Origin of the sequence: Ruegeria conchae (assembly GCF_000192475.1) — a bacterium.
GTDB lineage: Bacteria > Pseudomonadota > Alphaproteobacteria > Rhodobacterales > Rhodobacteraceae > Ruegeria > Ruegeria conchae.
This window is the reverse complement of sequence record NZ_AEYW01000022.1, coordinates 286,036-341,434: the sequence shown is the minus strand read 5'-3', so window position 1 is coordinate 341,434 and position 55,399 is coordinate 286,036. Positions and strand designations below refer to the sequence as shown.

Genomic DNA, 55,399 nt, shown 5'->3' with positions numbered 1-55,399 from the left:
ACGCTTTGCAGTCTTGACCGCTTTGGGTAACTCCGACCGCCACTCTTCGCCCATACCGTCATTCCAGGCCGAAATACGGTCAACATGAGCGGCCGAACGTGCGGCATTCAGGTCTATTGTCGGCGTGATCAACAGGCTTTCACCTGACTTGTGCACAACCAGGATGGTTGGACGCCCAAACTCCATATGCAGGTAGTCATAATAGCCCGTCAGATAATAAACGTTGTCGTCATCGGTGATGAGAGCAACGTCGATTCCGGCTTCTTTCATGTGAGTGCGAAAGCTTGTCATCCTCCCAGCAAACATCGTCAGTCTCCATCCTGAAGGTATCAGTTGAGCTTCTCAAATTGAGTTGCGTGATCGAGACCGTAGAACACGCTTGGTCCACGGTCTATAAAAGCAAAGTCAAGCACCTGTCTTGACGCTTCGCCTGCATTTCATCGGAATTGCTTCTCTGATCACTGCTTTTAACGTCAAAGCCCATCATCAAGCTTCACGCATTCGGTGATAAGCCTTCGTAAATAAAATAGCAGCGCTATCTGCCAACCACCTCCAGCGCCATTTGCCTTAGGTGCCGCATATCCGTACCGCAGCAACCGCCAAACACTCTGATAGACGGGTTTTCCCGCAGGACATCCGCAATTTCTTGGCCGAGCCGCGCGGGATCTCCTTCATCCAAGGTATCGGCCTCATCCAATTCTGCGTGCGAACAACTTGATGCATTGGCAACAACACCTTTGAGCCTTGGATGCGCGTTGAGCGCGTCGGCAAAGTGCGTCGGGTGTGCGCAGTTGACCATGTAGAACAGAGCCGCGCCGTCTGTTTCTGCTTCGATCTGGTCTATGGCATCAACAAGCTTTGCGCCGTCAGCCAAACAGCCATCGGTTTCGACGACCAATGACAAAATGATGGGTAAACCAATATCTCTTGCAGCCAGAACACAGCCAGCAGCCTCGCTTAGGCGGTTGAACGTGTACGCGGTCACCAGATCAACACTGGTTTCTTTCAGAACAGCGAGTTGCACACTGTGGTAACTGCGCGCCTGTTCAACTGTCATGGGTGGGATGTCAGCGTAAGGATCGTATCTTGGGCCAACGCAGGCGGAAACCAAAACGTCATCCCGGCCAGAAGCATTGCGCACCTCCTCCATCAGTGCGACACCATCCTTGTTTACCTCACGAAGACGTTCAGCATCGTAGCCCAAAGGTGCAGCACGGTCGGCATTGGCCATCCATGTCGGTGCGTCGAGAATGCACCCAACACCCATATCCCCGGCCAATTGCACGAGCGCTTGCATTTGTCCGGCCAGAACAGCCCGGGTGTCAGGCTTCTCCAGCAAGGGAAACGAAGCAAAACCCGGAAGCTCGATACCGTGGTTAAAGATCAGGTCCGTACCTGTACCTGCATAAACCAAAAATTTCTTGTCACCCTCGCCTGGAAATCTCCACGCCATTTTGCACCCCTCGAACACCGGCATTACTCCGCATCCACAATAGCAATGATCAGATCTTCTGCAAAACCGAGGTGTTTACTTGTCCGTTCGGACGCTTTCTGCATTTGCGGTATCGGCTAGGCATATTTAGGCGCGAACCGCCGGAGATTCTGAACAAGCGTGGCTGTACCGTTCTAACCTATAGCCGGTCCTTGTTACCTCGGAGCGGCAGGTTCAAGCTGACACAAAGGACCGGCCGTTCTATCCTTTCTAGGTGGAGGAGAAGACATGAGTGATAAGATCGAAGGCGGCTGCAAATGTGGGCTGGTGCGATATTCCGGAATTCGCTCTGACCTTCCGATGTTTCGATGTCACTGCCGAGATTGCCAGCAGCTCACCGGCTCGGGACATTCAGAGATGGTGCCACTTGTGGCCAAATCTGTTTCGATTGGTGATGCGCTCAAAACATTTGAAATGGCAGGAGGATCAGGGCTGTCGACCTTTAGCGGGTTTTGCCCGAACTGCGGCTCACCGCTGATCCGTAGAAGTGAACGGGTAAGTGACTGCATCTACGTCCATGCGGCATCAATGGACGATCCCTCCAAGTATCATCCGGCGAAATCGATCTACAGCGAAGCAGCTCAGGCTTGGGACGAAGCAGTGATAACAACTGAAGGGGCAGGCACAAAGTAACCTCGAATGTCTTTGTTTGCTTCCGCCTGAACGCGCGTTGCCAAATCCGCACGTATTGCATCACGCCGTTCTTTCGGCTGGCGCTTGAGGAGCGATGCCGCACGCACTGCGCCCCCAACAAAAACATCAAAAAGCATTTTAGGATCTGAAACGCACAATTCGCTTGCAACATTGATAAGCCGCACATTGTCGAAACCTGCATTTTCGACCATTGGTTTGGCAATTCCGCTGTCTACGAGCATGTGCGCATCCGGGCCCGCAGGCAGAGAGATGGATGGGTCGGCCAGGCGTTCAACAGCATCGAACAGCCAGCCAAACGCGCCATCTGATCCTTTGCCACGCCAAATCGAGAAGGCAACTCTACCGCCGGGTTTCAGCACTCTGTTTACTTCTCTCAGACCGCGTTCGGGGTCTGGAAAATGTGGGACGCCAAACCCGATTGTGACCGCATCAAAGGTGTGATCTGGAAACTCCATTGCCATTGCATCACCCTGAACGAACCGCGCCGTTGGAACAGCTGATTGGGCAAGCTCAATCATCGGTTCAGAGAAATCCAAGCCCGTTACATCCGAGCCGCGGGCCACAAGCTCTGCTGCCACGACACCGTGTCCGGTGCACAGATCAAGAGCTTTACAATTCGGCCCAGCAGCGACTTCGTCTGCAAGCTTTCTGGCAGCCAGGCGCGTCGCCATTTCAAAGCCGTCGGCATACCCTTTAGCAATAGACGGATCCGCCCATCCTTGGCGTTCCATTATCTCAAAGTCTGCTGTATCAGTCACTTCAACCCCCCAAAGCTCCAAAATGTGACAAGAATACACTCAAGCAAGGTTCGGGCCAGATATGTTTTTCAAGCCTTGTCAGGATCGATCCGGATATTCGCCATGCTATTGTGAGCGCCTGATCTTCACCAAAGGACGAAACTTGAAAGCGGTTGTGATCAGTAGCGGATGGCTTCATTCTCAATAGTGGGTTTGCAGTTTCTGGAGTGACCCGATGGACATAGTTCGATTTTCCGAACGCCTCATGGGTATGAAAGACGAGGTATGGTTGCGGCATACAAACCCTTGGTCGGTCTGGACCCGCGTGCTGACACCGCTGCCCCTTTTGGCGCTGGCGATCTGGAGCCGGGCGTGGATTGGTGGTTGGGCATGGGTTACCGTCGGCGTGGTTTTGGTCTGGGTCTGGATCAATCCGCGTGCGTTCTCCCGACCCAAGACCTTCGAGAGCTGGTCAGCCCAAGGTGTATTGGGCGAGCGTGTCTGGCTACGACACCGAGACAAGGTTGCGGCTCATCATATTAGAATGGCCAAAGCACTTGCCTATGTCAGCGGATTGGGTTTGCTGCCGTTTGCATACGGTCTTTGGGCGTACGACTTAGGATTCACATTCCTTGGCATTGTTGTGATCTCGGGCGGCAAGATGTGGTTTGTGGATCGCATGGCGTGGATCTGGAGCGACTTTCTGCGTGATGGTGGGTCGTTGGAAGACCTGGCGGCTGGGACGTAGGCCCAGTCACTTATCTTTCTTCGCCAGCCGCCAAAGTCTTGCTGCCCGGGCAGGCTCCTACCTTACAGCAAAAGATTAACTGGAATCGTAGGTCAATTGGATCGCCTGAATCAAGGAAGCGTTTGGAACCATCGTGCAAGCAAGCTTTGGCGCATGCCGATTTCAGTTTGCTGTGTCATTAACATAATGGTGGACCAGTTTGGTTGGGGAGGCTCACAATCTATCACAGCCAAAAGATTAAAGCGCTAGCTGATCTGCGCAAGAGAACGCCGAAAAAGCCGTAGGCTCATTAGTAACAAAGCAATTCCTAACAACGTCATCCAAACGAATTCCGGCCAGACAGTCTCAATACCAGCGCCTTTGAAAACAATAGCCTGACTTGCTGACATGTAATGGCGTGACGGTAAAACCAAAGTACCTGCCTGCAACCACGCCGGCTGACCTTCAATTGGGGTCTCTCCACCTGACAGCATTAGCATTGGCAGCACAATCAACATGACCAGAAGCGCAAACTGCGCCATAGAGCGTGCAATGGTTGCCAGAAACACCCCAAGCGCCGTTGCAGTAAAAAGAAACAACGCCGTGCCAACCAAAAACAACATCTTGGATCCAGCGATACTAATGCCCAGAGAACCCTGCATCACAAAGGTTAGTGAAAGACCAGCCGCAACCAAAACCACTGCTGCATTCGCCCAAATTTTGGCAATGGCAATGTCAAAAGGAGAAAGCGGCATGGCAAGGAGATGTTCAATAGTCCCGTGCTCTCGTTCTCTGATCATCGCAGCTCCGGTCAAAATAGTTGTGAGCCACATGATCTGACCAATCAAAGCAACGATACCAGCAAAACGTACAGTATCTCTATTTGGGTTGAAGGCGCTTCTTAAAATGACACTGATTGAGGGAGCATCTACTAGATCGATACCAATTGCATAGCGATGTATTTCAGCGCTCAAGATACTGGTGATGTAATTTGCACCAATACCGGCCTGTTCCATAGCGGTTGCGTCAATAAGAACTTGAATCTCCGGACTGCGCCCAGCGCGCAGATCCTTTTCGAATCCGGGGGGCACAGCCACAACGAAAATAAAGCGCCCAGCATCCATGTACGCAGGTCCTTTTCCGGGTTCGATTTGGACAACCGGTTGGAACTCTGGTGGGAAAAACGCTGTGGCAAGTGCTCGAGAAAGTGGCGAGTCGTCTTCATCCGCAAACGCTATAGAGGCGTTGTTTACAGAACTTGCCACTCCCGTTGCTTCCATTATCGGGGCCAGCGTGAAAGACCAAACCAACAATGCCATCATCACCCAATCACGGCGCAGGCTCATCACTTCCTTCAAGCCTAGCCAGAATATGCAGTAGAAACGCTGCATTCACTTCTCCTGCGCCCGAAGACAAAGGGCTGCGATCAGTGTCAGAACTGGTCCGAAGCAGGCGAGGGCCAGAATGTCTGGCGCAAGGGCCTCCCAACCCAAACCTTTAGTGAAGGCACCAACGTTTAGGTGTAGGAAATATGAGGAAGGCCAAAGAGAACCCACCACTTGTGCACCTCCTTCAAGCGTTGAAACAGGTTGCAACAGACCTGAGAACTGGATTGTTGGGACAACTGAGGCGATGGCAGTTGCAAATGTGGCGGCCACCTGACTGGATGTCATTGTAGCGATCAACAGCCCGTAGGATGTCGTTGCCCAAACGTAAAGAAGGGCACCAACAGCCAAAGGGAAAGGATTTCCTTTTAACGGCACCCCGAAAAGAAAAACGGTCATTCCGGCCAAAAGCAGAAAGTTTGCGTAGGCGATCAAAATGTACGGAATTTGTTTGCCGACTAGAAATTCAAGCCGCGTGGTTGGTGTCACGTAGAAATTGACAACTGACCCCAGCTCTCGTTCCCTTGCCACGCTTACAGCAGTCAAAACAGCTGGCAACATAATCAGTAAGATAGCAGGCATTGCCGGAGCCATCGCGGCGATGCTTTCAAAGCTCTGATTGTAGCGAAACCGGGGTTCGATCCTGGCGATATCTATCTGGCTTTTGCCATTGTTAAGGGCATATTCCGAGAGAAATGATTGGTGCAATCCGGAAACATAACCTTCAACCGTCTCACCCTTAAATGGGATAGCACCGTCTACAGTTGCAAGTATCTGGGTCGGTTCACCCGTATTCATCTTTCGGTCAAAGTTAGGTGGTAACTCAACAACCAGAGAGACCTCACCTGCCACTAGACGGTTGCGCCCTTCGCTGGCGCTTTGCAGCGGCGATGTGGCTTTAAAGTAGGACGATCCGGCGAATTCAGCCGAATAGGCACGACTCTCCGGCCCCTGAGAAAGGTCAAGTACAGCGAATTCAAGCTCATCGATATCCAGCGAAATACCAAAGCAAAAAACTACCATTAGAATAGCAGAACCCAGAAACGCGAAAGCCAGACGCACCGGGTCGCGAGCTACTTCAACGGTTTCGCGCCGCGCATATGCCAATATACGAGAAAACGCTCCTCCCCCGGCGTGGGATTTGGTTCTAAAACCCACCTTTGGCGCGACAACAGAGACTGGTTTTTCTGCTGTTTCCAATATCGAAATGAAGGCGTCTTCAAGGTTTTCCGCCCCTTCAACAGCGATTAGTTCAACCGGAGTACCTTCGGCTAGAACTCTACCAGCATGCATAAAAGAGACGCGATCACAGCGTTCCGCCTCACCCATGAAATGAGTGGAAACAAAGATCGTAACCGACTCATTTCGAGAGAGCTCAATCAGCAAGTCCCAGAAGGAATCGCGCGCCTCTGGATCCACACCGGATGTTGGTTCGTCGAGTATTAGCACCCGCGGACGGTGGATAACTGCTACAGCTAGCGACAGTCGCTGTTTGATCCCCAGGGGCAGTGCCGTCGCCAACGTATGACGGTGCTCCTCGAGCCCAAAGCGCTCAGTGAGTTCCGAAACACGTTGTTCTCGGTCGGCAATTGCAAATATCCGCGCATGCAATTGTAGGTTCTGATGGACCGACAACTCGCCATACAAGGAAAAGGCCTGGCTCATGTAGCCTATTTCACGCCTCATTTTTCGGTCATATGCATCGACAGGGTTGCCAAACAGCAGTGCTTCACCTGAGCTGGAAGGTAACAAGCCAGTCAGCACCTTCATTGTCGTGGATTTGCCGCAACCGTTTGATCCTAGAAACCCGAATATCTCTCCGCGATTGATTGTGAAGTCGACGTTGTCTACGGCCGTGAAATCACCAAAGCGTCGTGTCAGTCCACGCGCAACTATCACTGGGCTTGTTTCGATCTGCCCATTCGTTTTGTTTTTCCCCGCCGGTTCGACAGGCAACTCCCGTGCTCTCAGACGCCGATATGCAATTTCGAGGTCGACATCACTCCCTTTCAATTCGGTGGGCTTCCCATGAAAGATGACTTGACCCGCGTCCATCGCGACAATCCGGTCAAAACCCTCGGCTTCTTCCATGTACGCCGTTGAAACCAATACCGACAGTTCAGGGCTTTTTGCTCGGATTGCATCAATCAAAGCCCAGAACTGCCGACGAGACAACGGGTCGACCCCGGTCGTTGGCTCATCCAAAACCAAAAGTTTGGGGTCATGGATTAACGCACAGCAAAGACCTAGTTTTTGCTTCATCCCACCCGAGAGCTTGCCCATCAGACGGTCTTCAAACTGCGCAAGCCCTGTCGCAGCCAATAGCGCTGCGATACGTTCGTCCCGCTCTGAATGCCCTTGAGCAAAGAGACCTGAGAAGAACTCGAGGTTCTCGCGCACAGATAGCTCCGGATACAGGTTTCGACCCAGCCCTTGCGGCATGAAAGCGATGGCTGGGCAAATGCTGTGTCGATGGCCAGAATTGCCAATCGGGCCGCCTAAAACGTCGATATTGCCGGATTGCAGTTTCTTTGCGCCGGTGATCAAACCAAGCAGTGTGGACTTTCCCACCCCATCCGGCCCGATAAAGCCAGCCAGCTGGCCGCCTGGCAGTTCCAACGAAACAGAATCCAATGCGACATGCTTGCGATAGCGGTGCGTAACACCTGAAATTCGAATATCGTAGGTTCCGTCCTCTACTCTCATTCGAACAGCTCTGCTGGGATGCGTTGTTCAAGCGCCTCAGGCCAAGCAACGGATGGGTTAAGCCGGATCACCGCGACACCGCGCAGACCAGTTTTGACGTGCTCAATCCGACTTTCAACCAAGTCTATTGGGATACGGACGCGAACGCGAAAAACCAGTTGCTCTCGCTCATCCAGGGTCTCGACCTGTTTGGGAGTGAATTGTGCCTCCGGAGAAACAAAGCTGACATATGCTGGTATTGCATATTCTGGCAAAGCGTCGAGCACGATGCGAGCCTCAGCTCCAATGGGCAAAAGTCCGGCTTCACGCGCCGGAAGAAAAACTTCCATGTAAACATTCTCAAGGCCAAGAATAGTCAGGATTGGTTCGCCCGCGCCAACCACCTCTCCGGGTTCTGCAAGCCGGTAAAGCACGCGTCCGGGCAAAGGTGCCACTAGAGCGCTGTCTTCAATCTGTGCCTCAATCCTGCGCACTTCCGCCTCAGCGGCAGCAATACGGCTTTCCGCGGTTGCAACTCGGGCTTTGGCGGCGCCTAATACTGCTGTAGCGACCTTATGAGTGGTATCGCGATCTTCAAAAATAGTTTTGGAGATGTTTTGTCCTGCCAGCAACGCCGTGGCACGATCAAGCTCTTGCTCGGCCCTGCGCTGTTCGCTTTCGCGTTGCACAACGAGCGCTTCTGCTTCAGCCCTTGTCTGATTTGCCAAGGCTACTTCGGCTCTAGCCCGATCCAGGGCCGCAGATAGCTCGTCTATGTCCATTTCGGCCAGGATTTGACCGGCTGCAACCATACTGCCCTCTGTTGCCGTTACCTTCGCAACCCGGCCTGCATTAGTTGGTGCTATTTCGACTTGTTCCGCTTCAACCCGCCCGTTTCCTTGCACAAATCCAACCGGCAATTCATCGCCATCCTCGGCAACAACGACATACAGCAACGCACCAGCAATTACTAAACCAGCCAAAATAAGAAAAACCGATAGGTTTTTTGTCATAACGTTTCACCTGAAACTGGGTTTCTGGCGCAGAGTTTAGTGTCTCAAAAGACTCAAAGCCTTGTTTTGGATCAAAACCGATCTGGACACCTCAGTTCCAAGCAATTGTTTGTATGAACACCGTTTTGGGTGTTGCAGGCTCTTTCGCGATAGGTCGGAAGAAGTAGACTCGAAGCGTTTTTGTTATCAGTTTGGTATTGAAACGGGTTGTTCTAGCGCGCAATTGCGGTCGCCGCCAACCTGCTGCGCAATACAGCGAAAGGAAACACTGTGCCCAAAACACTGAGAGCTTGTTTGTCTTTATGGTTGGTCGCAGTCGCTCCTGCGTACGCACAAGAACCTCCTCGTCTCGTTTTGCAGCTAACCGTCGACGCGTTTCGGGGCGATCTGCCGACACGCTACTTTGAGAATCTTGGGGAGGGTGGCCTTAAGTATTTACTGGAAAACGGTGTACACTATCTGGACGCCCATCATTGCCATGCCAATACAGAGACGGTTGTCGGACACGCCCCATTGGCGACCGGGGCAACTCCGGCAGTACACGGGATGATCGGAAACATCTGGTTCGACAGAACCTTGGACCGCGTTGTCTACAACGTTGAAGACAGCACCGCTCCGCTTCTTGGAGATGGCGCTGGCGTCAATGACGATATTGAAATTGACCCAACACAGGCGGTGTCCGTCGTCAGACATGTCCCGTCGAACGTCGGCGAAACTCTCCCACACGCCTTGATTGAACACAATACGCGAGAATCTGCTTTAGAGTAGCCGCGCAATAGTGCCATTCATTTGAGAGGACCACTGTGGGCTTATTCATTGAACTTTGCAAAGCCTGCTTTTGTTGCGTATGGCCGAAAATTGGGTTGGCTGTGGTATGACAGACCTGGTCCTCCAGTTCGTGAATGAGCACCTTCAAGCCTGCTTGCGACATTCACTGTGTCACCTATTACACTGTATTCGAGGCGACGTTGATTTCCAATGTCGCCGGAGACAACAGGCCCGAAGTGGATACCAATCCCGATACGCACCTGAGGAAGCCTCGCGGCTTTTCTTTCACGGTTCCAACCATCTAACGAATCTAGCATGTCAAATGCGCACTGAAGCGCGTTTCTGGTATCTTGCCTACCAGGTTCCGGCGTACCGAAAGTCGCCATAAGCCCGTCGCCGAGATACTTATCAAGTGTCCCGCCGTTCTCAAAAACTGCCATACCCAGACGATCATGATAACTCCGAAGGAAAGAAACGACCTCTCCAGGTGTGTCGTTCTCGCACATCGTCGTAAACCCGATGATGTCGACGAACATGACTGCGACTTCTTGTTCGCGTGCCTCTCCCAAATTATCTTCGGAATTCGCGAGACGATCCACGACGTTTGGCGAGAAATAGCGAGCAAGATTGGTGCGCGATCTTTCCGAGCGAATTCGGCTTTCGACGAGCCAACGAGACCGGCGTACCAATGCTGCAAGGCCTGCGGTTACCAGCAAGCATACGAGTATCTCTTGCACCCAAAACCCAAGAAAAATGAAGTTGGGATCAGAACGAGCCAGCAACAAATCTTCAATCGTTCGCTCATTTAAATCAAGGTTTGTGAAGGCGTTCGGCTGGTTCACGAACCAAACCAGCATTCCTGTGCGCGCAGCAACAATACATAGACCACACCAGAGAACCAGACTTGGACGAAAGCTGAATGCAGCCTGCATCAGGAACAAATAGAAATAGGTGAATTGGCTTCCATTCAACAGGATCGCAGGTGGTAAGTCGTGCTCGGTAAAAGGGTTCTGAATACTGGAGATGAGGGCCAGCAAAGCACAGTCAACCGCCACGAAGGCATAATTCAGTACCCTGGCATGCGCGCTATACTTCGCGAAAAAGAATTGCAAGATGCCAAGAAGCGCGAACACAGCAACTTGGGAAACATCATAGAGAAAGCTAATCCCGCGGCTTTGTGTGTCGACCGCCACCCAGACCAATACGATACATAGCGCGAAGGTTCGAACCTTCGCGGCGAGCATGAGGCCGTTTCGCTCAGCTTCGTCAAAACTGTCCTCACCGCGGCGGGCAAGTCTGTCGGCGAGCCGTTCTTCAAATGAATGATCAACCGTTTCGGATTTCAAAAGGCGCGCCAAACCCGTTTCCTCCAATTGCGAATAGCTTAACGGTCTTTGGTGGGGACTAGAAGCTACAGAGCATCATCACATTGGCCCATGTTTTTGACATCACAAGGTAAGCAGACATCACCATAGAAACGTGCGCATTCAGCAGGATGGTTCATGTGTCTCGGGCAAGCGTGAATGCTATCGCTAGCCAAAAGCCCGAGCGTAAGATCATTGCTCCAATAGTTCGCCACTCGAATGGTGTTCCACCAAGCGCCATTGTAATCAAAACTAAGAACACCAGAGCTGTACAAATGCCGATTGCCCAGGCAATTGGCCGCGCCCAAACCGTGTATCTAAAAAGTGCAACCGCGCCAATGATATAAGCAAACCCCGCTAGAAAATTGAACCAAAGTACTATTGGAACGGCATCTCCGGCAGCGGACTTTGCCGCAGAACTGCCGAACAACACCATCCCACCAGAAAAAATTGTCAGCAGACCAAACAGCGCAGCGATTATTGCGACCGGGCGAATCCATAGGGGAGGCTTATCCATCATTCCATACTCAGGAGTTCGGTTGAATATCGTGACGCAACCAGCCTACTTCATCGGACAGGTTACGGCTTGATCAATGTCAACATGGTCACTCAGCCATTTGGTTGTGTCCGGATGAAAATGATCTCTCATGCCCCTTTCAACCACACTCTGAATTCATTTGTGGGTCGATTTTTCGAGACGGAGAAGAACTAAACCTGCGGGATCGTCAGGTATGGACCAAATTCCAACAGATCACATATGTCGCCTATTCCGGTTTTTGGGCGGTCATGATGTAGGCAGTCGTCGGGAAAGCCGCCTTACCGGATGGCGTGGCATATTTCGAAAGACTCACATCGGATAGGGTCAACACGTCTGCGATTTTTTCTTCGCTGAGATGCATATCAAACAGCGGCAGCCACCCCCGCAGCTCAACTTCCACCATCGTCCGGGTACTGGGGAAGGTTGCCTGCTCGCTTTTAGTTTCAAAGGCAATGTCGTCAAAGCCCGCTTGCGACAAGATGGTCGCGACTTCGTCGGGATCGCCTAAACTAAAAGGCAATCTCACTGAATTTGCGGCCTCTGGCGATACATATTCCTCCAACACGGCGACGATATCCCGATATGCAGGGTTCTGGTCGATAGTATGCCAGATCGCTACCGCCAACCTGCCGCCCGGCTTGGTCACCCGGTACATTTCCCGTGCGGCTTGGTGAAGGTCCTGAAAAAACATCATTCCAAACTGCGAGATCACGAACTCAAACGAGCCGTTTGCGAAGGGAAGATCTTCGGCGCTGCCCAGAACCCATTCGACATCGGGTTCAACTTCTTTTGCCGTTGCAATCATACCGGGTGCGGGATCAAGTCCGACCACACGACCACTATGCCCAGAACACGCGTGTGCTGCTCTCGTCAACACCCCCGTTCCACAGGCAATATCCAAAACATGCGCCCCTTCGACTATTCCCGCACCACCAATTATGTGGTCGCACCATGGCGCAAATAGCGCTGGCACAAAAAAAGCCTCATATCCACGACCTGCCTGAAGTTCGTCTTGTGTTGCGTCGACCACCATTTGCGTTACTCCACAAAATCGTAATGTTTGATCGATCTGGATTCGACCAATTCGGCTTCCGAAGGATCCACATGCGCCGATTGGTAATCATCGCCAACAAACGCCTTGAGAGAGGCAAGGTCTTTCCAGATCATAACGAAACTGAATTCTCTTGGACTATCAGCCCGCGCCGCACCCGGAAGAACCTGCACGATCCCTTCGGTTCCTCGCATCAATGGTATCGCCGTGTTGTGGAAGAAGTCACCGAACTCCTCCTCTTTGCCTTCTTTTGCTGTGACTTGAAATATCCGCATGATCATGAAGCGCCCCACCCTTTGGTAAGGTTGCTGCCTGCATGATTACCTCAGGAATACCTCATATCACATCGCAGGCCCATTGTCGCTTTGGCCATTGCAAACTGTCATTTCTGCACTGCATTACTGGCGGACCTTTTCCTGAACCAGACCTAAGGTTCAAGAGGCTTGGACGGAAGCTACGTGATATGACGGAAACTCGCCCCAGGAGGTCAACGGATCAAACCTAAGGCGGGGCTCAAACGTCCAGACCTGAAAGCTTGAGCCCTTTACGTAGTTTATCGATCAGGTCTTCCGGCATGTCGCGAGCGCGGAAGGGGGCGAGTGGGTCTTTGGCTGCATCAGGAAACTCTTTGCTTAGTTTATCGGCCAGCCTTCTTGCTGCCTCCAGCTCACCATTTAGGGCCAAAGCTGCGGCGGTGGATGCCATGTTCATGGGGCGACGCGCACCACCCATGCCGGCTATTGCGGCCAAAGCCTCGTCGTAATCCCCCCGCACGATTGCATGCAGGTGAAAAGCATTGCCATAACCAGGATGAAGCTGGGGGTTGAGTTCCCGTGCCCGGGTGATCCAGGCTTCACCAGCTTCCCATTCTCCTGAATATGCCAGAAAGATCCCCAAATCGGCGAGAATCCAGGAGTCGTTTGGATTGAGCTCGATTGCGCGTTGCGCGTAATTTCGAAAGATATCTGTGCTCTCCCCGACCATACGACTGTGGATCGCCAACGCGTAATACGCATCCGGGTTTTCCCGGTCGGCGTCGAGAGCATTGTTGGCGGCGCGGAGCGCCTGCTCAGACCAATCAGGCAGCGTATCCATTTGGCGCTTCTTTGACTCCAGATAATTGTAGGCAATCCGCGACCAGGCCAGAGAATAATCAGGTTCCGCCTCAACTGTACGGAGCAGGCAGTCCCGCGCAATTCGATGATCCTCAATGGTGAATGTTTGATAGAACCAAAACGACAAGAACACGCATTCATATGCATCAAGGCTGTCTGGCGCCTTTTTCCTGATCTCCTGTGCAATGGCTGATTTGAACAGCGGTGCATCGCTGGACCCAATGGCCGACGCAACCTTGCGGGCAATGTCGAGCTGGACTTCAAGCAATCGTTTCGCATTCAAATCGACATCGAAGGGTCCAGGTGATGTTAGCTGACGGCAGCTTTTTGCATCGGTCAATGTGGTCGTGACCCGAAGCTGATCAGTCGAGCGCTGCACCGTGCCTCGCAAGATAAAGTCTACGCCAAGCTTTTCGCGCAGATTTTCGCAACCTGTGTCGTCACGGAAGGCCAACATAGCTTCGGGCGCGATGACAAAAAGGTTGGAAAACCTGGCAAGCAACGCATTGATATCCCGGCTCAGCCCATCGCTGAAATATGTGTCACCGGGCTCAGCGCTGAGATTTTTGAAAGGCACCAGCGCGATCCGAGCAACTGTCGGAAGCTTCGAAGCGCTTGGCAATGTATGGCTATACCAAAACGCCGCAATCGCAAGTGTTGCACCCAAGGCAATTGCAGCTGCCCAGCGGACGTAATTCGGCTGCGTTCGAATGGACCGGGCAGCTCTAGCCGGCCAAACAAAAACCTCTAGTGGTGTAGGAATGTTTTTCAGACCTTTCAGCCCCGCACTGGCGAAACCTTCATCCAGCTTTCCAGCGACTTGCTCGGCCACTTGGCGGGAAATGCAAATACCGCCAGGAGGCGCCAACGCTTCGAGCCGAGAGGCGACGTTCACGCCGTCGCCGAGAAGGTTGTCTCCATCGCTGACCACATCGCCCAGATTAACTCCAATCCGGTAGACCATTCGTGAGTTTTCAGACACTTCCGCGTTCTGAGTGGTCAGGCGGCGCTGAATATCCAACGCGGTGCGGACGGCAGCAACGGAACTTTGAAACTCTGCCAATACGCTGTCGCCAGCGCTGCCAAATATTCGCCCGCCCGCCCTTTCGATACAACCGTCGATGATCGTCCTACAGGTGGCGAGCGTCGCGAGCGTGCCTTCCTCATCATCACACATCATCCCAGAATAGCCGACGACGTCCGCCGCAAGTATGGCTACCAGTTTCCGTTCCATACAGCGCCCCTTTAGGAGCCGACCTTAGCATCGTTTGCAATTATCCGACAAATGGCGCTGCCCATCCACCGTGATCAAATCCTTCCGGCCGATCTTCTGCTGGCATACTGGCGGATTGCATCACGCCATCGAGCGTCACGAATGTCAGAACGGCAAGCTGTCGCATGTTTCCGACCTGTCAGCCAGATTCTCTTGATGCAAGATACTCACCAAGCTTGTCAAAGGTCTGGTTCCAGCCGCCCGCGCCAGCTGTGCCCTCTTCGACGCCGACATGAACCATGGTCATTAGTGTTTTCCCGTTCGCTTCAGAGAGTTCAACAATGATCTCGGTGATGTCGGGAAAGTTATCCGGCATTCCCATCGCCTGAGGCGTGATAAGGGTGCCATCCTCATCACACATACTCTCGGTATAGACGAGACGATGCGGTCGGGAGACTTCTTTGTACACGCCTGTGAACCACATTTTCATGGGTCGCTCAGCCGACTTCATTTCCATGCAAACCTTACGCGTGCCACCAACAACCACGTCCATTTCGGCTACTGGAACCGACATGCCACGGGGTCCGTACCATGCACTAAACAGGTCCTGGTCAGTCCACATGTCCCAGATGGTGCCAATCGGGGCTTCAAATTCTCGCTCGATCTTTACCCATTTCTTCTCGTCATTCATCTGGTGTTTCCTTCATTCCATTCAGAATTCTATCCATGGCGTCGAACCGAGCTTCCCAGATGAAACGGTATTGGTCGGTCCAGTTTGAAACGGCCTCCAGCGGTTTTGCGTCTAATGCACAGGGGCGGAACTGGGCGTCCTTTCCACGTGTGACCAAACCAGCAGCCTCCAACACCCGGATATGTTTGGAAATCGCGGGTAAGGTCGCGTCGAAGGGTTCTGCAAGCTCGTTCACGGTCGCTGTGCCTTTGGCCAATCGGGCGAGAATTGCGCGCCTGGTAGGGTGGGCCAGTGCTGAAAAAGCTGCATCAAGTTGTTCATCACCTGTCATGATGACATATTATACCATTTAGTTAATTAATCAACATGTATAATATGGTTCTGCAAGTACGTGTTCGCATTCGCCGCTTTTGTGCGGCTTAGGCGAGCGGAAGTTCGATACACAGTCGGCAGACACCATCGGCTTTGGAATGCTCCCGGACAAATGGTTGACTTCAACCTGTATGGTGAACTAATTCGATACACATGATGAAAGCGTTCGACATTTCCAAAGGTTATTACCCTCAGCTTGCATAGCTGCGGACGCTTCACTGTGAATTTTCCGCTGCCCTGACAGCGGTCTTAGCGTGAAATGATCTCCTGTCGGGCGGCAGTTTTTTGAGGTCATGAGATGAAAAACTCTAGAGTTGAAAAAGCCGCGACATCTGTCGGGATCATCGGTTTCGGCGCATTTGGGCAACTGATTGCAAGGCACCTGAACCAGCAATTCAAGCTGATTGCATATGATCCATCACCAAACCTAAGAAAAGACGCGTCGAAGCTCGGCGTGTCATTTGCTTCTCTTGGTCAAGTTGCAAAGTGCGACGTTATTGTAATCGCTTCACCTGTTTCAAGCTTTGAGAGTGTAGCGAAATCCATTGCTGCAATCTGCCGGCCAGGTGCGATCATAGTTGATGTTGGCTCGGTAAAAGTTCAACCCTCTGAAATTATGGACAGGCTACTCCCAGATTACGTCAGTATCGTCGCAACCCATCCACTATTCGGCCCGCAAAGCGCTCGCAATGGTATCAGGGGCCTGAAGATTGCTGTTTGTCCAATACGCGGACATCACCATACCCATGTTGCGGCTTTTCTACGAAAACACCTGGGCCTTCACGTCATAATGACGACACCAGACCAGCACGACAGGGACGCAGCAACTGTTCAAGGCATTACCCACTTGATTGCCAAAGTGTTGCTGCGCATGGGGCCATTACCGTCTCGCATGACGACCAAAAGCTTTGACCTGATCTCAGAAGCAATCTCGATGGTACAGCATGACGCGCCCGAGGTTTTTGAGGCGATTGAAAACGCGAACCCCTACACAAGAGAGGTCACAAAGGTTCTTTGGTTTGGCGTTCGAACTGAGTTCCATTTTGGAAGATAGCGAGAAGCACGATTGAGCAGCTACCTAAGCCTAGCCCCGTTCTTCGCAACGATGAATGCGGCCGAACCATTCTCCGGACGCCATTTGTGTTCGATGCTGAACCCGAACGCCTGCATTCTCTCGACAAGGACTTCTTGGGTAAGAACGCGGATCTTGGGCAATAAACCGATGGCCCCAAGGGCTGGTATAACGTACTTCTCCACTCCCTCCAGGCAGACTGTCGAGCTGAAGAGCAGGCCACCCTCTTTCAGTGAGTTGCTAACACGATCCAAAGTTGCGTCAAGATCCAGAACCAGGTGCAGTATCGACATTGCCAATACCGCATCATACTTCTGATCCTTTACCGGAATGGGCCAGCAATCGAACGCACTTACTTCGAAGTTCACGTTCCCAACACCCTGTTCTTTGACTTTCTCCCGAGCAATTGAGATCATTTCTGAAGAGTAATCGATGGCGTCGATATGAGCGACATTTGGAGCGTGAATGAGTGCCGTCGTTCCCGTGCCGCAACCGATTTCCAGGAGGCGATCCTGAGGAGATAGATGTCTCGCAGTAAAGTCGAGCTTATATTCGTAGGCGGCTTGGTTTCCGACGGGGCGGCGCGCATATGAACGCGCCATCATGTTCCAAAATCGTGGTGGATGGATGAGCATATCTGTTCCTTGGAATAATAAGTTGCAGTCGTGAAGACTTAACTGGCGTCTTGGATGTCGAAGACTTTTTCGAGGGGCTTGTCGAAGACGCGGGAAATCAGGATCGCCAATTCAAGCGTTGGTGAATATTTTGCATTCTCGATGGCAACGATTGTTTGCCGGGTGACACCAACTCTTTCGGCGAGCTCTTTCTGGGTCATTTCGTCGGCGTCAAACCTTAGACGTCTGATGTTGTTGGTGATCTTGAGCTTTCCCATGGCTCAATACCCGCGCCGATAGCTGATGAATTTGACGATATCTGCCGTAAAAGACCCGAATGCCATGCCGAAATAGATAATGTTAAACCCAATCAAAGCTGATGCGTTGAAGGCCAGGGCCAGGACGGCAGAGACAAAGCCTGCTCCTGCGAATACAATGATGGCGAGACTACCGCGGCGTTCGAACATTTTGTCACGTTCATCGACGACGAAACTGGGTTTGGGTTCGCGTGTGACAATTGCAAAACCGATATTGAACAAAATTGTGCCAATTATGGTAGCGACGATGCCCAACGGGATTAGCCAGATGACCATACGGGCCCAATTGTTGACGGCATCAGGGCCATCGAACATCCCAGAGGCATTCATGTCCAGAAGCCGAAAAACGACGAAGGCACTGACAGCAAGATTCACAAAGATCGAGACGACAGTATTGCGATCCTGGTAGGTCATTTCTGAAGTCTCCATAGTGCAATATGCAATTGGTTCATGTCCAATTTTTTTGACACTATGTATGCTTTACTATACTCAATGTCAAGTAACATTGCCACACCACATTAGCGAGTTGCTGGAATTCGCGTTGGTCACTGACATCTATTGGGTTACCAACCTAGGCGATTACGAGCCCATACCTCGCTGCTGAAGTTTTTCGGAGCACCAACGCCTGGCTGAAGCTTTGGCAACAACACTGGCTTCGTTCTGCTATCATCAGACAACAAAGGTGGATTCGATGACAAAAACTGAAACTGAACAGTACGAGCACCTCCAGTTCCGGATTCCGAAGGCGAAACTGGATGAGTTTAATACGATGGTCTACGAGCGCTATGGCATGAAGCATGGCGGCAAGACCAAGATGTTTCTCGATCTGATTACGGAACATCAGACATCTCAGAGGATTGCGCTGTTGAAAGCCGAGATAGAACGGTTGGAACAGCAAAGGCAGATAAAGCACGCGCTCTAGGAAAATGATCCACCGCGGAGCCGATAGTTCCTGTGGTCATGGGTAGCGAGAAGCAGTTGCAAATCCAGCACAAAGAAACGCGACTTTCCTGTAGTAATAGATACTACAACTTGCAGTTGACGCCCCAAGCAAAGACCGTTGTCCCGCCAAAGTGTTGCCGGAACCCAATCGGAGCTGACCCTCCTACCGGCGGGATTCCAGGAGGGCGCGTAATGTCTGAAGCTGAAGCCACCATCAATGTGGTCGACTACGACAACATTCAGAAAAGCGTTGAGCTCGAATTGGGTGAGACCCCACTGGGCTGGTCGGGGATCGTGACCGAGCTCTTTGAGCACATCAAAGTACGCAGTGACGAGCTTGGGATCGAATATCCAAAGGTACTCCAAATCAAGGAGAAATTTGGCGAACTCCGGATCTACTTCAGCAAAGTATCTGAGGATGAACGCATCCGCGGATGGGTCGCAGCTACTATCAATCGAGCAAACCAAAGTTGCGAGCAATGCGGGAACGCGGCACGCCCTCAGAATTTAGGGAGCTGGATCATGACGTTATGCTGTTGGTGCGCGCATGAGGAAGCGGCCAGGCGGTTCAATGAGCACAAACGCCGCTATTTCCGCCGGACGGACGCACCCGAGCACCTCGTCTGTGCGGTCTGTGGCTACGTTGGACATATCGACCGTTCAGATGACAGGCGGAGGTGCCCCAGTTGCGTGAAAAAAGGCTGGTGAGATCCGAGCAGGTTCCACTCAGATCACGATACACATCATCTTGTGTGGAGCGACTTCAGAGCCGATCTCCCGCGGTGCCGGAGAAGACACGGAAGCTGCAAACCAGTTCACGCCGACTAAGCAACCGGGCGTTCTGGCGCTCATTGTGAAACCAGAATCACCTCCCGATTCTCACCTTGTGTGGGGAAATATTCGTGCCTGATACGGTCGAGAGGCGGCAAATTACACAACCCATGATAGAAAGTTCCCGGAACTACGCGGTAAATTACATCGTTTGTCATACTTCATGTTGACACGACAACCCATGCTGGTTCAGCTTCGCCACATGACCAACACACGCATCCTCTGCCAGCGAATATCGACCTGAGTCGATACCCCACGCGAAACTCGTGGGAGGCAGCATTGGCATGCGGGCGGGGCTTATCTGTGACCGGTCGCAGCCCGAAGCGGACATTAAAAACAATACTTTGCAATTCCGGCTTCGCGGACGAAGCCGCCTTTAGATTTTCCTCTATCAGTGTTCGGCTTCGTTGCGCGGCCGTTTCGTGACGAGTGTGCGTCCTTGACTCTTAACAGGCTAGGAACCACAAGTGTGTATTGGTAAGTTTTATTCGTCGTCGCGATGCTGCCGGCTTCGATAATCCAATGGCCTTCAGACTAATTGTAGCATGTGCCCCAGCATAGGAACGGGTTTCGCTGGGGTCTTCGCTATGAGCTCGTTCCTCGCAAGCATTCGCAATTGTCACCTGACATGCATCAGTCATTGCGTGACCCATGAAAGAAGGCGCCGTATGAACAGCACATGGCTCATAAATTGCGTGCCTAATGACCGATAGATCAGGTCTCAGGCTCCGTTTCAATCAGTCTTTCATCGTGTTTACGCGCCGCATTCTTTGTTTGATCCCAACACTTTTGGTGTTGCTCTCAGGAACGCAGCTTCCTGCTCAAACCGCAGGTAATACCGACGGATTAGTTTGTGACGAAGGTTTTGAAAACAAGAATGGATCGTGTCAAAGAACTGACATACCCGAAAACGCGTATTTGACGGGCAGTTCCTATGGCAGAGACTGGGAATGCAATCATGGATTCAAGCATGTTGGGGAGTTTTGCGATGAAATCTATGTTCCTGAGAATGCCTATCTTGCATCGACCGGAGATCGATGGAAGTGCAATCGCTTGTTCCAACGTGTCGAAGATAGATGTGAAGAAGTGTTTGTGCCTGAAAACGGGTTCGTCGAAACACGATTTGGTGCTCAGGAAGCACATTGCCACTGGGGTTTTCGCAAAGAGGGCCGGGAGTGCGTTACAATAGATGTTCCCGAGAACGGGCGCTTATCTGACAGGCGAAGCGCTGATGGCTGGGTGTGTCTGAGAGGGTTCAAAGCGACGGAAGGTGGCTGTGACTTTGTGATCGTTCCCGATCACGCGTACCTCGCGTCTGACACATATTCTGGATGGAAGTGTGAGCGTGGTTTTCGCGCGAACCAGGACAGGTGTGTCGCGATCTTTGTCCCTTTCAACGCTCACTTAAATCGAAGAGGTGACGGTTGGGAATGTAATCGGCCGTTCACGAGACAGAATGACAAGTGCGCCGAAAATGTGCCGCGACAATAGGTTGGTGGAAATCAATACCGCCTGAAATATCCGGAAGGACCAAGCCGTGAACCATAACTCGATTGACGAAAATCTGGGCAAAAGGCTCAAGGCGGAAAGGGCGCATCGCTGGTCCTACAATGTAAAGATGTTTATCGCGATAGCGGTATTTGTCACGGCGGTAATTGTTGTGGTGTTTTTCTGATGCGCAAAAATGCCCCTCAAGTAACCCTTCCGGACTACAATATGTCAGCTCGTGGTTTGGAACAAAGAGCATTTCAGGACCGCAGTGTTCGTAAGTCGCGGAACGCTGACGTATCAGGAGTGATTGAAGTAGAATTTGGAAAGTACTTGATTAAGGCTGGCGTTCTGAGCGGTAATAGTGTTGCACGAGCATTTCCCATGCCACCAGCTAAAACGCAGGCAATGATTGCCGATGCTGTTGGCGAAACGCCGGCATTAGCCATTGAAGCCTTAAAAGAAGTTCTCGAAGAACGAGACAGGAAGCGTAGCAGTCAACGCCGTTTGGAGGGAAACTCCGGCACCCTCGTTCCCAGTGAAAGAGAATATTCCGAGGCATTGCGCCAGATCAGGCTCACCCCTGCGCAGGTCACAATGCTCAAAGCACTTACAATCGCAGGCAAGGACGGTCTGACCATTGGTCACTTGTCTCAGGCAGCCGGTTACAAATCGCGCGAGGCATCCATAAAGGTCTTCAAAAAAATCGGACTATTGATTGCAGAATATCTGGAACTCGAACTTCCCGAAGCCGGATCGGTACAAAATGATGGCGCTGCGCAGGTCTTGGCGTTTTCTCACATCGAAAGTGACGATGAGCCCGCGACTTGGATTATGCATCAGGAACTGCGTGATGCTGTTCGTTCAGTCCTATGACGTACGTTCCAGCGCCTGCTTTTGAAGCGAACACCGAACCGGGACAAATGCACGAAAGGTTGCACACGTAGCTTATGTTGGGAAAAAGACCATATCCGCTTGAATTGATCTATGTACCTATAAAACGTGCAAAAACACTTGATCAGCAAAAAGTCCTGACGCTGGCCGATGATATCCTGAAGAACGGCCAGAAGACGCCTATTCAGATACGCGCGGATAACAAGAGGTTCGTGCTGATTGAAGGCCTTCACCGATTAGAGGCCATTCGCGCCTTGGGCGGTGATACGGTCGAAGCCTATCTGGTACGCGCTAGGTTGCACTAAATGCCTATTGGAATTGGCGTTAGACAAAGCCTCGGAAAATGTCAGCAGACGTTGACTTTTTTCATCCCAAAGATGCAATCGAGCACAATGAAAGCTCTCATACAGAGTAATACGCTGGCAGTTTTCTAACTCAGAATGGTCACGCAAAACCTCGTTTAGCCGATAAAAAGGTATTCGGCTGGCGAGGTGGTGAACATGATGCACGCCTATATTAGCAGAGAACCAACGCAGGATGTCAGGCAGGGCATAGTGAGAACTTCCATAGAATGCGGCGTTCTGAAGATTCCAGCTCTCTTCCCGATCCCAGGTCGTGTGTTCAAACTGGTGTTGAATGTAAAAATGCCAAATACCAAGTGACGATGCGACAATCATGGTTGGAAGGAAAACATACGCCAACACATCAAAGCCTCCGGCCCAAAAAACCAGTGCCAATAACCCTGCAATCGCCACGTTTGTTCCCATTGCACTGGCCCAGTACAGCCAGCCTGACCGCATGAAACCAAGAGGTAAACGATTTTGAATGAAGAATGTATAGATCTGCGCAACACCGAACAGGAAGATGGAATTCCGGGTCAGACGATAAGCGGCACGCCCGAACCACTTCCGCTTCAAGTATTCTTCAGTGGTCAATGTAGGGATGTCACCCATACCGCGCGATCAAGGTTACCGGTTGAGGCGTGGTGAATCGCATGGCTTTGCCGCCAAACGTCATAGGGTGTCAGGGCAAGAACACCAAGAACCCGGCCTGTCCAATTGCAAACAGTGCGGTTTCTAAAGAATGATCCATGACCGCAATCATGCATAATGATGAAGATACGGAACAGAAATGCGGCATTCAGGATGGTCAGTAATATTGCGATCCAGACGCTAAAAGATGAAGCCGTCCACGCTAGGGCCAATAGTGCGAATAAGGGGACAACAGTGATCGCAATTTCTTAAATACTGCGCTTCGCATCAGGCACACGGTATTGCGCGAGCGCCCGCGTCCAGACTTTTGTTTGCAACTTACTTGTTCTCCAACAGCTTATAGTAGCCCAGTGTGCAAACGGGCACCCAGAAAGGGTGCCCGAAAAAGGTCAGGCGAGTGCCAGATTGGCAGCGTTGTCGCGTCCGTCACGGCCTGCTTCAATGTCGAAGGTAACCTTCTGGCCATCCTTCAATTCACTGATGCCGGAACGTTCAAGTGCCGAGATATGCACGAATACGTCGCGCTTGCCATCTTCAGGCTCGATAAAGCCAAATCCTTTGGTCGAGTTGAACCATTTTACTGTGCCATTTGCCATGGTGGAGCTCTCCTAATACTTGCCGCCCGCATCATTGCGGCGACTCGGCGTGGTCGGTCTGAATCGAAAGACTGAACGCCGAATTGGGGAGACAGCAGGTCGAAAAAGAAAAACGTAAGCCTTGTGTATCTGGACTTCGAGTACACACGATACAAGCCTTGATGTTTTGGCGGACAACAGAGAATTTGAGCCTGTCTGGCTTAGAATTTGGCAAGTACAGGTGAATCCGTTGCTCTTCGATCCAAACTTGAAGGTGGCTTGGGTCAGTAGCACAGAAGACTAACGACCGTTTTTAAGGAAATTGTCCTGCTGCATTCGAGATAGCGACAAGAGTCAGTTTTGGTGCCTTAACGAGACTTTGCAAAGTCCGCTTCCTGCGCATTGCTGACCTCAGTGCGCAGAGAAGCTCTTAAACCATTGGGCTCATGGCTGGCGCTGACGGCATATTTTCGACTGACCGTTTTTCGGGTGCGGCGGGTGGTTGACTGACCAAGGTGCAAACGCTCCAAACGCAACTTATGTTAAATCTAGAACCCTCTATGGATCGGGGGGAAAAATCCGCAATTCTATACGTGAGATTAAGTTCGACCCGCGATGGTTGCCCGGTAGTCTACAATAGGATTTGACATGAAAAAACTTGCAACCATCGACCTACCCAAAACAAACGCAAACGCCTTTGAAGTACTTGCGCGCTGACAGACCGCTGCCGAAAGCGCCGGAGTCGAGCAAGCCAAAATTCAGACTTTTCTGGAGGACGCCGTCCAAGGTGACTTTGAGCACTTGTTGCGTGTGGTGAAAACCCACTTCAAGGTCTCTAGCGCCCGGACTTGATTAGTGAGGGCCTGGTAGGCCCCCAGGTGTAGGTGTGCGCATAACACTTCGCACACCTACACTAGATGTAGGTGCGCCCAAAGCTTTGCATTTCGCCTAAAGATTTGCATCTTTGGCCCAAAACATTGTGCGCAAAAGCCACGCACAGAATTTAGAATGCAAAGCTAATTGCGCACAGCGCAAATTTTGGTTGGTCCCATGCCATAGACGTGGCCTCCGTGAAGCTTGAAGTTTGCCGCTTCCAACCCAAAGTGGACAAGAATGATCTACGTCAAGAGCGGAATGCGGACTTCCGCCGTAGTTTTCTCAGATGGCGGCTGTAGGCTACATGACAAGCGGGTGCTATTGCTTAAGGTCAGCGATGCGCAGGAATCCGGACTTTGCAAAATTCAGCGGACGGCCCAATTCGGACGTGGCCCGATGGGCGTCGTTGCTGCGGTGCAGCCCGCCAAGCCAGCCATTCGCCGCGAGCGCAACGCTAGAAACTAATTCGACGCGAGCACATGACCTTGCCGAAACCACCTGCCAAGAGGCCGGAGATTGTTCCATTGTCGATTTCCAGATCGACTTTTATCAGGCTCGGACTCGCCGGGTTCATAAACACCCCTTGTTCGATTTGAAATGATCGTTGAGATGATACGACAAAGTCGTGCAATACACATGCTAAGGGCCCCGCAGCCATCCCCGTCGCGGCTTCTTCCTCAATCGCGTATCGGGGCGCAAACATGCGGGTTGTAGCGTCTCGGTCGGTCGCCGATGGGTCTCTTGTGAAGACGTAGTAGCCGATCAAATCCAGTCGTTCGCTGATTTGCGTGATTTTGGCAAAATCTGGTTTCACATTGGCAAGACCATCGGCATCAGCGAGGCCGATGACAATGAAACTGTTACCGGTATTGACTAAAACCGGTGGTATTTCCTGATCAAGATGATGTCTGTTGATCCCAAGGGAGTTCAGTACATCGTCGATGCTTACACCTTTTTCCACCCATTCCTCTGGTATCGCGTATTTTGGGGCCAGCTGTTCCATATAGGCGGCACCCTCTTTCATTAGTATGCGCCTTGGCCCATCAACTGTCTCCTTCGAGGTGTTGGGATTGGGAATCCGGCCCAGCGCGTCAAGGTGAGAGAAGGCGGCAATTGTTGCATGACCGCAATGAGCGATGCGCCTGTTCGGTGTGAAGAAATCCAGTTTGAAGCCCTCTGTCTTGGACTGCGACACAAAGGCCGTTTCGGACAATCCAACCCTTGCCGCGACGGTTTGCATATCCTGTTCGCCCAATTCATCAGCTTCCAGGACGACGCCTGCGGGATTTCCACCGGCGCCACCGTCGACAAAGCCGTGTACGATTTCAACCGTTACCTGTCTGACAGTATTTGCTTGCGTATTCATTGGTTTTCTCCATGCGTCGGCCGCACCTTTGAGCATGGTGCGGCCAGTTTTACGTCAGTTGCTGGCGGCGGTGATGCGGTTCAGAAAGGCGGTCATTTGCGCCGCAATCTCGGGCCCATATTCTTCCAGCGCGAAGTGACCCGTATCGAGCAGATGAAACTCGAGATCATTCAGATCGCGTTCATAGGGATAGGCGCCTTCGACCGGAAAGATGTGATCATTCTTACCCCACATCAGTAGCGCCTGGGGTTGATGCTTCCGAAACAGCGCTTGCCATTTTGGGTACTCGGCAACATTGGTGCCGTAGTCTAGGAATAGTTCAAGTTGCACCTCTTGATTACCTTCGCGGTCGAGCAGGTATTGGACATGCCAATAATTGTCGGGACTGATCAGTTCCGGTTTTTTAACGCCGTGGGTGAACTGCCATTTGGTTGCATCCAGAGTGAGGAATCCACGAAGCTGGTCGCCGTTCTCTTGCGATGGCTCGGCCCAATAGGCTTTGATTGGATCCCAGAACTCGCGAAGCCCTTCCTCGTAAGCATTCCCGTTTTGAATGATGAAGCCGGTTACCCGCTCGGGCTGTTCCGCAAACATTCGGAAACCAACCGGGGCACCATAGTCCATCAAATAGACCGAGTACTGTTCGACTCCCTTCCGGTCGAGCAGCGATGTCATCATTTCGGAGATATTCGCGAAGGAATACTCGAAGCCTTCGGCCTTTGGCATCTCCGACGCTCCAAATCCGGGAAATTCGGGTGCGATCACGTGGTAGTGCTTGGCCAGTTCAGGGATAAGGTTGCGGAACATATGTGATGAGGTCGGAAAGCCGTGAAGCAGCAGGACAGTAGGTCTGTTTGGATCTCCTGCTTCACGATAGGCGATAGCGATGTCGCCGATTTCTTCCGTGCGGAAGCTGACAGCCTGCGTAACTTCAATTCCAGTCTCTGCGGCGATTGCTGGCGACGGTGTAAATGGCGCAGCAATGGAAAGTGCGAGAATGCTGGCGCTCAGGACGGATTTCAGATTGCGCGACATGGATGTTTCCTTTCTTCAGGTTACGGCGTGCGTGGTTGAACGCGCGGGGCTTGATATCGGTCAGTTTTGCTTACCCAGTGCCTCTTCGAGCCTTGCGTTTCGAGCTTTCAGTGCTTCCAGCTCAGTGCGAAGCGGGACGAGGTAATCTTCAAATTCTTCAAGGGTCAGGCGTTGGGGGATGTGCTGCGGGCAGTTCCAGTCCATCGCCTCAAGCTTGATCACAATCGCCCGCTCAGGATGAGCGCGATAGCCCGGCTCACTCAGGCGTTGCATCAGCGCCGGATCGGCATTGGCATCAATGAGTTTCGCCCGACCCCAGATCTTGAGGCGTCGCTGATTGGGATAATCCATCAGGATCAGCGAGATTCGGTCATTGCCCAGCAGATTCCCAGTGCTGAGATATTGCCGGTTGCCGCGGAGATCGGCGTAGGCAAGTGTCCGTTCATCCAACACTTTCAGAAAACCCGCTGGTCCGCCGCGAAATTGTACATAGGGCCAGCCGGTTTCCGAGACTGTTGCCTGATAGAAGCCGTCTCTTTGCCCGATGAACCTGGCCTCGACCGGGCTGATTGAGTCCTCCTGACGCGTGCCGTCCAGAAACTTCGCGTAGCCGTTAGCTGACCCGTTTTTGGCCTGCGTTTCGCGAACGGAGGGCGTGAAGCTGATCTCTGCAAAGGGTCGTGCCATTGAATTCTCCATCTCGGCCTGGGCGATGCCCTGGGACTGAGGTGAAGTTAATTGGAGCTTTCAAGTTGCGGAATTTGGATACTTGGCAATATATTATTCAAAAATATGGAATAATACCTTGGACAGATTTCACGCGTTAAAAGTCTTTGTGAAGGTCGCCGAACTAAAAGGTTTCGCTGCTGCGGCCCGCGACCTCAACATGTCACCACCGACAGTGACCCGAATGGTTTCTATGCTTGAGGACAGCCTCGGGCTACGTCTTTTTGTACGCACAACGCGCTCAGTGATGCTGACTGATAGCGGGCAAAGGTTTTTTGAGGATGCCAGACGTATTCTGGCTGACCTTGAAGAGGCCGAGCGCGCCGCTGTCGGTTCCTATACCGAACCGACCGGGGAAATTAGTGTTACTGCATCAGTCCTGTTTGGCCGTATGTTCGTCACTCCAATTTTGGGCGAATTTCTGGATCTGTATCCAAAGCTCTCAGCGCGCACGCTCTATGTGGACCGAGTGGTCAATCTGATTGATGAGGGTCTCGACGTCGGGATCAGAATTGGCAACCTCGCTGATTCCAGTTTGATGGCTGTCAGGTGTGGTACGGTGAGGCAGGTCGCGTTTGCTTCCCGTAAATATCTTGACCAATATGGCGAACCAGATACGCCCGATGATTTATCCTGCCATGCAATCATTAATTCAACTGCCTTGAATGCATCGGCCCAATGGCATTTTCAACGGGGCAGAAAGACTGTCACCAAACGCATGAGCCCACGCATCAGCATGAACACAAATGACGCTGTGATCGAGTTGGCCTTGCAAGGTCATGGTGTCGGGCGGCTTCTGTCCTATCAAGTCGCACCCTACATTGCAGATGGGCGGCTCAAGACTGTTCTAAAGTCGTATGAACCACCCGAAGTCCCCATCCATCTTGTGCATCAAGAGGGACGAACCGTGTCAGCGAAGGTGCGCACCTTTGTTGACTTTGCTGTCGGACGTCTAAAATCAGATCCCCTTCTTGTCGGGAATAAAACACAGGTCCAAAAGCAAGATTAACAAATGGGCGGGCGTCGCGCTATTCAGCCACTGCCGCGACCGAGGCGATCCATGCATTTGGCACAAAGGCATCATCCAACGCGGTGTCCGCCACATGGTTCGTATAGTTCGACAGGGTTTTCAACGCTGTGCCGAGGATGACTTCCAGCATAGATTGGCGTGTGTAACCAGCCGTCAGAAACGCCTCGACCTGTGCGTCGCTGGGCCAGCCTCGGCTTTCGTTGATCACGATGGCGAATTTGCGCAGTGCTTCCAATTTGGGGTCGGCGATAGGGCTGCCACCGCGTAACGCTGCGATCACGTCTTCGGGGATACCAGCCATCTGTGAAAGAGTGGTATGGGCGGCCATGCAGTACTTGCACCCGTTCAACCGGTTGTTAGTCATAAGGATGATCTGGCGCTCAGTCTCTGACAGGCTGGTCTTTCCAAAGATGTTGGCAAGTGTCGTATAGCCTTCCAAAATCGCGGGCGCTTCGGCCATGGCCGCGTAAAGGTTGGGCACAAAACCATATCCTTTCAGCGATGCTTCCAGAATTGGTTTCGCGGCATCAGGGGCTGAGGCGATTGTATATGTCTCAAAATCAGTCATGTCTGGTTTCCTTTGGGAAGAGTTTTCGACACACGCGAATTGTCATTGCGGACAGGGCGTCTTGGAGAAATGCCGGCCTTTTGGGGAGGGGAGAGGCAGCGGCGGCTCCGACCGGCAAAAGCCACCAAATTCCTCGATCAAAGGCTGCCGACAGGCGTGTGGTGGATGTCTGCCCACTTGGCATGGGCGCCTTGGATCACGGTCTCTTTGTCCTCAAGGTACTTCTTGAAGATTTCCTCATTCACAAAGAGATAGAGCTTGTCGTCCACGATATCGGCATACCGAACATCGCCATCAAGCTTCTTGCCTACATAGACGCCAAAGGCGCAGAACCCGCCGAATTGAGGCAGATGTGCCGTCGGATCCGCCTCGAATGTGGCTTTCGCTGCCTGCGACGCAAAATAGTAGTCCACTCCATCATGGGCCGATGTAAAAGTGGCGTTGCCCATTTCGGGTTTTTCGGCTTCAAACATCGATACAGGATCGACGCCATGCATGCCGAGGGGCTGCCCGGTCAAGGTAAGACTGTTCGAAACGTTGTATTCATCGTCAGCCAATGCCGCCGCCGCCAGGGCGAGAGTCAACGCTGTTGTAAGCGCGGGAAATGTAAAGATGCGTGTCATGATATGTCCTTTCAGGATGTCAGGATCAAATTTGAAGATCGATTTGGGTCAGGCCGATTGGCCAATGCGCTCAACCGCGTCGTCGGTCCACCAGACGCCGTTGGCGACCATACGGAAGTTGATGATGGCGGCGAGATACCCGTCACCTTCAGGCACCTTAGCCCCGGCTGTGGCATCGCGAACGACAGCGACTTCGTAGCCTAGCTCCAGCAGCTCGTAGAGATGCGCCTGCGTACAAAGGTTCGCCGACATCCCCGCGAGGATAACCTTGTCGATCTTGCGTTTACGCAATTGCAGGTTCAGGTCATTCTGAGCAGGGCTGTAAACCTTGTGTGGCGAGCAAATGATGGTTTCGCCATCCTCGATGTACTTCTTGTATTGCGGCATCCAATCGGCACCTGAGCCCTCGAAGTTGTCCAAATTGAGCGGTCCCAGGCGGTCAAACATGCCGATGCTGTGCATCGTGGCTTCCAGAGTGCCCTCGAACTCCCACTTGTGGTCATGTGGGTAGTAATAGTGGGGCGAGATGAAGACCGGCATCCCCGCAGCCTTGGCGGCAATGAAAAGCCGTTCGATATTGTCGACCGTGCCCTGTTCGGTCACGCTTTCGCCAACGACACCCCACGTCACACCGTCCTCTGACAAAAAATCAATCTGGGGGTCGGTCACCACAAGCGCAGTACGCCCCGGCTCGATGGTCATGTCGATTTGGGGAAGGCCTGGATTTTCCGGGTCAGCATAGTAGGCGCGTGCTTCGTCGGTCGCGGCATGGGCCTGCCCGCCAGCCACTATTGTTGTACCTGCCGCGGCCGCACCGGCGGCTTGTTGCAAGAGTCGCCGGCGCGCCATATCAACGCGTTCGGGCGTGACGTCGCAAGCGCAGCTTGCTCCATGTTTGTGGTCATGATTGCTCATTGCAAATTTCCTTTGTCTGAGAGGGGCAAATGGGTTTGCTTTACTCGGCAGCGCCCCAGGTGGATCTGACAAAGAAGAAGTTATGCACCACATCGATTGAGGTATCGGCCCGCCCTGCCAAGGTTTTGGCCGAACCTGCCATGTGGTCTTGAGGTGTGTGCCTAGTCGGAGGTCGCTTGCTGCCTGAATCGTGCCGGAGCCTGGCCAACCCAGCGCTTGAAGGCGCGGCTGAACGTGCTCTGTTCCGAAAACCCGGTCATAAAGGCGATCTCGGCTATGGAAGCCTTACCGTCACGGAGCAGGTCACGGGCAAGTGCAACTTGCGCCTGACCAAGAACGTCGCGATAGGTCAGCCCTTCTTCGGCCAACCTGCGGTAAAGCGTGCGCTCGCTCATTCCCATCTCTTGTGCGACATGCGCTGCTTGCGGCGCGCCGTTACTCAAGGCCGGTGTAAGCCGGTGGACAATTGCTTGGCTCAGTGAGGTGTCTTCATCGCGAGAGTTGAACTCCTCATCCAGGTGCTTCGTCATGAAATCTGACAAGCCCGGATCGCCAAGACGATTTTCGCTTTCCAGCATAGCAGGGCGCATAGCAATGGCGTTGTGGGCGCTCCCAAATCGAACCGGGCACCCGAAATATTCGGCGTAACGCTCTGGTTCTTGTCTGCATGGATGCTGAAACGTGACATATGCAAGCGACAACCCATCACCCACAAACCGATGCATGTTCCTCGCAAAGGCCGCAAGCGCGCATTCGTTGCGCAGCTCCAAGGCAGCGCGATGTGATGTTTGTCCCTCAAAAATCCAAAGGACCGGATCGCCGGTTTCATCAAGTCTGTAAACTGCGGTGTCCGTTACGAGACGAAAATAACGCTCGATCCGTTGCAAAGATTGCCGCAAGGTCGGAGCTGTCTTTACGGCTAGGCCAAGGACGCCGAGATCATCGGTCGCAATCGCGTTCGCATAGGCCTCAACCAACGCGGCCTCGTCCGCTTGTTGCGCACGAATCCAATCGATCAGATCGAAATACGCATCATCCGCCAATTGGCCGTCTTGAGCTTCTGGTAGACGCAGCACGACAGCGCCATTCGAAATCAGGGCGCCATCGTCGTTTAGCGTCATCCCGGCGGCGTTGGCCATCGCGCGGGCGAATGCGTAAGTTACACTTGCCATACAGTGAGATTAGCACTGGAAAGCTCTTTCACGCCAGATCGTCCAACCCTGTGATAGGTATAATAAATAGAGACAGCCTCGATCTTCGGGCGCTTGAGGATAAATGCGCCAAACTGATAACACTCGTCATCAGGTTTTCTGAACGGTATCGTCCGAAAGCGTGCGGAAGCATGCAGCCATAGAGGTCATGGTAGATGGGCGAAATTTTCATATCTGTTCTGCTGCCGCTCGCAGTTGTTGTCATCATGTTCTGCCTTGGCCTCGGACTCACAGCGGCTGACTTTCAACGTATCGGACGACGTCCACGGGCCTTTTGCGTCGGCGCTCTCAACCAGATCATTTTGCTGCCTTGCATCGCTTTGATGGTGACTTTTATCTTTGGAATTTCCGCTGAGGCAGCCGTTGGCATCATGATTTTAGCGGCCTGTCCGGGCGGGGCGATCAGTAACATCGTGACCAAGCTTTCGAATTGGGATGTCGCTTTGTCCGTTACTCTTACAGCAGTCTTCAGTCTGACTTGTGTCGTTACCGTACCGCTCATCCTGGGGTTTTCGATGCAGATGTTCATGGGGGCAACTGCGCCCGCTATCGACATTTCTTCGACGGCTTTAGCAATGTTTTTTTTAACAGCTTCACCGATCCTAGCCGGGGTGATCGCGCGATCCTTGGCGCCGCGAATTGTAGCTGCGGTCGAACCAATCTTTAGCAAGGTCTCTATGCTACTTTTTGCGATGGTCATCGGAGGCGCTATCATTTCAAACTGGGTGGTGGTCGCGGATAACTACCTTAGGCTTGGACCCGCACTTTTTGTTGTAGGTGCGTCACTCACGTTTATTGGCATCATGAGTTCAGGGATGCTCGGATGCACAGACATCGAGGCGAAGACGATTTCAATTGAGACCGGCGTTCAAAACGGAGCTTTGGGAATCGCAATTGCCACTTTGCTGTTGCCTAACACCAATGGGTTAAGCGAATATGCCATACCATCCGCAATTTATAGCGTGGTCTGGATCGTAACAATGTTGCCTGTCTTCGCCCTGCTTGCGCGAAGAAGCCCAATTTCATGATCCTGACGCCTATTCGCTAGCTTTGGTTATGCGCTGAGCCAAGCCCCTTTGTTTCCATGCCAGAGCGCCGTCTGGTCAAAGAGCGATCAAGGAGCTCCAAAGCCCGTTGTGGAACGGCCGCTTTGGCGATTTTCCCTGTTGAAGGGAAGAGCTGTTGCTGCCAGTGCGGTGGATCCTGCGTCAGCGAAGGTGTAGACGCCAAGGTCAGTTTTGTCCGCAAGTCGGAATTGCAAAGTCTTGGATTAAGTGTCCGGATTGGGCTGGACCTGCCAAACATGCAAGCCGTGGAGAATGGCCGCATCGAGCCCACTTTGGCCGATGCCGCGCGTTGCCCGAATTACAGAAATGCGCAGAACGCGGACTTTGCAAAATTCGAAGAACGATCATTGCGAGTCTTTGCCGAGACCTTTTGGAGCAACCGCTATTGGGAACTAGCTGGATATGCTTTTGATCTAATCTGCTGCTCTGCCGAAATCTCGCGCCTGTTGCAGGTCGCTTTGATTGCAAAGTCAGGCGATGGTCACTGTCCCGAATTGGTTTTCGCGATACTGCAAAGCAGATCAACATGTCGATCCAACCAATCCTCGTCCAGTGCTTCGTGACGTATGAGCTTGCGGAAATAAGGTGCCGCGACTGCTAGTTCTATAAGCTGTTCAACCGGAACATTCGTGGCGATCTCACCGCGGTCTATTGCGGCTGCAAATACTGCTTCAACGCTTGCGAACCTGTCTTTCATGAATTCAGTGATCACCAACCGCGCTTCTTCGTCGGTGGACGCAGCAGCGACCACCTGAGGCGCGATTTGGCCCCATGGTGTGTCATTCAAGGCTCCCATCAGTACGCCGAGTAACCAGCGCAGGTCAGATCGCAGCGGGCCATCGGTTTTGGGTGGTATGTTCGGCGGTGTTGCGATGCGCCTGAACGCTGCATCACGCAGACAGCGCGCATCTGGCCAGTGCCTGTAAAGTGTACTGCGCGAAATGCCAGTTGCCTTCGAAACTGCGCCATGAGTTACGTGCAACACGCCCTCATCCCTCAGTATCCTTTGCGCCGCATCAATCGCAGTCTGTCGTGTGGCGATCAGCCTAGGATCTTCTTTCAATCGCCCCTCCTGTAGAACATTTTGTTGCGCTATAGAACATTTTGTTCTATAAGTGTGATTAGCTAAAAACTAAAGCTCAATACTCAATTCCGCAAACAAGTCTTGTCAAAATGGGAGCGTATCAATGTTCAAAGTGGCAGCAACCCCGCTGGCGGTACTCTTATCGATGGGTGCGACAACCGCATTGTCCGAGAGTGGCACCTACGAGCTGGATCCTGGACACAGCCAGGTATTGTTCAGCTACGACCACATCGGGTTCTCAGAAACATTTGGAATGTTTTCAGGTTTTAGCGGCGAGATAGAGTTCAACGAAGATGATCCGTCTGCGTCGTCTGTCACAGTGTCTATGCCTGTAAAATCCATGATCACGGGCTGGGATGCCCGTTTGCAACACTTCATGTCCGATGACTTTTTCAGCGCGAGCGACGGTGACGTGGTCACATTCGCCTCAACCAGCATTGAAGTGACCGGGGACAATTCCGCGGATATTTCTGGCAACTTGACCATGAATGGCGTCACCAAGCCTGTTGTTCTGGAAACAACGCTTAACAAGTCAGCGCCATACCCGTTTGGCCCAAAAGAGGGCACGCCGACCTTGGGGCTGGCTGCCACGGCGACTATCGTGCGGTCTGAATTCGGACTTGGGGCCTTTGCACCTGCGGTGAGCGACGAGATAGAGCTCTTGATCAATATCGAAGCGTTAAAAGCTGAATGATGCGTGCAGGGGCACCGATACGGCGCTGAGTACTCAATCTTTGATTTTGGCGGATGGTCAACACGATGAATGTACACCTGAGAACATTGGCGGTTGCTGTGACGGTAGTGACATTGATGTGCTCGATGGCGTCCGCGCAAGAGCGCTCCTTGCCGGAGCGCATCTCGCCCCGTCCTGAAACAACAAGCGGCGTGCCGCACACTCAGATTGGTGTCGAAATTAATGCCGATTTGGCCCAGCTATTGCTGGAGCGAGTTGCGCAATTCCCGGGGGTCATACTTGGCCCCACACGCATATCATTACCTGGCGCGATTGGCTTTCAGCTTGATCCCGATATGTTGTTGTCCCAACCGAACTCTATCGTCGGTGGGTTTGAGTTTGCGCACATGCATCCTGATGGCAGCTTGCACGCCTCGCTCGACCCAGAAATGGCGCGAAGGGCAATTGAGGCTGGCTGGGCCGTAGCTCACCCTTGGGCCAAGCAACGTCCTGGGTGGAGCGGCTTTGTCATGATCTATACTCCAACCACACCCGAAGAGCTGGATGTCGTCATCGAACTGGTTGAAAGCTCGTACACCTTCATCACCGGAAACACCTTGGGCTAAGCTCGAATTGCGCGAAAGTGTGCAGGGACGCCTGTTTTCTGTCAGAGAGCAGTTTCAGCCACCTTGTTTCTCGCAGTCATTTTTTTTCTTAAATTGTCGCCGTGGCGAATGCTCGATACCTTCAAGCCATTCACACTAATGGTAGCTGCCGTCCGCTTGTTAGATTTTGCAAAGCTCGGAGTGGAAGTTCCGCTTCGGGCTGCCATCGGTCACAGATGAGAAGAACTACGGACTGATACCATTAGATTGGATATTTCGAAGTGAACCTTCGTTAGCGACGTGAAATGCGTTAATCATTCACCTTAATTCTAGGTTTCGGCAGCCAATAAGACGTTTTGCTCGGCTGTGTGTTTCAGCGCAAGTTTGGGAACTTGCAGGCTTAGCAAAATGCCCAGGCACAAGTTTTGGTCACAAAAATCTATTCGTCTGTTAATTTTGGTTCAGAGGAATTGGTTTGGCTAAAAGGATCACATCGACTGATGAAGCGGAAAATTGCAGCGATCCTAAGCCTCGATGTCGTCGATTATACCAAGCGCATGTCAGAGGATGCTGAGACCACGCTGAACACTCTACAACGCATTTTGGACGATGTGATCAGACCGTTGGTCCATGAAAACAAAGGACGAATATTCAAGCTGATGGGAGATGGTGCTTTGGTTGAGTTTGTTGCAGCCACAGACGCAATTAATGCTGCCAGCCAGATTTTCAATCAGATGAGAGATGAAGACGTAACACTTCGAGGAGGTCTCCACGTTGGCGACGTAATGCCAAATGGCACAGACTTGTTCGGAGAGGCCGTGAATGTTGCGTCGCGCCTTGAGTCCAGCGCGCATATTGGAAGTTGTCTCGTCAGCAAGACAGCTGCTGAAGTTGCGGGAACTTCGCTGGCGGTTGCTTTGCGACCAGAAAGCTCGATACGGTTGAAGGGAATTCCAAATCCAGTTGAAGCCTACTCTATTGATTTAGATGGTGACAAAAGACGCGCAAAGAACAAGCTGCTGGCTAGCTCTCAAGACGTCCGCTTTGCAAAATCAAAAGACGGTACAACGCTTGCCTGGACATCCACTGGAAGTGGTAGAAAGTTACTGGTCACACCAAACTGGCTTAGGCATCTGGAATACGATTGGACGATGAACACCATCGCCGGGTGGTTGCCGCTGCTTTCTGAAAATCACTGCCTTTATCGGTTTGATGGTAGAAACAATGGTTTGTCCCAGAGGGGCGTGCAGGATGTATCTCTAAATCGCATCGTCGAAGATGTTGAGGCCGTACTGGACGCAGCTGGGATCGAAAAAGTGCCATTGTTTGGCATTTCTTTTGGGGCAACCATTGCCGCGGCTTTTGCCGCACACAATCCTGACCGTGTTTCGGGGTTGGTTCTACTTGGCGGATTCGCACAAGGACTTGCGGTTCGTTCACAGCCCGGCATTGCCGCGCTTGGGCAAGCTATGATGGATATGAGCCTCGAAGGCTGGAACGATGAATATCCTTCTGCAAGAGACTTGATGGCCCAGTCATTTGCTCCAACTGCAAGCCCGCATGACCAGCGCGCTTATGCAGAGTTTATGAAAGTGGCAATGGACCATCAGGATTGGCTCAAGATTGGACCGCTGGTCGCTGAAGTCGACGTAACCGACCTGCTTCCGCAGATCACCTGCCCAGCTTTAGTCATGCACGCTAATCGAGACAGGATGCACAGTGTTGAACAAGGTAGGATATTCGCCTCCGGCATCGAGAATGCACGCTTCATTGGCATTGAGACGGCAAACAACACAATGCCAGAGTATGATCCTGCTTGGCCTAAAACCCTGGTGGAAATAGAGCGTTTTTTGAATTCAATTTGAGCAGTGTACGTTGTTCTTCGCCAAAACTTTATTGTTCGAAGGTAAGAGGATGCCGTGCGCCCTTCGATTTTCGATACTGGAATTTAAAAACTCTAGGCTTCTCGTCATCGACCGCTTTGTCCTGATCTCGGAAATTGCAAAGTCTTGTTGCGAATGTCCGGTTTGGGCTGGTTGCGGTCAACCATGCTCATAGTAGAGACCGGTGGTACATAGTTTCGCAGAGCAGTGCTGGGGAAATGCTTATCCGGGGCGCTTTGGTTCCTAGCAGGAGAGGCGCTTAGAAGAAGCACGCACTACTACAATGACAGTCGCCATAGACTTCTTATGTCAAATATTGGTTAAAGGCGGCAGGTACGCTGTACTAGCGGTCTGGGTCTGTATCGAGTTTGCCCCAGAGATCATCAACCATATCTGAGAAGCCATCATTCGAGGCCTCCTTGGGCAGTAGACCAGCTCTTCGCCGGCGTTCGACCTCGTCCATTAGTTCTTCCTCTGTGGCTGTCTCAACCACATTACATCGAAGAGCTTCAATCTCGTCCGCTGTCCACGACTCAAATTTGTCAGCGTAGAAGCCCAGGGAAAAAGGCTCGTCATCAGAAATCTGCTTGATCACAGCATTCCAATCTTCGCTTTGGTTCGTTTCCTTTTCGACCCTCTCATCTAGTTCGCGGATTGACTTGCGGATCATCGGCAGCAGCTCTGCCTCAACGCTTTCTTCGCCCGCGCCGGTCCCCGCAAGCCAAAGGTCTGCGATCTTGCGGACGAGCCTCCAGACCGTCTGATTTCGAGGGTGGCCTTTAATCCGGCCGCTGAGACCTTTTTCTTGAATGCCAAACCGCTCGGCAGCACGTTCGTTCATCCGGATATTGTAATCGGACACGTCCGCGAGTTCTGAATCGTTCTCAGCCACAGCTCGGGCGACCTCTTGATCACCAACATAGACAACCACCTTCAACATCCCGCTACCCCTTCCTTCGCCGGTTCATCACTCGGTCCAGGTGGCTGTAGTCCAGATCTCGCATGATCCTTTGCACTCGCTCTGGATCGACTTCGCGATCTTTTCCAGCGGTGTAGACGATGTGTCTGACGTAGATCGCCAACGCGACAATGATCACAGCGGATAAGATCAAGCTGAAATGCTCGTCCCCCATCACTAAGTCTTCTTCCTTGGGTCTTCGATCCCGAGGTCGTCGAACACGTTGCCGCTGCCATCAGTGATCTCGACATCATCGTCGTCAGTCACTAGATTCCAGTTGTTCTCTTTGACCCATTCATCCCGCCATTTGGGCGCATCGGTCGGACGCTGTGCAAAATCGGCGATTTGCTTGAAAATCATTTTGCGCAATGCAAGCCAGACCTCCGGACCCTCTCTGCGACGAGCTTGCAACTCTGCGATCAAGTCATCCAGAGGAACATCCTGTAACGGGCGCTCGAAGATCTCTTCTTCTGAAAAATCATCTGTCATCACTCAACATCCTCGACACTGGTCGTCAAGACTAAGATCTTGTTTGGTTTTACAGTGATCTCCTTTCCTTCAATCTCTCGAAGTTTGCCGTTCACCAAAGTCTCGCAGATTACGAAAATGGGGCTTTCCTCTTCTGTAGTCTCGTTACTCATCTGCCTTACCCTTCGGCTCAGCAATCTTGCGTGCCCGGATCTCATCTGCGCTGATCGGCTTGGTTAGTTTTGCTCGACCGGCCGCGATTTCAGCTTCCAATAGCTTCAGCAAACGCATCGTCTCTTCGTCCACCTCAACGTCGTCGTCATCACCCATCAGACTTCTCCCGAGTACAGTAACAGTGAGAACAAAGCGCTTGAGACCTGTCGGTTGTCCGAACGACGTCACCAACGTGGCCACACTCTTCACACGTCACACCGCATCGAAATTCCATCCAGTCAGCGTACTCCTGAATGAGATCGTGGTATCGACTGAAACCGATGGAAATCTTGCCATCTTGGCCTTTCTTAATATCTGAGATCTGAATAGTTCCAGGGTCCAGTGCCCTGAAATCCTGACTGAAGGAAAGCTTGTGGAGTGCTTGCGAAATCATGACGAGCCAGCCCTTTCCGACAGCAGGAACAAGAGATGCGCAATCCGGAGAAACGAGGTCTGGATAGTTTTCCACAATGTCCAGCCTCAGGCTGTTGGGCCAGGATTCTTCGGCGCCCTCAAATCGCCGCCGCAGAGCATCATTGTAGCACCAGCTGCAAAGCGTCGTCACAAACCCAAGGATGCTCTGGCGTTGGGCAGAATTAGAACAACCTTCACAGGTTTGCTCAATCTGATCGACACGCCATTGAATCTCTTCACTCGTAGCCTGGTTGCAGCCCGGGCCCTCATAGACGCGCAAGCCTCCCCATTTCTGTTTGATCTGAACGATGGACGGGTGCTCATCACCAAACAGGTCGGGCTGCTCGTCGATCAACCTCTTCACTTTCTCAAGTGCAAGCGTAAGCTGCTCCGCCCACCCGGCACGATACTCACCAAGCTGCTTGAAGACGCTTCCATGAATATCATTCCAGTCGACAACACTGCCCATCACTGACCTCCGGGCCCGCGCCTCTTTGAGATCGTGTGAAACCTCCGCCATAGCAGTCATCATACGGTCGACCACTTCGCGGTCATCACACTCGACATGCAGACCCTCGGTCGACCATGTGACGTCAGAGACGTGCGGAGCTAGGTAGTTGTGTGCCATCACCAAACGCATCTCTTCGGCGTACCAGGCGTCAAATGAGCGGAGATCATCTTGAGCTCCATGGTCCTCGATCACACCTCGAACCTTTTCCCGGAATTCCTTCTAGCTCTTTTCGACATCATCCATCAGTCACATTCTCCAGAACTTGGGCTGGTTGAGATGGAAGACCCCTCCCGGGATCAGGCAAAGGGCAATCGGAGGGACATGACCTGTGGCCAGCGAGCCCGTTTCCATGAGCTTCCGGGCGTAGTCCTCATCATCGTAGGCTTCCATAATCTTATTGAAGATCACTTGTTGTTCGGCGGTCATCACCAGTCCTTCTTCACGCACGCGGTGCACAGATTACGGTCATCCGTTCGGTCAATCTGGCGGTAATATTCGCAACACCGCAGGCCATTCGATCTCGAACACGTTTTTTTTGACCGCCCCAAAGCCTCTTCCTTTCAGGGTGGCGCTTGCTCGCGACATCATTCGCGCACCAACAACACAGGGTCGTGTACCAGCCGTCCAACAGCTGGGTCTCAGCAGCGTTTGAGCATCGCTCAAAGGTACGATTTGCTCGTGCAATCGTGGCGGTGATCATCGACTGGATGTGTCGATCATCACACCTGTGGTAGATGCGGAGCTCTCCCAGCTTCTCCTTGATCTGGAGGATGAAGGGGTAGGTGGCATCCTTCTGATCACAGTGTTCTTTGATCTCTGTGAAGAGCGTCGTGACCAAGTAGGACCAGCCTTCGGGTGCGCGTCCGAGGCTCTCCTCGACCGATTGCTTGATGTCGTTGAAATCAATTGCGTTCGTAACTTCGTCCGCCATGTCGGACACCTCCTGAGGATGGTAGGAGGCGTCGGAATCGAACCGACTCGTGCACTCTAATCTGGAGCAATTACAAGGATATAAGCCTCGCCCGCATACCAATGCTGCCTCCCACGGATTTCGCGTGGGTTATCGACCTCAGGCCGATATTCGTTGGCAGTGGATGCGTGTGTACGTCATGAGCAGAAGCTGAACCAGATCGTATCGCTATGTCAAGACGGAGTGTGCTGCACTTCGAAATTCACCGCGTAGTTCTGGGAACCTTCTAGCTTAACGTGTGCCAAAAAGACTGAAGCATCCTTTTTTGCGGGTCAGTGCAGCGCCGAGTAGCTCTCCGACAGCGAAACGATTCGATACCCTGTGATCCGGACTCGAACTCAGAAACTCCGTCGATAGTTCGCTCTGAACCGACGTGCGTCTTTTGATCTGCGTCTTATGCGCTCCGTTTTGGAGAAATACAAAAGTCTTGATCTGACCAAACCTCAGCGGCAGCATTGACCTGCATCTTTCGAAAATGGAGATCCCGGTTGCAAGACCTTGTAAGTCTCATTCCATTTAGCGTCTCGAGTCATTTGTGATGATACGTTCCTCACCTGAACTGCTGGCAGTTTCGAGGCGTTGGTATGAAATACTCAGAACCAAAAAGAATACTGACGAGTTGCAGGATTTTCTGTCGAAGGCAGATGAACTACGGTTTGTTGGGACAGGCGAAGGAGAGTTTTGGAGCGGGCAAGCAGTTCGCGATGGGGTTAGCGGCTTTTTCGCGGAGATCCCCGCTCCCGTCGTTTTCGAAGAAGTTGAAGCTGAGGCCTTCGAAAACGGAGAGACGGGATGGTCATCCTTCGTCCACAAGATTCAGTTTGTCGGCTTTGATGAAGCCGTCTTTTACCGCACCGTTCTGATTTTTGTCCTGGAGGGAGCAGCCTGGAAGATCATCAATCGCCACGCTTCAGTGCCAACTCCAAATATTGAACTCGTGGGTAAAGAGCAACTGGCCATCCAAAAACTTGTTGATGCTGCGCGCGAAGATGGACCCGAGCTGATCCAAACCGAAGGTTTGGCTTCAGTACTTTTCACTGATGTAGAAGGCAGTACAACGTTGGCGGAGGCGTTGGGCGATCAGCGTTGGTCGGTGCTGATCGAAAACCACTTCCAAGTCTTGGCGGCGATCATTGAAAAGTATCATGGCCAGTTCGTGAAATCCCTTGGAGACGGAACGTTGTCCGTCTTTCCGTCCGCGAAGGAAGCGCTAACGGCCGCTGTCAAGATTCAGAAGGCCATTGCATCGGCTTCCGAGGAGCCGTCTTTCGGTGTCCGGATTGGAATTCACACTGGCGATGTCGTGCAATCTCGTGGAGATTTTTTTGGCACTGTGGTCAACAAAGCTTCACGCATAACCACGGTTGGTGCGGCAGGCGAGATACTCGTTTCAGATGCGACTCGCGCCATGGTCGGAGGACGAACCGATTTCTCATTTTCTGAAATAGAACCCAGACTTCTGAAAGGTCTACGCGGTCACCACGTCTTGTATCGGTTGGAGTGGCAAGATTGAGTATTTCGGTTGCCTCAACGCCGACAGATCACACAGATACCCCGCAGAGCTCAGTCGCAAAAGTCTTGCGGTATGCGCCACAGCTCACATCGCCAGCAATTCCTGATGAATTGCGACCATTGCCCAAGTGTCGCGCGTGCAATACGCCACAAGATCAGCATATACCTTAGGGCTGCAAGCGCAGTGGGAGAATTGAATTTGATGTGTCCTTGAAGTGAATTAGACTAAGAGCCAACTGTTCAGATAGCTCATTAAGAGGACATCATGGCAGCTCCTTTAGTCCAAAACTGGGAACTGACTGCCGCCATCCAGGACATAGCAGATTGGCTGGTTCAACAGGGCTTAGAGAATGCGCCTGTGGAGCTCTGGCTTGAAGCATTCTGCAACCGTCTTGTTTCGGCAGGAATTCCGCTTCAAAGAGCAAACATCACTGTTCGCGCTCATCATCCCGAGATTGGGACTGTCGCTTTTCGCTGGCACAGGGATGGCGGTCATGAGCGAGAGAACTTTGTCCGAAGAACGGATGCGCCTGAGGAATACGTTCTAAGCCCAATTTATTATCTTTTGGCAAACAACGTTGAAGAGATCAGACAAGATCTGACAGTCGAAGAACCCGCGCTCAACTTTCCGATCTTCGACGAACTTCGCGAGCGCGGTGCAACTGACTACTTCGCTGTTAAACGGTTTTTCCTTATTCAGGACAATACTACGCCAGTCGATCCAATGCAGGCCTATGAAGGTGCTATAATCTCATTGACAACCGACGCGAACGGGGGCTTCACGAGCGAGCAACTTGATGGTTTGCGTCAACTGATATCTCCACTTTGCCTGACGCTGAAATGTGGGGCGAACCGATTGATGGCTGAAGACATTACAGCCGCATATCTGGGCAAAGACGCCAGTAGGCGCGTTCTTTCCGGGGACATCACCCGAGGTTCATCGGAAACTATTTCAGCGGTGATTTGGTATTTTGACCTGCAAGGATTTACCAAATTGTCAGAGGCGCTTCCGGGGGACTCAATCATAGAATTGCTAAACGACTACTTCGCGGAAGCTGTTGACGTAGTCGAACGCAATGGCGGTAACGTTCTGAAATTCATGGGAGATGGAATGCTTGCCATCTTCGATATCAATCAAGTTCCGGACGCTCGCCGCGTCGCAATTTACGCGGCAGCGGAGTTGCGAGATACTTTTGAGGAACTCAACCAACGACGGCAAGCGGATGGTTTGCCAACGACCGGCTTCACTCTTTCGTTGCACGCAGGCGATGTTCTTTACGGCAACATCGGCGGTAGATCTCGCTTAGATTTCACAGTGGTCGGCCCAGCGGTAAACACAACTTCGCGCATTTTAGGCATGTGCAGTGCGCTTGATCAGAACATTGTTGTTTCCGACAAGGTGGCGGGCGACTTGGTGGGCTCCATTCCAAGTCTTGTTTCCCTGGGGCAATACAGATTGCGCGGTGTTGCTGAAAAACAGGAGCTGTTCACGATAGACTAACTGCCGCTATTTGGAAGCTGCCGCAATGGGGTGTTGACCTGCGTCAAAGCAAAGGTAGCCGGATTGTTACTAGGTTGGTTTGCACATGGAACAGAACTGTTGGATCAAGCACCCGCGCAGAGCGGCATTCTTGGTCATAGTGATTGCATTGTCAGGGTGCATGGGCAGGCACCATCAAGGCAATTGGCATGGCCACGGCTTAGAAGGTTGCTATGGACCTCACCACGACGTTGATCGCGAGGTCCATTGCCGAGCGCTCGAGTGAACTTGAGCCATATTCTTGCTTGTTAGCTACAAGGATGGAGACGCCAACGTGCGATCAGTCTGGTTATGCTCGCGGAACGACGCCATCGGCAACGTAGCTGTTATGATTGCCGCGTTAGGCGTCTGGGGCACGGCAACAGGTTGGCCTGACCTAATAGTTGCTGCGATCATGGCAAGCCTCTTCTTGTCATCTTCGTACCAGATCATTCGTCAGGCTCTTGAGGAACGGCACGAGGAAGCAGCGCATGAGCATAGAACAGCTGGGACAAGCTGACATTCGCCGCGGAGGGCAAACTACACAGGTATGGGCTCCACGCGGTCATTTGCAATATCGCGATGTATGTCCACTTTGCGGACTTTTCTGCCGACGCTTAAAGCCTTGCGCATAACACTCAAGCGCGGCAAAGCAGTCTTTGGTTCAGCGCTATTGGTCTATTTGGTCATTGCCAAGCTTGGTTTGCCCGGACGAGACAGATGAAGATCGCATCTGTTGGCTCGCGGCGTCGAGGGCACCTCCGCTCGCCGGGCCGCGCAGCGGCTGAATCAGCATTCGGTCGAGCCAGAGGTCTCGGCGTGTGCGAAACTGCTTGATGCCGATTTCCATGCTTTTGTGCCCCTTCTTGGGTTGCGCAACGTAAGTGCCTAGAAGTCGGTCCCACCACGGTAGATTAAAGCCAAAGTTCGAGTTGGTCTCGCTTGGATCGACTGAATGGTGGACTCGGTGCATGTCTGGAGTGACGACGATCCATCTGAGAATTCGATCCACCGGACGCGGCAATTCAATGTTTGCGTGATTGAAGAGCGCGGTAGCGTTCAGGGTCACCTCGAAAAGGAGCACGGCGACAGCGGGCGGCCCCAAGGTTGCTACGACCGCTAGCTTGATCCCCATCGAGATGAGGATTTCTACCGGATGGAAACGCAAGCCAGTAGTCGCGTCAAAATCAAGGTCGGCGTGATGCATCCGGTGCAGACGCCAAAGCCCCGGTACGGCGTGGAACATCACATGCTGAAGATAAATTGCGAGATCTAGAAGCAGCATGGAGACCACGATGGCAACCCAAACCGGCGCCTCGATGTTATTGAAGAGCCCCCATCCGCGATCCTCGGCCATGGCTGCGAGACCAACTGCGAGGATTGGAAAGGTCAGCCGCAGGATGGCGGTGTCGAGCACCACGAGCGCAAGGTTGTTTGTCCATCGGATAACGCGCGGAATATCCCGTCTTCGCCGGGGTGCGGCCACTTCCCAAAGTGCCATCGCCGCCAGGACGGATAGGAAGGCAATAATGCGGATAGTTGGTTCAGCAGCTAGGATTGTGTCGGACATGGACATCCACTATTCGGGTTTCCGTCGCGATAGAATTGCAAGCTGTTCTAGGCGACGACCGCTCCAATGTAACGCAGACATGCAAGCGATACCATCTGAGGGCGGCTTGGTCCGCATATCGGTCATTTGGGGAAACTCGCTCAAAGTCTGCTTTGCGGACTTTGCCGCCATTCGATTTTTGCTGCTTCGCTGACGCAGCATTTTCTCGCGCGTGCAGCCAGTATGTTGTTGCGACGCGGCACATTTCACCGAAGCAGTCGTTCAAGTGCGTCGGTTTGGCTTGTACCAAATCACAACTTCGCTGCTGCCGGGACAGAATGGCGAGATGCGGAGCAATCCTGCCGATCACCGCGCCGCCAAAACGGAAGCTGTTTTGCAAGTTATGCACAAGCAAAACCGGGCGGCCATCTTCAAAAGCCGACATTGTGGATGTTGAGGACGCGCCTTGGCCGCCATGGCGATGACTGGCAATGCAGGAGCGTGTGTCGTGAATACGGTCGCCACAAAATGTCATGTCTGCAGGACACCTTTGGTTCGAGATTGTGCGGTGTCAAGACGAAGGATGAAACCACTACCGCTCAGAACGCCTCGAAATGAGCGGACGTGGAGACAGCTCAAGGCTTCAAAACTTGCTACCTGTCCGTCATTTGACCTGGGTCATTCGGTAGCGATAGGATCGTGGAAAGTCTTCCGGCCCACGCAGAAAATATCCTCGGGTTCTCCGTTGATTACGGGGCAAATGGAACAAGAAAATTGGGGCATCTGGAACATGGCCAGGAAGAATTCAGTAACTTCGGTCGACGTCGCCAAACGGGCGGGCGTGTCGCAATCCGCCGTGAGTCGCGCCTTCTCTCGCGTACCCACTCAGTCCGGCGTATCGGCGGAAGCGAAGGAGAGAATTTTCGCAGCGGCCAAGGAGTTGGGCTACCGGCCCAATGCGCTTGCCCGATCGATGATTACGGGAAACTCAAAGATTATCGCCTTGTTGTTCAGCTATCTGGACAATCAATTCTATGCCGTTGCATTGGAAAAGCTCTGTATAGAATTGCAGAAAAACGGCTACCACGCGATGGTTTTCATGATGCCGGAAACCGCCGTCGGAGTCGAAGAGACGGTATCCGAACTGCTGGAATACAAGGTTGACGGGATCATCACTGCATCGGTCGAACTGTCTTCGTCACTTTGCAAGCATTGCCAGGATCAAGGTATCTCTGTCGTCATGTTCAACCGGATCAAGGCCGAGGAAGGCGTGTCTTGCGTGTCGACGGACAATGTCCTTGGCGGACGATTGGCCGCGCGCCATCTCATTGAAACAGGTCACCAGAAGATTGCGTTGCTGTCCGGTTGGGCGGAATCGTCGACTGGGCGCGACCGCCAATTGGGATTTGAGCGGGAGCTGTCTGATCAGGGACACAGCTTGTTTGATCGTGCTGCCGGGCATTTTGATCTGACTGCGACGCGAACTGCTGCCCGCAATCTGTTGGACAGGCCCGCGTCCGAAAGACCAGATGGGATATTCGTTGCCAACGACTACATGGCGATCGAAGCGCTCGGCGTCATTCGCAGCGAATTGAAACTGAAGGTACCACAAGACGTTTCCATTGTCGGCTTTGACGACATTCCGATGGCGGCATCGCCTGAATATGATCTGACGACATTGCGCCAGCCGATTAACAAGATGATCGACCAGTCCGTCTCGCTTATGCTGGCTGAGATAGCGGGAAACGACACAGTCATGAACGAGAGCATTGTGCCAGAACTTGTTGAGCGTGGCAGCGTGGCGAACAGAAACTGATCAGCTTTCGCGCCCAAGCTCTGCCAGAATGTCCACTCCTTGTGTGGCCATGAAATGGGGGATGTCGATGAAGATCCAGTTCTCAGCCAACCTGTCGCCGTCGTGGCGATAGAGATCGACGATCCGCATATCCGCCACCACGTCGCTGGGCGGCAAGCCCATGAACCCGCCCGTCGAGCGGACGGTCAGGCTGGGATAGCCGAAGAACCCGCCGAAGTTGCTCTCGCCAAGGCGGGCGACGTGTTCGGTGTGGGTGACATATTCCAGACCGTCTTCGAAAGGGCCGGAATGGCCACGGCGATAGCCATCGAAGAAGGCGCTTGCGCCGATGCCGCCGGGGCCGAACCAGCACATGTCGGGGGTCCAGAAACGGGTCATGTGGTCTTCAGGCGAGCCGACTTTGTTGGCCCTGAGATCGGTGACCATGTCAGCGATGAGTTGCACGGTCGCCCGACCTTCGGCTTCGGGGTGCGCGTCGTACAAGAGACCGTCATGGGTGGCAGGGCCGGGTGTCAGTACAACCGACCCGGTCGTGCCTGAGTTCGGATGGCGGCCCGACTGTGCCAGAAGGTTCAGGATGTCGACATAACAAGCGGTTTCGGCGATGCGGCCGTCCTCGATGCGGTGGAATTCGCAGTACCGCAGAAACGCCAGCTTGCGCGACGGGGCAAGGCTGATCCAGGGGCGGTCCCAGGTGCCCATGAGGTGCCCCATCTCGACCACCCAAGTGGACGAGAAGCCGTCTATTTCGTTCGACCCGGCGAAGAAGATGTCCGGGCGGCGCAGCAAAGGGCCCATGGCGTCCTTGAGCGGCCGCCAATAGGTGTCAGCGACTGCCGCAATGCCGGCCTGTTCGTGAAACGGATGCATCCCGCGCCACAGTACATCGGACGCGTAGTAAGGCTCCATCGCCGAGGCGACCGCGTCGCCGTCTGCGGCGTCGATGGCGGTGTTCGCGGTACGGACAAGCGCCTTGGCGTCCTGATATTCAGCCATCCCGGCGCGCCTTTGCGATTTGGATCATCAGGTCCAACTCATTGAAAAGCTGCCATTCCTGCTCGACGATCCCGTCTTTGACCCGCTGCTGAGTGATCCCCCAGATCTGACAAGTCTGCCCTGTGGGGTCTCGGTAAAGCATGCCACCAGAGTGTGTGGCATCCGCGCTCCAGCGGGTGGAGATCAGAAAGCCGTCGGCATCGTTGCCCATCCAGTAGACTTCGTCGACCTGGTGCTTCAGGTCGGGGAAGGCGGCGCGCAGTTCGCCGACATGGTCACGATAGGCATCTCGCCCCGAGAACTTTCGATCCGTGGTGCCCTCGAAGGGCAGATCGGCGGCATAGCTTTCATCCAAGACCGAGCCGTCGCCGTTCCAGATGTTGTTGTGGATCGCCCGCGAGAACGCATCTGGATCAAAGCCCTCAACCGGTTCGCCAAGGCTCAAGGGACGCTCGGGGCGCACGCCTGCGCGCAGGTCGGCCCATGTTTCGGCGCTCCTCGGCCAGCCGGGGAATGGGTCTGCGGCAAGCCTGTCCGCCTCTTCCCAAAGATCAAGGCCCAACTGCTTGAGCATGGCGGATGTGTTGTAAAGCACGTGCTCCAGGAAAATATCGTTGCCAAGTGCCACACAGTTGGCAATGACCATGACGTCGACCTCAGCTTCGGTCGGGTCGCCGTATTTGCTCGGCCCGGTGTTCTTGCCCTTGATGCGCGTCAGGTGCGAGGTGTGAAACCCGACGCTATCGTCGCCAGCCCAGATCACCTCTTCCGCGTTAAGGATAATGTCGGGGAATGCGCCGGTCGTGTGATGCGTGTCGCCGACGATCTTGGCGTTGCCGTGCTGCAGACCATAGTCATCATAGACAAGGCTATCGTCGGAGTAACACGCTTCGATATATTCGACTTCACGGGCCTCGGTTTCCCAGATGCGATAGGTGATGCGGACGATATAGTCGACGATGTTGCGATACTCGGGATCGAACCCGGCAAGCGATTGAGACGGCCCGAGATAGGGCGGGATGCGATGCGCTCCGTCCTTGGTGTAGTCGATGAGCGAGATGTCGTACGACGTGGGCATGTGCGCCCGCGAAAGGGCGGCAGCCGGGTGATGCGATTTCGAGCGATCGGGCATGAAGCGGGTCATTCGGTCTCTCCAGTATTGGCCAGAAGATCGACGCCCTGTTCGGCAAGGAAATGCAGGATGTCGATGAATATCCAGTTCTCGGCAAGCTTGTCGCCGTCGCGGCGATATAGGTCGACTACGCGCATCTCTGCCGCCGCATCGTTGGCCGGGACCCCGAGGTAGTCACCGGTATTGCGTAGGGTCAGGCAAGGCCACCACATGAAGGCGGCGAAGTTGCCCTCCGCCAGCGCCAGTTCCCAGTCGTGGATTTTCACCACGTCCTGTTTCTTCTCGAAAGGAAGGGTGTGGCCACGTTGGTAGCCTGGGATGGACAGGCTTACACCAATGCCCGTGGGGCCGAACCAGTTCATGTTCGGGTGCCAAAAGCGCACCAGATGATCACCGGGCGAGGTATAGCCGAGCGCCAAGTCGGTGAGCATTGCATGGGTCAGGTCATAGGTGTCCCGTGTCAGATCCTCGGGTAGAGGGTTGCACACTAGCCCGTCGTGAGTCTTCGGACCGGGTGACATCATCATCCCGCCAGTCTGGTGCAGCGCAAGCGGGTTCCGGCCCGCCTGGGTTAGGACGGCGAGGATGTCGAGAAATTCGACAGTTTCGACAATGGTGCCAGCCAAGACCCGGCTCATCGTCGCATAAGGCAGATAAATGGATTTTCCGGTGGCAGGGATACTCAGCCAATCGGCGGTGAAGTCGCAAAGAAGGTTGCCCATTTCGACAACCCAAGCGCCTGCTTCAGGGTCAAGATCGGCGTGGCTGGCAAAGAATATGTCGGGGCGGCGTTGAATGGTCGACATGGCGGATTTCAGCGGCGACCAGACAGTCTCGGCCAGCGCCTTGGGCCCTTTGATGTCGTAGAACGGGCGCATGCCGCGATAAGTGTGATCAGATGACAGGTAAGATTGGCAAGCGGCGGCCGTCGCATCGCCGGACGCGGCGACATCGCGTGCAGCATTGTAGCCTTGCACAAGCGCTTTGGCGGATTTCAGATCTTGGGTCATGGATGGTCCCTAAGTTTCGATTTGTCGGTTTAGTTGCGGCAGGCGCATCGAAGCGACATATCCCTAGGTCTGAAGCCGATCCCCTAGGTACCAGGTATAAATCAAAGGTGCGGAGTCGAGAGGTAGTCTCAGGTGGTCCATCGGCTCACCCTTTCACCGCGCCGGCGGTCAACCCGCTAACGATCTGACGTTGGAAGAACAAAACCAGGAAGAACAGAGGCACCATGGCACTCACCACAGCCGAAACTGCAAACATCACGTTGCCCTGTTCGCGTATCTGGGTCAGGAAACTTGCGATCTTGGGCACCATCGTCTGGTTTTCCGAACTCAGAAGCATCGAGGTAATTGCAAAATCATTGTAGGCCAGAAGGAAAGAAAACAGCCCGGTGGTAATGACGCCCGGCCACATGACCGGAATTATCACATGCCGGAACGCCTGGAACCGGGTGCAGCCATCGACCATAGCGCTTTCGTCCATATCCTTGGGGATGTTCAAAAAGAACGAGTGCAACATCCAAAGCGTGAAAGGTTGATTGATTGCGACCAGAACGACAATGGTGGTCGAGAGCCGCCCCCAGACATTCCATTCGAAGAACGGCAGTAGGTATCCAGACACAAGCGTAATGTGCGGCATGGCCCGGAACACAAGCGCTGCGATCAAAAGCCAGAATGCATAACGATAACCGGACCGCGCCAAGGCGTATCCGCCCAAGGTTCCAAGGGTCAATGAAATGACGACAGTAAAAACAACGACGATGGACGTGTTCAGCACATTTCTCCAGAACTCTTCCTGGATCCATGCACCGAAGTAGCCATTGCCAGTGAAATTGCCGCCGGTTTCGGCAAGTGTGTAGACGCCGTAGATCGCGTTTCGCCAATCGGCCTTGGAAAAGAAATCGCCCTGAACCTTGAAAGATCCCCAGACCGTCCAGACAAACGGCCCGATCGCGATCATCAACCAGAAGATGATCATGGAGGTTGCGAACCATGTGAGCAGACGTGGAGATTTACTCGCCGTTGATGCCATCAGACGGCCCTCCGATTAAAGTCGCGCCAGGTCTTGATCAGCACTGGTGTCAGCAGGATGGCAACGCCGAGGATTGTCAGCATAGACGTCGCGGCGGCCGAACCAAAAAGTTTATCTTGCCCCGAAAGATCGTTGTAGATGATCCAGCTGAGCGACCTGGCTTTCGCCTCGGCCGAAAAAGACACGATGGGTTCAAGAACGCGGAAATTGTCCATCAGTTGCATTAAGGTGATAAAGACCAGAAGTGGCATCATGTAGGGCACGATGACATAGCGGACCTGTTGAAATCGGCTTGCCCCGTCGATCTTTGCGGCTTCGAGGGTGTCGGAGGGAACCGTTTGTAACCCCGCGTAGAACACAACGAAGGCAAAGGGCGTCGAATGCCAGACGCCGTAGACCATCAGCATAATCCAAGTGAGCGGAGCCGAAGCTTTCAGGCTCAGGTCTGGATCGTCAAAGATGATCTGCAGCGTGGCTCCGATGATGCCGTCTGCATCCACCATCCAAAACAGGATCAATCCCCCGATCAAAGGCGTCACGATCATAGGCAAGAGCGAGGCAAAGATCGTCGGTCCCTTAGTGACTCTTGGAAGTCGGTTCACGCCCAATGCAATCAAAAGACCAAAAACGATCACCAATGGTGTAACAACAAATGTGTAGGCAAGCGTGAAGAACAACGCCTTGTAGAACGGCAGGTTGTAAACCCCCGCGATAAAATTCCCGAAAGAATCAGCTCCTGCCCAGATCTCGCTCACTTCGTCGAAGGCCAGATGCCCACGGTTTGTGTAGGTTCCCAGGCCGTTGTAGCGCCCTAGGGGTGCGTCGGCCTTCAAAGCTTCGGTTGCTTCCAGATCGACCTGTAGAACCGTGGTACATTTAAAAGGCCCACAATTCTCGACCTCACGCATCACCTGTTCATGTTCGACAAAGAATGATTGCATTGCGACCGACACGATCGGCAGGGCAATGAACAAGATCATTGCCAGGAATGACGGCCAGATAAATCGTGCAAAAGTTCCGTGCGGCATAGCGAAAGCCCGACAAAGTTGTGCGCGGCGCTGAAAGAGCGCCGCGCACCAATTGAGTGTTTACTTGAGGAACCCTTGTTCCTTCGCAGCAGCGGTATAAGCCGCCTCGATGTCAGCTAGAGTTTGCTCAGCGCTTTCGTTGCCCTGCAGGAAGTCTGGCACCTCTTGGAAGAATGCCGAATGCAGAAGCCCCATGTATGGCAGCATGGGATAGGGATTTGCACCGGCTGACGCCGCAGCGGCAACGCCTTCGGCTGCTAGTCCTGGTGTGTAGCTGTCCATCAGCCATACCGCCTTGTCGTTGTTGGCCATGACCATGTCATCCGAGATGCCATTAACCATCGCTATGAAGGTAGCCTCGGCATCCTCGTCACTGATGTTTGATGCGATGGTGAAACCATCCCACCATAGGGAAGACGCCGGCGTCGCACCGCCAGCTACTGTCATGGCTCCTGCCGGTTTGGTTGCTGCCACGATCTCCGGGGTAGAACCTTCGTCGTCGATGAGACCACCCACAGAGCTTCCCCACAATACGGCCATGGCCAATTCACCGGATTCCCAAAGCGGTGTCACGGCTCCGGTGTTGTAGGTCAGGAAATCGGGATTGGAATACTCCATCAACGATTTCAGCATGTTCAGAGTTGCAACACCCTGTTCGTTGTTAATCGAAACCTCTGCCGTACCAGGCTTGAAGAACTCTCCGCCGTGGCCGAGATACATATTCACAACTTCTTCGCCGAGGTTCCAATCCGACTTGGTCAGCATCGCGAAAGGGTATTCCATGATGCCAGCCGCACGGATGGCTTCGGCGACGTCGAGCACTTCTTCGTAGGATGTCGGCACCTCTTTTCCAACCTGGTCAAGGATGTCCTGACGCACGATCAGATGTTGTGCATTTGCCATAAAGGCAATCGCCATGATCTTGCCATCAATTCGGATCAACTGGTTTGGCTGCAAATTCTGACCGTGCTTGGCGACCAGATCATCCAGCGGGCGTATCAACCCGTCATTCAACAGGGGAACAATGGACGAGTTCGCCACGATCTTAGTCGTATACTCGGCCGGATTAGCCGTAAGCGCTGCAACCTGAATTTCATTGTGCTTGGTCGAGTGGTTCTTCGAGAATTCGGCTCCCTCTCCGACGCACGCTTCGGCGTTATCGACAACCGCATGCAGCGCAGGAAAATCGTTAGCCAGGATCCTAACGCTTCCGCTAGTGACCGGACAATCAGCGAACGCGACCCCTGCCGTCATTCCGAGCGCAGTTGAAGCGACTGTCAGACGAGTGATGATAGACATGTTTTTCTCCCTGGATTCGACCTCGTTGGATCAACTTAGAAGCGGATACGAGCGGTTACATCACTCGATATCGCATACGTATGCGAGCTAACTATACTCGATTCTCTCGAAATCTCAAAATCTCAATCCAATCCGGTCAGCATGCGCTGTCGCGCAACAAGATCGACACCCAGTTGTTCAAGAAAGTGTAGATGGTCTATGAAGTTCCAGTTCTCGGCAAGCTTTTCGCCCTGGCGTCGATAGAGATCGACAACTCGCATCGTTGCCTTCTTCTCGGATTTGGGGGCAAGCCCGATGTAACCTCCGAGCGAGGTTACATCGAATGTCGGCCAACCGAAAAAGCCGCCGTAGTGACCTTCGGCAAACTCAGTTCGGTGCCCGAAGAAATCGCCCCATTTCAGACCCTCTTCGAATGGTATGCAGTGCTGTTCAAGATAGCGTCCTTGGGTGTAGGGCGCACCAATACCACCCGGACCCCACCAGATCATGTCGTCCGTCCAATCAAGAGACAGATCCGTGTTCGTTGTATGGACATCCTCCGCCAGCAATCGGCCGATCATCCTGAGAAACAGCTTCAGGGTTTTTTGACCTTCGCTTGCGGGCTGGCCAGCGTAGAGTAAACCATCATGTGTACGAGGTCCGGGTGTGACCATCATCGCAGCGGTTGATGGCGGCAGCGCCTCGGCCCGCACCTGCGCCATCAGGTTCAACACATCTAGGAACGTCGTAGATTCGGTTATTTTGCCGTCCACGACATGATTGAACTCGGCGTATCTTAGCATGGTCGATTGCCGGGTCGGACGCATCCCAAGGAACGGCTGATCGAACAAGCCCAGTAGGTGCCCCATTGAGACGACCCAGACACCAGGTTCGTCGCTTAGGTGGTTAAAGCCGGCAAAAAAGATATCCGGTCTACGTTGAAGTGGCGAAAACGAATTGCGAAGCGTGTTCCAAAAGTTCGTGACCGCATCTTCAGCACCGATACCTTCTGCGAACGGGGCCGTGAATTGAAACTTGCAATTCGCACTGGTTTCAATCGAAAGCGCGTCAGCTAGTGCGAGGTTCGGTGCAGTGTCTATGTGCCGCTGGTGCGACAAGACTGTCTTCTTGGCTGCGGTCAGTTCCTGTTCTTGGTAATCCATGGAGCCCCTCTGATCCAAATATCGCTATAACTCTACTCGAAAGACAGTACCGCGAAAGTGGCAACGACATTGATCCCTCATGAAAGGACTCCCGATTGTTTGGGCTGTCGCTCAGAGAAAGAGAACGCTACCTTTTTCACGCACGTAGCGGCGGTCCACTATCGGCGTCGCCAGAATTGAGTGAGCTGCCCCAAAAAGTTCCCGGATACCGCATTTGTGCGTTTCGCCGCCCTCACGACTCGTATGGTGCGAAGCTTTGGTTGCATGTCCCAGATTTCCGCTTAGTCCCACGACCCGTAAATCGCAGTGCAAAACTTTGCTGCGCCACTAACGAATGGCGGCTAACGCATATACTTCGCGCGGATCGAGCTTGCCTAAGATTTTGTCCGATTTGCGCGAAAACATTGTCGATGTGTTTGATGAAAACGGAACACAGTTAATGACACCGTCTTACATTGCAGACCCGCCGGAACCCAAAGTTTCGACAGAAGAATGGGACGGAAAGCTTGCTCATCACGTTGAATAAACCGCATTCAGCAGCTGTCTATTAGTGTCGGCGTTTGAGCTTCGTGTCGCAAAAAAGTCACTAATTTAACATGTCCGCTATGTCCGCTAAGCGGTCATTCAACGAGTTTTGCTGAAC

62 protein-coding genes, 1 tRNA gene and 1 pseudogene (1 of these 64 cut by a window edge) are annotated in these 55,399 nt (G+C 52.9%); 20 read left to right on the top strand and 44 right to left on the bottom strand.

The annotated features are described in order from the left end of the window. Positions 1–306, bottom strand: partial view of a M24 family metallopeptidase gene (locus G7G_RS0119905; RefSeq protein ID WP_029622212.1) — the start only. The gene continues 840 nt to the left of window position 1, outside the view; only the first 306 of its 1,146 coding nucleotides appear in the window; its start codon is at positions 304–306; the stop codon falls past the left edge of the window. Between the two features lie 229 nt (positions 307–535). Further along, entirely contained in the window at positions 536–1,453 is a 918-nt protein-coding gene (locus G7G_RS0119900) for a homocysteine S-methyltransferase family protein (protein ID WP_037322026.1), read from the bottom strand. 267 nt (positions 1,454–1,720) lie between these two features. Between G7G_RS0119900 and G7G_RS24040 the strand changes: the two genes are divergently transcribed. Then, positions 1,721–2,125, top strand: coding sequence for a GFA family protein (locus G7G_RS24040; RefSeq protein ID WP_010443225.1), 405 nt, complete (start codon positions 1,721–1,723; stop codon positions 2,123–2,125). Here the strand turns inward: G7G_RS24040 and G7G_RS0119890 are convergent. Continuing rightward, the gene (locus G7G_RS0119890; RefSeq protein ID WP_220669792.1) at positions 2,074–2,904 is read right to left on the bottom strand and encodes a methyltransferase domain-containing protein; all 831 of its coding nucleotides are present in this window, start codon (positions 2,902–2,904) and stop codon (positions 2,074–2,076) included. The two genes, G7G_RS24040 and G7G_RS0119890, sit on opposite strands and share 52 nt — an antisense overlap. A gap of 214 nt (positions 2,905–3,118) precedes the next feature. Here G7G_RS0119890 and G7G_RS0119885 point away from each other — a divergent pair, with 214 nt between their 5' ends. Beyond that, positions 3,119–3,631, top strand: coding sequence for a DUF6653 family protein (locus tag G7G_RS0119885; RefSeq protein WP_010443223.1), 513 nt, complete (start codon positions 3,119–3,121; stop codon positions 3,629–3,631). 245 nt (positions 3,632–3,876) lie between these two features. Here G7G_RS0119885 and G7G_RS0119880 read toward each other — a convergent pair whose 3' ends face one another. The 3 genes from G7G_RS0119880 to G7G_RS0119870 are packed head-to-tail and all read right to left on the bottom strand — an operon-like array spanning position 3,877 to position 8,693. Then, positions 3,877–5,001: an ABC transporter permease gene (locus G7G_RS0119880; RefSeq protein WP_010443222.1), complete on the bottom strand. Its 1,125-nt coding sequence runs from the start codon at positions 4,999–5,001 to the stop codon at positions 3,877–3,879. Next, positions 5,002–7,701 (bottom strand): ribosome-associated ATPase/putative transporter RbbA, encoded by a 2,700-nt coding sequence (gene rbbA, locus G7G_RS0119875; protein ID WP_010443221.1) that lies wholly within the window; start codon positions 7,699–7,701, stop codon positions 5,002–5,004. Then, complete coding sequence (locus G7G_RS0119870; RefSeq protein ID WP_010443220.1) at positions 7,698–8,693, bottom strand: HlyD family secretion protein; 996 nt, start codon at positions 8,691–8,693, stop codon at positions 7,698–7,700. The genes rbbA and G7G_RS0119870 overlap by 4 nt, the downstream gene beginning before the upstream one ends. 270 nt (positions 8,694–8,963) lie before the next feature. Between G7G_RS0119870 and G7G_RS0119865 the strand changes: the two genes are divergently transcribed. Then, positions 8,964–9,461, top strand: coding sequence for an alkaline phosphatase family protein (locus tag G7G_RS0119865; protein WP_183085417.1), 498 nt, complete (start codon positions 8,964–8,966; stop codon positions 9,459–9,461). A gap of 41 nt (positions 9,462–9,502) precedes the next feature. Here G7G_RS0119865 and G7G_RS23410 read toward each other — a convergent pair whose 3' ends face one another. From G7G_RS23410 to G7G_RS0119825, 8 genes are all read right to left on the bottom strand, one after another. Then, the gene (locus G7G_RS23410) at positions 9,503–10,819 is read right to left on the bottom strand and encodes an adenylate/guanylate cyclase domain-containing protein (RefSeq protein WP_010443218.1); all 1,317 of its coding nucleotides are present in this window, start codon (positions 10,817–10,819) and stop codon (positions 9,503–9,505) included. A 142-nt stretch (positions 10,820–10,961) separates the two neighbouring features. Then, positions 10,962–11,342, bottom strand: coding sequence for a hypothetical protein (locus G7G_RS0119855; protein ID WP_238528839.1), 381 nt, complete (start codon positions 11,340–11,342; stop codon positions 10,962–10,964). Between the two features lie 247 nt (positions 11,343–11,589). Beyond that, positions 11,590–12,396: a class I SAM-dependent methyltransferase gene (locus G7G_RS23405; protein WP_010443216.1), complete on the bottom strand. Its 807-nt coding sequence runs from the start codon at positions 12,394–12,396 to the stop codon at positions 11,590–11,592. A gap of 5 nt (positions 12,397–12,401) precedes the next feature. Beyond that, complete coding sequence (locus tag G7G_RS0119845) at positions 12,402–12,695, bottom strand: putative quinol monooxygenase (protein WP_010443215.1); 294 nt, start codon at positions 12,693–12,695, stop codon at positions 12,402–12,404. Between the two features lie 232 nt (positions 12,696–12,927). Further along, positions 12,928–14,763 (bottom strand): adenylate/guanylate cyclase domain-containing protein, encoded by a 1,836-nt coding sequence (locus G7G_RS0119840; protein WP_010443214.1) that lies wholly within the window; start codon positions 14,761–14,763, stop codon positions 12,928–12,930. A gap of 40 nt (positions 14,764–14,803) precedes the next feature. Then, complete coding sequence (locus tag G7G_RS24880; RefSeq protein ID WP_010443213.1) at positions 14,804–14,929, bottom strand: hypothetical protein; 126 nt, start codon at positions 14,927–14,929, stop codon at positions 14,804–14,806. Positions 14,930–14,941: 12 nt separating this feature from the next. Next, positions 14,942–15,433, bottom strand: a complete 492-nt coding sequence (locus G7G_RS0119830; RefSeq protein WP_010443212.1) for an SRPBCC family protein — start codon at positions 15,431–15,433, stop codon at positions 14,942–14,944. Further along, positions 15,426–15,764 (bottom strand): ArsR/SmtB family transcription factor, encoded by a 339-nt coding sequence (locus G7G_RS0119825; protein WP_010443211.1) that lies wholly within the window; start codon positions 15,762–15,764, stop codon positions 15,426–15,428. The genes G7G_RS0119830 and G7G_RS0119825 overlap by 8 nt, the downstream gene beginning before the upstream one ends. Positions 15,765–16,103: 339 nt before the next feature. On the opposite strand from G7G_RS0119825, the gene G7G_RS23400 reads away from it, so the two are divergent. Continuing rightward, positions 16,104–16,859 (top strand): prephenate dehydrogenase/arogenate dehydrogenase family protein, encoded by a 756-nt coding sequence (locus G7G_RS23400; RefSeq protein ID WP_010443210.1) that lies wholly within the window; start codon positions 16,104–16,106, stop codon positions 16,857–16,859. Positions 16,860–16,879: 20 nt separating this feature from the next. On the opposite strand, the gene G7G_RS0119815 is transcribed toward G7G_RS23400, so the two are convergent. From G7G_RS0119815 to G7G_RS0119805, 3 genes are all read right to left on the bottom strand, one after another. After that, the gene (locus tag G7G_RS0119815; RefSeq protein WP_238528838.1) at positions 16,880–17,479 is read right to left on the bottom strand and encodes a class I SAM-dependent methyltransferase; all 600 of its coding nucleotides are present in this window, start codon (positions 17,477–17,479) and stop codon (positions 16,880–16,882) included. A 71-nt stretch (positions 17,480–17,550) separates the two neighbouring features. Continuing rightward, the gene (locus G7G_RS0119810) at positions 17,551–17,769 is read right to left on the bottom strand and encodes a helix-turn-helix transcriptional regulator (protein ID WP_010443208.1); all 219 of its coding nucleotides are present in this window, start codon (positions 17,767–17,769) and stop codon (positions 17,551–17,553) included. Positions 17,770–17,772: 3 nt separating this feature from the next. Further along, positions 17,773–18,222, bottom strand: a complete 450-nt coding sequence (locus tag G7G_RS0119805; protein WP_010443207.1) for a hypothetical protein — start codon at positions 18,220–18,222, stop codon at positions 17,773–17,775. 277 nt (positions 18,223–18,499) lie between these two features. Between G7G_RS0119805 and G7G_RS0119800 the strand changes: the two genes are divergently transcribed. From G7G_RS0119800 to G7G_RS24030, 5 genes are all read left to right on the top strand, one after another. Then, entirely contained in the window at positions 18,500–18,730 is a 231-nt protein-coding gene (locus G7G_RS0119800) for a DUF1192 family protein (protein ID WP_010443206.1), read from the top strand. Between the two features lie 212 nt (positions 18,731–18,942). Then, on the top strand, positions 18,943–19,458 hold the full coding sequence (locus tag G7G_RS23395; protein WP_010443205.1) for a hypothetical protein: 516 nt from the start codon (positions 18,943–18,945) through the stop codon (positions 19,456–19,458). A 1,660-nt stretch (positions 19,459–21,118) separates the two neighbouring features. Further along, positions 21,119–21,256, top strand: a complete 138-nt coding sequence (locus tag G7G_RS24450; RefSeq protein ID WP_010443203.1) for a hypothetical protein — start codon at positions 21,119–21,121, stop codon at positions 21,254–21,256. Then, positions 21,256–21,945, top strand: coding sequence for a hypothetical protein (locus G7G_RS0119780; protein WP_139056631.1), 690 nt, complete (start codon positions 21,256–21,258; stop codon positions 21,943–21,945). The genes G7G_RS24450 and G7G_RS0119780 overlap by 1 nt, the downstream gene beginning before the upstream one ends. Positions 21,946–22,019: 74 nt before the next feature. Continuing rightward, complete coding sequence (locus G7G_RS24030; protein WP_010443201.1) at positions 22,020–22,268, top strand: ParB N-terminal domain-containing protein; 249 nt, start codon at positions 22,020–22,022, stop codon at positions 22,266–22,268. On the opposite strand, the gene G7G_RS24925 is transcribed toward G7G_RS24030, so the two are convergent. The 3 genes from G7G_RS24925 to G7G_RS0119770 all read right to left on the bottom strand — a co-directional run bounded on the left by G7G_RS24925 (position 22,200) and on the right by G7G_RS0119770 (position 23,551). After that, positions 22,200–22,916, bottom strand: coding sequence for a fatty acid desaturase (locus tag G7G_RS24925; RefSeq protein WP_010443200.1), 717 nt, complete (start codon positions 22,914–22,916; stop codon positions 22,200–22,202). The two genes, G7G_RS24030 and G7G_RS24925, sit on opposite strands and share 69 nt — an antisense overlap. Then, on the bottom strand, positions 22,895–23,167 hold the full coding sequence (locus G7G_RS24920) for a fatty acid desaturase (protein ID WP_310793665.1): 273 nt from the start codon (positions 23,165–23,167) through the stop codon (positions 22,895–22,897). The genes G7G_RS24925 and G7G_RS24920 overlap by 22 nt, the downstream gene beginning before the upstream one ends. A 177-nt stretch (positions 23,168–23,344) precedes the next feature. Beyond that, entirely contained in the window at positions 23,345–23,551 is a 207-nt protein-coding gene (locus G7G_RS0119770; protein ID WP_010443199.1) for a cold-shock protein, read from the bottom strand. Positions 23,552–24,643: 1,092 nt separating this feature from the next. Between G7G_RS0119770 and G7G_RS0119765 the strand changes: the two genes are divergently transcribed. Next, complete coding sequence (locus G7G_RS0119765) at positions 24,644–24,871, top strand: hypothetical protein (RefSeq protein ID WP_010443198.1); 228 nt, start codon at positions 24,644–24,646, stop codon at positions 24,869–24,871. Here G7G_RS0119765 and G7G_RS0119760 read toward each other — a convergent pair. The 3 genes from G7G_RS0119760 to G7G_RS0119750 are packed head-to-tail and all read right to left on the bottom strand — an operon-like array spanning position 24,861 to position 27,494. Continuing rightward, the gene (locus tag G7G_RS0119760; protein ID WP_010443197.1) at positions 24,861–25,772 is read right to left on the bottom strand and encodes a PhzF family phenazine biosynthesis protein; all 912 of its coding nucleotides are present in this window, start codon (positions 25,770–25,772) and stop codon (positions 24,861–24,863) included. The genes G7G_RS0119765 and G7G_RS0119760 overlap by 11 nt on opposite strands. A gap of 54 nt (positions 25,773–25,826) precedes the next feature. After that, a complete protein-coding gene (locus G7G_RS0119755; protein ID WP_010443196.1) occupies positions 25,827–26,807 on the bottom strand; it encodes an alpha/beta fold hydrolase in 981 nt (326 codons plus the stop codon). Positions 26,808–26,867: 60 nt separating this feature from the next. Then, on the bottom strand, positions 26,868–27,494 hold the full coding sequence (locus G7G_RS0119750) for a pyridoxamine 5'-phosphate oxidase family protein (protein ID WP_010443195.1): 627 nt from the start codon (positions 27,492–27,494) through the stop codon (positions 26,868–26,870). 118 nt (positions 27,495–27,612) lie between these two features. Between G7G_RS0119750 and G7G_RS0119745 the strand changes: the two genes are divergently transcribed. Beyond that, positions 27,613–28,542, top strand: coding sequence for a LysR family transcriptional regulator (locus G7G_RS0119745; protein WP_010443194.1), 930 nt, complete (start codon positions 27,613–27,615; stop codon positions 28,540–28,542). A gap of 19 nt (positions 28,543–28,561) precedes the next feature. Here G7G_RS0119745 and G7G_RS0119740 read toward each other — a convergent pair whose 3' ends face one another. From G7G_RS0119740 to G7G_RS0119720, 4 genes are all read right to left on the bottom strand, one after another. Beyond that, entirely contained in the window at positions 28,562–29,131 is a 570-nt protein-coding gene (locus G7G_RS0119740; protein WP_010443193.1) for a carboxymuconolactone decarboxylase family protein, read from the bottom strand. A 137-nt stretch (positions 29,132–29,268) separates the two neighbouring features. Then, positions 29,269–29,754 carry a YHS domain-containing (seleno)protein gene (locus tag G7G_RS0119735; protein WP_010443192.1) on the bottom strand — a complete coding sequence of 162 codons (486 nt, stop codon included), beginning with the start codon at positions 29,752–29,754 and terminating at the stop codon, positions 29,269–29,271. 48 nt (positions 29,755–29,802) lie between these two features. Continuing rightward, the gene (locus tag G7G_RS0119730; RefSeq protein ID WP_010443191.1) at positions 29,803–30,669 is read right to left on the bottom strand and encodes a cysteine hydrolase family protein; all 867 of its coding nucleotides are present in this window, start codon (positions 30,667–30,669) and stop codon (positions 29,803–29,805) included. 161 nt (positions 30,670–30,830) lie between these two features. Then, on the bottom strand, positions 30,831–31,841 hold the full coding sequence (locus G7G_RS0119720) for an AraC family transcriptional regulator (RefSeq protein WP_010443189.1): 1,011 nt from the start codon (positions 31,839–31,841) through the stop codon (positions 30,831–30,833). Between the two features lie 194 nt (positions 31,842–32,035). Between G7G_RS0119720 and G7G_RS0119715 the strand changes: the two genes are divergently transcribed. Beyond that, positions 32,036–32,908 (top strand): bile acid:sodium symporter family protein, encoded by an 873-nt coding sequence (locus tag G7G_RS0119715; RefSeq protein WP_010443188.1) that lies wholly within the window; start codon positions 32,036–32,038, stop codon positions 32,906–32,908. A 520-nt stretch (positions 32,909–33,428) separates the two neighbouring features. Here the strand turns inward: G7G_RS0119715 and G7G_RS23770 are convergent. After that, the gene (locus tag G7G_RS23770; RefSeq protein WP_010443187.1) at positions 33,429–34,010 is read right to left on the bottom strand and encodes a TetR/AcrR family transcriptional regulator; all 582 of its coding nucleotides are present in this window, start codon (positions 34,008–34,010) and stop codon (positions 33,429–33,431) included. 124 nt (positions 34,011–34,134) lie between these two features. Here G7G_RS23770 and G7G_RS0119705 point away from each other — a divergent pair, with 124 nt between their 5' ends. The 3 genes from G7G_RS0119705 (at position 34,135) to G7G_RS0119695 (ending at position 37,174) form a co-directional block, all read left to right on the top strand. After that, positions 34,135–34,725 (top strand): YceI family protein, encoded by a 591-nt coding sequence (locus G7G_RS0119705; protein WP_010443186.1) that lies wholly within the window; start codon positions 34,135–34,137, stop codon positions 34,723–34,725. Positions 34,726–34,790: 65 nt separating this feature from the next. Beyond that, entirely contained in the window at positions 34,791–35,330 is a 540-nt protein-coding gene (locus G7G_RS0119700) for a luciferase domain-containing protein (RefSeq protein WP_029622210.1), read from the top strand. A gap of 479 nt (positions 35,331–35,809) precedes the next feature. Continuing rightward, on the top strand, positions 35,810–37,174 hold the full coding sequence (locus G7G_RS0119695; RefSeq protein ID WP_139056630.1) for an alpha/beta fold hydrolase: 1,365 nt from the start codon (positions 35,810–35,812) through the stop codon (positions 37,172–37,174). Positions 37,175–37,535: 361 nt separating this feature from the next. On the opposite strand, the gene G7G_RS0119690 is transcribed toward G7G_RS0119695, so the two are convergent. The 8 genes from G7G_RS0119690 to G7G_RS24440 all read right to left on the bottom strand — a co-directional run bounded on the left by G7G_RS0119690 (position 37,536) and on the right by G7G_RS24440 (position 40,800). Further along, a complete protein-coding gene (locus G7G_RS0119690; RefSeq protein WP_010443183.1) occupies positions 37,536–38,132 on the bottom strand; it encodes a hypothetical protein in 597 nt (198 codons plus the stop codon). A 4-nt stretch (positions 38,133–38,136) separates the two neighbouring features. Next, positions 38,137–38,325: a hypothetical protein gene (locus G7G_RS0119685; RefSeq protein ID WP_037321980.1), complete on the bottom strand. Its 189-nt coding sequence runs from the start codon at positions 38,323–38,325 to the stop codon at positions 38,137–38,139. A gap of 2 nt (positions 38,326–38,327) precedes the next feature. Then, entirely contained in the window at positions 38,328–38,639 is a 312-nt protein-coding gene (locus G7G_RS0119680; RefSeq protein WP_010443181.1) for a hypothetical protein, read from the bottom strand. Positions 38,640–38,783: 144 nt separating this feature from the next. Continuing rightward, on the bottom strand, positions 38,784–38,948 hold the full coding sequence (locus G7G_RS24445) for a hypothetical protein (protein WP_010443179.1): 165 nt from the start codon (positions 38,946–38,948) through the stop codon (positions 38,784–38,786). Further along, positions 38,941–39,948 carry a hypothetical protein gene (locus G7G_RS0119665; protein WP_010443178.1) on the bottom strand — a complete coding sequence of 336 codons (1,008 nt, stop codon included), beginning with the start codon at positions 39,946–39,948 and terminating at the stop codon, positions 38,941–38,943. The genes G7G_RS24445 and G7G_RS0119665 overlap by 8 nt, the downstream gene beginning before the upstream one ends. Before the next feature lie 54 nt (positions 39,949–40,002). Continuing rightward, a complete protein-coding gene (locus tag G7G_RS0119660; protein ID WP_139056629.1) occupies positions 40,003–40,203 on the bottom strand; it encodes a hypothetical protein in 201 nt (66 codons plus the stop codon). Beyond that, a complete protein-coding gene (locus G7G_RS0119655) occupies positions 40,196–40,687 on the bottom strand; it encodes a hypothetical protein (RefSeq protein WP_010443176.1) in 492 nt (163 codons plus the stop codon). The genes G7G_RS0119660 and G7G_RS0119655 overlap by 8 nt, the downstream gene beginning before the upstream one ends. A 19-nt stretch (positions 40,688–40,706) precedes the next feature. Next, positions 40,707–40,800 (bottom strand) — tRNA-OTHER (locus G7G_RS24440). 464 nt (positions 40,801–41,264) lie between these two features. Here G7G_RS24440 and G7G_RS0119650 point away from each other — a divergent pair. The 3 genes and pseudogenes from G7G_RS0119650 to G7G_RS24025 all read left to right on the top strand — a co-directional run. After that, positions 41,265–42,239, top strand: coding sequence for an adenylate/guanylate cyclase domain-containing protein (locus G7G_RS0119650; protein WP_010443175.1), 975 nt, complete (start codon positions 41,265–41,267; stop codon positions 42,237–42,239). 858 nt (positions 42,240–43,097) lie between these two features. After that, positions 43,098–43,739, top strand: a complete 642-nt coding sequence (locus G7G_RS24435) for an adenylate/guanylate cyclase domain-containing protein (protein WP_238528837.1) — start codon at positions 43,098–43,100, stop codon at positions 43,737–43,739. A gap of 280 nt (positions 43,740–44,019) precedes the next feature. Further along, positions 44,020–44,277, top strand: a pseudogene (locus G7G_RS24025) (cation efflux transmembrane domain-containing protein); the annotation flags it as partial. A gap of 150 nt (positions 44,278–44,427) precedes the next feature. Here the strand turns inward: G7G_RS24025 and G7G_RS0119635 are convergent. After that, positions 44,428–45,327, bottom strand: a complete 900-nt coding sequence (locus G7G_RS0119635; protein WP_050806483.1) for a sterol desaturase family protein — start codon at positions 45,325–45,327, stop codon at positions 44,428–44,430. A gap of 769 nt (positions 45,328–46,096) precedes the next feature. Between G7G_RS0119635 and G7G_RS0119630 the strand changes: the two genes are divergently transcribed. Then, entirely contained in the window at positions 46,097–47,122 is a 1,026-nt protein-coding gene (locus G7G_RS0119630) for a LacI family DNA-binding transcriptional regulator (protein ID WP_037322014.1), read from the top strand. Here G7G_RS0119630 and G7G_RS0119625 read toward each other — a convergent pair whose 3' ends face one another. The 7 genes from G7G_RS0119625 to G7G_RS0119595 form a co-directional block, all read right to left on the bottom strand. After that, positions 47,123–48,118: a nuclear transport factor 2 family protein gene (locus G7G_RS0119625; RefSeq protein ID WP_010443170.1), complete on the bottom strand. Its 996-nt coding sequence runs from the start codon at positions 48,116–48,118 to the stop codon at positions 47,123–47,125. After that, a complete protein-coding gene (locus G7G_RS0119620) occupies positions 48,111–49,262 on the bottom strand; it encodes a nuclear transport factor 2 family protein (protein ID WP_010443169.1) in 1,152 nt (383 codons plus the stop codon). The genes G7G_RS0119625 and G7G_RS0119620 overlap by 8 nt, the downstream gene beginning before the upstream one ends. Then, complete coding sequence (locus G7G_RS0119615; protein ID WP_010443168.1) at positions 49,259–50,260, bottom strand: nuclear transport factor 2 family protein; 1,002 nt, start codon at positions 50,258–50,260, stop codon at positions 49,259–49,261. Before G7G_RS0119615 ends, G7G_RS0119620 begins: the two co-directional genes overlap by 4 nt. 145 nt (positions 50,261–50,405) lie before the next feature. Next, entirely contained in the window at positions 50,406–51,287 is an 882-nt protein-coding gene (locus G7G_RS0119610) for a carbohydrate ABC transporter permease (RefSeq protein ID WP_010443167.1), read from the bottom strand. After that, positions 51,287–52,315, bottom strand: a complete 1,029-nt coding sequence (locus G7G_RS0119605) for a carbohydrate ABC transporter permease (protein WP_010443166.1) — start codon at positions 52,313–52,315, stop codon at positions 51,287–51,289. The genes G7G_RS0119610 and G7G_RS0119605 overlap by 1 nt, the downstream gene beginning before the upstream one ends. 60 nt (positions 52,316–52,375) lie before the next feature. Further along, positions 52,376–53,614: an ABC transporter substrate-binding protein gene (locus G7G_RS0119600; RefSeq protein ID WP_010443165.1), complete on the bottom strand. Its 1,239-nt coding sequence runs from the start codon at positions 53,612–53,614 to the stop codon at positions 52,376–52,378. A gap of 122 nt (positions 53,615–53,736) precedes the next feature. Further along, on the bottom strand, positions 53,737–54,756 hold the full coding sequence (locus G7G_RS0119595) for an ester cyclase (protein ID WP_010443164.1): 1,020 nt from the start codon (positions 54,754–54,756) through the stop codon (positions 53,737–53,739). Positions 54,757–55,090: 334 nt separating this feature from the next. Between G7G_RS0119595 and G7G_RS0119590 the strand changes: the two genes are divergently transcribed. Beyond that, on the top strand, positions 55,091–55,282 hold the full coding sequence (locus tag G7G_RS0119590; RefSeq protein WP_010443163.1) for a hypothetical protein: 192 nt from the start codon (positions 55,091–55,093) through the stop codon (positions 55,280–55,282). Positions 55,283–55,399 lie beyond the last annotated feature (117 nt).

Bases quoted from the DNA above. Each gene is read 5' to 3' on its own strand.
- G7G_RS0119900 (WP_037322026.1), bottom strand. From the start codon at position 1,453: ATGGCGTGGAGATTTCCAGGCGAGGGTGACAAGAAATTTTTGGTTTAT.
- G7G_RS24040 (WP_010443225.1), top strand. From the start codon at position 1,721: ATGAGTGATAAGATCGAAGGCGGCTGCAAATGTGGGCTGGTGCGATAT.
- G7G_RS0119885 (WP_010443223.1), top strand. From the start codon at position 3,119: ATGGACATAGTTCGATTTTCCGAACGCCTCATGGGTATGAAAGACGAG.
- G7G_RS0119880 (WP_010443222.1), bottom strand. From the start codon at position 5,001: ATGCAGCGTTTCTACTGCATATTCTGGCTAGGCTTGAAGGAAGTGATG.
- rbbA (WP_010443221.1), bottom strand. From the start codon at position 7,701: ATGAGAGTAGAGGACGGAACCTACGATATTCGAATTTCAGGTGTTACG.
- G7G_RS0119870 (WP_010443220.1), bottom strand. From the start codon at position 8,693: ATGACAAAAAACCTATCGGTTTTTCTTATTTTGGCTGGTTTAGTAATT.
- G7G_RS0119855 (WP_238528839.1), bottom strand. From the start codon at position 11,342: ATGGATAAGCCTCCCCTATGGATTCGCCCGGTCGCAATAATCGCTGCG.
- G7G_RS23405 (WP_010443216.1), bottom strand. From the start codon at position 12,396: ATGGTGGTCGACGCAACACAAGACGAACTTCAGGCAGGTCGTGGATAT.
- G7G_RS0119845 (WP_010443215.1), bottom strand. From the start codon at position 12,695: ATGATCATGCGGATATTTCAAGTCACAGCAAAAGAAGGCAAAGAGGAG.
- G7G_RS0119840 (WP_010443214.1), bottom strand. From the start codon at position 14,763: ATGGAACGGAAACTGGTAGCCATACTTGCGGCGGACGTCGTCGGCTAT.
- G7G_RS24880 (WP_010443213.1), bottom strand. From the start codon at position 14,929: ATGCGACAGCTTGCCGTTCTGACATTCGTGACGCTCGATGGCGTGATG.
- G7G_RS0119830 (WP_010443212.1), bottom strand. From the start codon at position 15,433: ATGAATGACGAGAAGAAATGGGTAAAGATCGAGCGAGAATTTGAAGCC.
- G7G_RS0119825 (WP_010443211.1), bottom strand. From the start codon at position 15,764: ATGACAGGTGATGAACAACTTGATGCAGCTTTTTCAGCACTGGCCCAC.
- G7G_RS23400 (WP_010443210.1), top strand. From the start codon at position 16,104: ATGAAAAACTCTAGAGTTGAAAAAGCCGCGACATCTGTCGGGATCATC.
- G7G_RS0119815 (WP_238528838.1), bottom strand. From the start codon at position 17,479: ATGGCGCGTTCATATGCGCGCCGCCCCGTCGGAAACCAAGCCGCCTAC.
- G7G_RS0119810 (WP_010443208.1), bottom strand. From the start codon at position 17,769: ATGGGAAAGCTCAAGATCACCAACAACATCAGACGTCTAAGGTTTGAC.
- G7G_RS0119805 (WP_010443207.1), bottom strand. From the start codon at position 18,222: ATGACCTACCAGGATCGCAATACTGTCGTCTCGATCTTTGTGAATCTT.
- G7G_RS0119800 (WP_010443206.1), top strand. From the start codon at position 18,500: ATGACAAAAACTGAAACTGAACAGTACGAGCACCTCCAGTTCCGGATT.
- G7G_RS23395 (WP_010443205.1), top strand. From the start codon at position 18,943: ATGTCTGAAGCTGAAGCCACCATCAATGTGGTCGACTACGACAACATT.
- G7G_RS0119780 (WP_139056631.1), top strand. From the start codon at position 21,256: ATGCGCAAAAATGCCCCTCAAGTAACCCTTCCGGACTACAATATGTCA.
- G7G_RS24030 (WP_010443201.1), top strand. From the start codon at position 22,020: ATGTTGGGAAAAAGACCATATCCGCTTGAATTGATCTATGTACCTATA.
- G7G_RS24925 (WP_010443200.1), bottom strand. From the start codon at position 22,916: ATGGGTGACATCCCTACATTGACCACTGAAGAATACTTGAAGCGGAAG.
- G7G_RS0119770 (WP_010443199.1), bottom strand. From the start codon at position 23,551: ATGGCAAATGGCACAGTAAAATGGTTCAACTCGACCAAAGGATTTGGC.
- G7G_RS0119765 (WP_010443198.1), top strand. From the start codon at position 24,644: ATGATCTACGTCAAGAGCGGAATGCGGACTTCCGCCGTAGTTTTCTCA.
- G7G_RS0119760 (WP_010443197.1), bottom strand. From the start codon at position 25,772: ATGAATACGCAAGCAAATACTGTCAGACAGGTAACGGTTGAAATCGTA.
- G7G_RS0119755 (WP_010443196.1), bottom strand. From the start codon at position 26,807: ATGTCGCGCAATCTGAAATCCGTCCTGAGCGCCAGCATTCTCGCACTT.
- G7G_RS0119750 (WP_010443195.1), bottom strand. From the start codon at position 27,494: ATGGCACGACCCTTTGCAGAGATCAGCTTCACGCCCTCCGTTCGCGAA.
- G7G_RS0119740 (WP_010443193.1), bottom strand. From the start codon at position 29,131: ATGACTGATTTTGAGACATATACAATCGCCTCAGCCCCTGATGCCGCG.
- G7G_RS0119735 (WP_010443192.1), bottom strand. From the start codon at position 29,754: ATGACACGCATCTTTACATTTCCCGCGCTTACAACAGCGTTGACTCTC.
- G7G_RS0119730 (WP_010443191.1), bottom strand. From the start codon at position 30,669: ATGAGCAATCATGACCACAAACATGGAGCAAGCTGCGCTTGCGACGTC.
- G7G_RS0119720 (WP_010443189.1), bottom strand. From the start codon at position 31,841: ATGGCAAGTGTAACTTACGCATTCGCCCGCGCGATGGCCAACGCCGCC.
- G7G_RS0119715 (WP_010443188.1), top strand. From the start codon at position 32,036: ATGGGCGAAATTTTCATATCTGTTCTGCTGCCGCTCGCAGTTGTTGTC.
- G7G_RS0119705 (WP_010443186.1), top strand. From the start codon at position 34,135: ATGTTCAAAGTGGCAGCAACCCCGCTGGCGGTACTCTTATCGATGGGT.
- G7G_RS0119700 (WP_029622210.1), top strand. From the start codon at position 34,791: ATGAATGTACACCTGAGAACATTGGCGGTTGCTGTGACGGTAGTGACA.
- G7G_RS0119695 (WP_139056630.1), top strand. From the start codon at position 35,810: ATGAAGCGGAAAATTGCAGCGATCCTAAGCCTCGATGTCGTCGATTAT.
- G7G_RS0119690 (WP_010443183.1), bottom strand. From the start codon at position 38,132: ATGTTGAAGGTGGTTGTCTATGTTGGTGATCAAGAGGTCGCCCGAGCT.
- G7G_RS0119685 (WP_037321980.1), bottom strand. From the start codon at position 38,325: ATGGGGGACGAGCATTTCAGCTTGATCTTATCCGCTGTGATCATTGTC.
- G7G_RS0119680 (WP_010443181.1), bottom strand. From the start codon at position 38,639: ATGACAGATGATTTTTCAGAAGAAGAGATCTTCGAGCGCCCGTTACAG.
- G7G_RS24445 (WP_010443179.1), bottom strand. From the start codon at position 38,948: ATGGGTGATGACGACGACGTTGAGGTGGACGAAGAGACGATGCGTTTG.
- G7G_RS0119655 (WP_010443176.1), bottom strand. From the start codon at position 40,687: ATGGCGGACGAAGTTACGAACGCAATTGATTTCAACGACATCAAGCAA.
- G7G_RS0119650 (WP_010443175.1), top strand. From the start codon at position 41,265: ATGATACGTTCCTCACCTGAACTGCTGGCAGTTTCGAGGCGTTGGTAT.
- G7G_RS24435 (WP_238528837.1), top strand. From the start codon at position 43,098: ATGGCTGAAGACATTACAGCCGCATATCTGGGCAAAGACGCCAGTAGG.
- G7G_RS0119635 (WP_050806483.1), bottom strand. From the start codon at position 45,327: ATGTCCGACACAATCCTAGCTGCTGAACCAACTATCCGCATTATTGCC.
- G7G_RS0119630 (WP_037322014.1), top strand. From the start codon at position 46,097: ATGGCCAGGAAGAATTCAGTAACTTCGGTCGACGTCGCCAAACGGGCG.
- G7G_RS0119625 (WP_010443170.1), bottom strand. From the start codon at position 48,118: ATGGCTGAATATCAGGACGCCAAGGCGCTTGTCCGTACCGCGAACACC.
- G7G_RS0119620 (WP_010443169.1), bottom strand. From the start codon at position 49,262: ATGACCCGCTTCATGCCCGATCGCTCGAAATCGCATCACCCGGCTGCC.
- G7G_RS0119615 (WP_010443168.1), bottom strand. From the start codon at position 50,260: ATGACCCAAGATCTGAAATCCGCCAAAGCGCTTGTGCAAGGCTACAAT.
- G7G_RS0119610 (WP_010443167.1), bottom strand. From the start codon at position 51,287: ATGGCATCAACGGCGAGTAAATCTCCACGTCTGCTCACATGGTTCGCA.
- G7G_RS0119605 (WP_010443166.1), bottom strand. From the start codon at position 52,315: ATGCCGCACGGAACTTTTGCACGATTTATCTGGCCGTCATTCCTGGCA.
- G7G_RS0119600 (WP_010443165.1), bottom strand. From the start codon at position 53,614: ATGTCTATCATCACTCGTCTGACAGTCGCTTCAACTGCGCTCGGAATG.
- G7G_RS0119595 (WP_010443164.1), bottom strand. From the start codon at position 54,756: ATGGATTACCAAGAACAGGAACTGACCGCAGCCAAGAAGACAGTCTTG.
- G7G_RS0119590 (WP_010443163.1), top strand. From the start codon at position 55,091: ATGGCGGCTAACGCATATACTTCGCGCGGATCGAGCTTGCCTAAGATT.